Raw genomic sequence first — 57,671 nt, 5'->3', positions numbered from 1 at the left:
GGGACCGTGCACGTCGTACGGGGCGGGAAGCGGCTGGCCCGGACCCGGCACCAGCTGGATGCCGCGCAGCTCACCGAGGCCCAGTGGCGCAGGCGGTGGGAAGCCGGGCGCTGGTTCCTGCAGGCCGACGGCGAGTCCGGCAAGCGGTACGGCAACGAGACGATCCGTGTCAGCCCGGACGGCGAGGTCAGCATCAAACTCCCGGCCCCGCTCGCCGGGTTGGCCAACGCCCCGCACGGCCGGTACGTCCTCGCCTGCCGGATCGGCTTCCCGCACCGCGGTGCCGAGTGGGCGGACCGGGTGGAGGCGAACCGGGCGGTGGCCTACCGCATCCACCTCGACGTGGACCGTGACCGCTGGTACCTGACGGCCTCCTGGCAGATCCCGCCCACGAAGAGCATCCCGATGGCCGCCGCCCTCGCGCACGGTGTGATCGGCGTCGATACGAACGCCGACCACCTCGCCGCCTGGCGCCTGGACATCCATGGCAACCCGACCGGCCATCCGCGCCGTTTCTTCTACGACCTGTCCGGCACCGCCGTTCACCGCGATGCCCAGGTCCGCCACGCCCTCACCCGGCTGCTGCACTGGGCCAGGACCTGCGGCGTGCAGGCGATCGCGGTGGAGGACCTGGACTTCGGCGCGGACAAGACCCGCGAGAAACACGGCCGCCGAAAGCGGTTCCGGCAGCTGATCTCCGGCATGCCCACCGGCAGACTCCGCGCCCGGCTCACCGCCATGGCCGACCAGACCGGCATCGCGATCATCGCCGTGGACCCGGCCTACACCTCCAAATGGGGCGCCCAGCACTGGCAAAAACCCCTCACTCACGGAAACAGGAAGACCACTCGCCACGACGCTGCCGCCGTGGCAATCGGACGGCGCGCCCAAGGACACCCGATCCGGCGACGGACGGCACCGTCCCGTGCACACCAGAGTGATGTGCACGGGCATCGGACCGTCCAGGCCGACCGGCGTGCCCTTGGGCGTGAGGGACCCCGCCCTCCCGTTCCCGGACCACGGACACGATCCGTGCGCGCCGGATGCGGAGCGAACGCGGGCGACCAGAACGCCCAACACCGTTCGGGACGTTCGGCTGAGCATGAATCCTGGCAACAGGACTCACTCCCGCTCAGTCTTTAGGAACGGTATCGGCGGGCGATCGAGCACTATGCGGGGGATCTTGACGCAGTGGAGGGCTACTAGGCGGCTTCGTGCCCCTCACGGCCGGGGCGTTCGAGCCAGAATTTCCGCGTACGTGACCATGCGGTGAGGGCCGATCTGTTGCGTCGCCGCTGAGCGGAGCGCCTCGTGCGCGAAGACGAACCTTGGTTGGGTTGACGCCTCGTCCCCGTGCACGGCGAAGAGACGTCCGAGACTGCCGCTGAACATGATCTCCAGCTGATACGGCGCCTGACGCGTCAGCAGAGCGAGGTCGGACATGGTCAGCCCCTCTCTGCTGGCCGCGACGAAGCCGATCACGTCCCGGTTCTCGGCGGCCCCTTCCAGGACGGCGCGCAGCTCATAGAGAGCGGTCTGGGAGGTGTCCTGGAAGGCTGAGGACGGCGTGAGCGTCCGCACCCGGCAGCTGCGCAGCGGATGGCCGGAGGGCACGTTGGCGGGCAGAGGCATGGGACGACCGGCGACGAGGACCCGCAGACCTTCGTCCGGATTCCGCGGCAGCAGTGAGGCAATGCTGGGCAGGCTCGTCTGCGGCCCACGGTCCTCGTCGAGCCCATCCACCATGAGGAGAAGTCGCCTGCCCTCATTCCGTGCCTGCTGGGTGGCGTCGGCCAGTAGGCGACGGCGCAGCACGTCCCGTGCACCGGACCCCAGCGTGCGGGTCGAAGGAGACGGTTCAGCCAGCAGCAGGGCCAGTTGCTCGATGAGTGCATCGGTAAAGGCCATGCTGTCGGACTGGCCCGCGAGGCGACCGGTGGTGAAGAACGACACCACGTCGACCTCGGGGGGAGGTCGCAGCGCAAACGATGACAGCAATGCGGTCTTGCCCGCCCACGGGTCGCCCTGCCACCGAACATAGGGCTCATTCCCGTGGCAGAACGCCGCCAGCTCCGCCAGCTCCGGCTGCCGGTCTCGCAGGGTTACGGGGGCCAAGTCGCGGATCTGGGCGAGATAGGGGGACTCCCGATCGGGTTCCAGACGCGGGACCTCCGCCAGCTTGCCCGGTTGCCCGAGGTTCAGCAGGGTGGCCAGGCTTCCCCGGTCCCCGGAGGACCCGGCCAGGGCTCGCTCGATCCGGGCGGCTGTCAGGCTGCCCAGGCCCTCTAGAGAGTTGTGTTGGGTGACGATGCCGACGATGCGGCCTTCGGCCCACACCGGCGCACCCGAGAACCCGGCCCATGGGGACGAGTGGTCGGGGGAGTCGGCGGGTGCATCCACGTGAATCTCCAGTGTGCCGCTGCGCACGTTGGCCAGGCTGGAGACGGTGCCGAAGAGATGGGCCACGTCCCTGATGGGGCCGTCGGGCCCATAGTGCAGCTTGTAGGAGGGAAAGCCTGCCGTTTCCACGGTCACTACGGCCGGCCGGGTCGTCATGCGACCGTAGCGGACCGGGGCGACCACGGTGGCGTGGCTGGGCGGTTCGAAACGCAGGATCGCAACGTCAGCGGATTCGTCGACCCATGCGACCGTTGCCGGCCCGATCCACTCCTCGGCGCCGAAATAGAGCTGCACTGCGAACGTGGTGCTGTCCCGCGCCAAATGGGCGGCGGTCAGCACACAGTCGTTCGTCACCCGGTAGCCCGAGCCGCCAAAGTGGTACATGCCATTCGAGGTTGGCTCCCAAACCTGCACGATCCGCTCCGCGTCCAGATGCTGGGAGTACTCGACACGGGCCTCCGTCCGAGGCGGCGGGACGTCGTCTCGGGTGTCCTGCGCCATCGGGAAGATGGTGACCGTGATCAGGCCTTGCCGGATGACGACCACGGGCTCCGGCGAGCCCACGGTCCGGCAGTCCGCGACGGAGCGCGGAAGTCCGGCCCCCACGGATTCGACCAGTTTCACCCAGGTGAGCATTCGGGCGAGACGGAAGTTGCGGGGCTGGGACTGGCCTTCCAGGGTGCCGAGCCGCAACTGGCCGTCGGGCACCGCCGACGCGCCTCCCCAGGTGCCGGGACTGATCACCTCGATCCGGTCGTCGAAGACGTGGATCTGCACGCAGGCGGCCTGTTCGCTGTAGTCGCGGTGGACCACAGCGTTCGCGATGATCTCTCGTACGGCGATCATCGGGTAGCGGTAGGTGGTCTCGCTGTACGCGCTCGCGGCGGTGGGCGACTCTCCGAGCAGGGACGATCTCGCCACGAAATCCCGTGCTTGGACGATGAGTTCGGGAACCGTGCCGTGCAGGTCGGCGCTCTCCACCGGATCGGTCTTGCGGGTACCGCGGAATCGGACGCAGCGCACCATCGCCGCTGGGAGAAGCGCGGTGGGGTTCTGTCCGAACAGCAGCACACCGGCGCGGGTGGGGTCGCCGTCCTTGAGAAGCCCCGCGCGCTGGAGGAATTCGTTGGACGTCAGTTGCCGGGGCAGAGCGGCCGCCATGTCGTCGCGCAGGTCCTGGCGGAATGCCTCGATGTGCTTCTCGCTGAGAGCCTCGCCCCTGGCGATGTCGTCGAGGGAAGCGGAATGAGGGCTGGGCCGGGCGTCGTTGTCCGGATGCTCCAGCCACCCGGGAGACGGGGGAACGAGGACCGGCAAGGAGTCGGCCGGCTCCGCGGCCGGCGGCGTCGGGCGGCGGGCGATGGGGACGGCTCCCGCCCCGTCGAACTTGCGGTGCGGCTCATGGCCGTCGAACTTGACCTTCTCGAGATACGCGAAGAGGTCGTCGAGGTCCACTACTTGGTCGCTGTCCCTGTCGGGGGCCTCCGTGAGCAGCCCGTCGGTCAACGCCTTGGTGAAGGGGCTCGGTTCACCACGTACCTCGGCGTCAGCCGCCCGGTCCGTCGCCGAGGTGGCCGCGATGACGAAGCGTCCGTTGCCGGACAACCCTTCGAGGATCTCCTCTTCGCCCTTGAACACCCCACTGTGGCAGCAGTCGAGAATCACGATCTTCACCTGGGCGAGGCTGGCGGCGATCATTTCCGACACCATCGATCCGGTGACAGCGGTCGAACGCAACCTGTCGACTCTGGTATTGCTCGCGCACAGAAACAACTGCCGGTTAAGGCTGCGGCCATGCCCGCTGTAGTAGAACAACAGAGTGTCGTCCGCCTCCGCGCCACTGAAGAAATCATCGGCCGCGGCGGCGATCTCGGACGCATCGGCCTCGGGGAGAAGACGCACCTCGGTGCGTTGGAACAGTCCTGCCGACGGGTCTGTGAGTGCGTCGCGCAGGAGCACTCCATCCGCCTTCGGGCCCTGCAGTTCACGCAGTGGGCCCGGGTCTCCCGGAAAGCGTGAGTTGCACACGATCAGGGCCCGGTACATGCAATCCTTCGAGGAGCGACTACGTACATGACTACGTACATGCTGACTTGTAGCCAGCTTAGGTGGGGGAAAGCCAATCGTGGTGCAGATGGCGGGAATCAGCATCGAAGACCGGTTGACCGGAGTCGCCATTGATCATCCGGCGGCGCTCGACGCTCACTACGAGCTCTTCGAAGACCTCAAGTCGGTGCGGGGGCTCACGGCAACCGAGCGCGACGCCGCAGGGGACGGCGGCGGCAAGGGCGCACTCACCGAGCTGGTCGTAGGCTTCAGCAGCGCCGGATCCCTCGCCGCGTTCGTCCGGCTCGCGCAGCTCTGGCTGGGTCGGGACCGGCGCCGCTCACTGACCGTTTCCATCACGGATTCCGTCACGGACAACGGCACCGCCAAGGTGATCCGGATCGAAGGCGAGCACATCTCGACCGAGTCGCTGACCGAGGCGCTGCGCGCGGCGAGCGGCAACGCGGGCGAGGAGTCCGCGGACGCCACCGGAGAGAACGCCTAAGGGCCTGCGGCGAACGCGTCCATCACGTGGGCGGCGGTGGGTTCAAGGACGTGTCCGTGGATCTGCATCCGGAGAGCGGCGGACTCCGCTTCCGCGGCACGCGGCCCCAGGCTCACTCGTCGACGGTGAAGCAGCGGACGTATCTCCTCTGCCACGGTGTCTCCACCGCGTGCCCGTCGTAGTGGCGGCGCACGAAGGCCACCGCCTCCTCCGGCGGTACGCCGTCGAGCACGGCGAGGCAGGCCAGGGCCGTGCCGGTGCGGCCCCGGCCACCGCCGCAGGCGATCTCGACGCGGTCGGCGGGTGCCCGCTTCCAGGCCTCGGCGAGGACCGCGCGGGCCTCGGCGCGGTCGGCGGGCAGCCTGAAGTCCGGCCAGCGCAGCCAGCGGGCCTCCCAGGGGACTTCGGGGGGCCGCTTGCCGAGCAGGTACACGGCGTACGTCGGTGCCGGGCCGCCGGCCGGGAGCGGCCGGCGCAGGGCGCGGCCCCGCACCAGCCGCCCGGAGGGCAGCCGCAGCACGCCCGCGCCGCTCGGGTTCCAGGTCTCGGTCACGGGGTCAGGGTAGGTCCCCGGACGCTCAGCTCACCCCACGCGACTCCTGTGCCGCCCGCGCCTCGATACCCCGGAAGTGGTCCGCCATCGCGCGCTGCGCGCCCTCGACGTCGCGGGCGCGCAGCGCGGTGACGATGTCGCGGTGGCGGCGGACGGTCACCTCGGGGGCGGGGTCGTCGGTCCAGCCGCGTACGCCGGCGACGCGGCGGAAGACGGTCCAGAAGGCGCCGAGGAGCTGCGGAACGAGGGCGTTGCCGAGCGACGCGTACAGCAACTCATGGAATTCGCGGTCGAGTTCGGGGAAGGGACGCCCCGCCAGGCCCGCCTCCTCCATCCGGGCCACGACGGCTTCGAGGCGGTCGAGCTCGGCCTCGGTCAGCACCGCCGCGACCCGGCGTATCAGCCCCTCCTCCAGCACCTCGCGGACCTGCAGGATCTCCGCCAACGCCCCCGTCTCGTCGTCCGGTTGGGCGAGTGTGCGGAAGGTGAGGCCGTCGACGAGCGGGGTCAGGGAGGCCTGGCCGACATAGGTGCCGTAGCCGTGCCGGATCTCGACTATGTCGAGCGCCTGCAGGGCCTTGAGGGCCTCGCGGACGGAGTTGCGGCTCACGCCGAGGTCGGTCATCAGCTCGGTCTCGGTGGGCAGCGGCGCACCGGCCTGGAGCTTGCGGTCGAGGATCAGCTGCATGACCTCGCGCTGGATCTGGCTGCTCACCCGGCGCTCGGACCGACGCCGGTTCCCGGTCTCCTCAGACATGCGCCGCATCGTACGCTCGCTGGACATCCGACGTCCCACCTCCGGACTGAATAAACGCCAACTACCCGTATTTCACGCCTTCATTGGTCGCACCTCTGGAAGATACGCCATTCGTGTGCGATCCCTTGACCGCCCCGACAGCCCCTCTTATGGTCACGCTGCCCCCTATGACGTAGGACGTCGTATCTCCCATTCCCTGGACCACTCGCTGGACCACTCTCTGGACCATCGCTGGACCACTCGCTGGATCACTCACTGGACCACTCCTTGCTGGAGGAACCGTGCGCGACGTGACCGACTCCCCGGCGCTGCACCGCCGTAGCTTCCTGAAGTACACCGGCGCCCTCGGCGTGGCCGCCGCCCTCTCCTCGTCGCTGGCCGCCTGCTCGTCCGGGCCGGAGTCCACGAACGACACCGGCGGCGGGAAGGGCGGCAAGAACGCGACACTGACCGCCGTCATCGGCTATGGGAACGACGGCAGCTGGGATCCGACGCAGACCGCGTCCGCCTTCTGCATGGCCGCCAACAACCATATCTACGAGGGCCTGCTCGACACGGACCCGATCTCGCGCGAGCCGTACGCCGCGCTGGCCACCGAGGTGCCGTCCGATCTCAGCGGCACGTCCTGGAAGTTCACGCTGCGGGCCGGGGCCACGTTCCACGACGGGAAGCCGGTCACCGCCGACGACGTGGTCTTCGTGTTCGACCGCATTCTCGATCCGAAGACGCCGACTCTCGCGAAGGGCTTCTTCGCCGGCTGGCTGAAGGAGGTCCGGAAGATCGACGCGCAGAACGTCGAGCTGGTACTGAAATTCCCCTTCCCGGAGGGGGTTTCGCGGCTCACGCTCGCCAAGATCATGCCCAAGCACATCTTCTCCCAGCCGGGTGCCTGGGACGACGCGACCGCGGGCAAGGCGGTCGGCTCGGGGCCGTACCGGCAGGCCGCGCACCACCCGAAGTCGAACACCACCTTCGAGGCGTTCGCCGACTACAACGGCCCGCGCAAGCCGGCCTTCAAGAAGATGAACTGGCTGACCATCGTGGACGCCGCGCCGCGCGTCGCGAAGATCTCGGGGGCGAGCGCGGGCGCGCAGATCGCCGACAACATCCCCTACGCCAACATCGAACAGCTCAAGAAGAGCGGCATGACCGTCCAGGGCGGCGCGGGCATGAACAACCTCTTCCTGATGTTCAACACCCAGCACAAGCCCTTCGACGACGTACGGGTCCGGCAGGCGCTCCGCTACGCCATCGACACCGGCAAAATGGTCGAGGTCGCCCTCAAGGGCCACGGCAAGCCGTCGACCTCCTTCCTCAACGAGGGCAACCCGGCCTACCGGCCGGCGAAGACCGTCTACGCGTACGACCCGGAGAAGGCGAAGAAGCTCCTGAAGGCTGCCGGGATCTCAGGGCTGAAGATCAACATCCTCGCGGTCAACGTCAGTTGGATCGTCGACTGCCTGCCGACCATCAAGGCCTCCTGGGACGCGATCGGCGTGGAGACCACGCTCTCACCGCAGGAGACGACCGCCGTCTTCACCAAGATGGACCAGAAGCAGGACTACCAGGTGGTCGCCGCCGCCTCGAACCCCAACCAGTTCGGCCTCGACGCCGACCTGATCATGCACTACAACTACGGCCCCCAGAACCTCTGGATGAGCTACGCCCGCTGGGCCGACAACGCCGTGGCCAAGAAGCTCTTCAAGGACATGGACCAGGCGACCCAGGAGTCGGACGCCGACCGGAAAACGACGATGGTCCAGGACTACATCGACATCGTCGCCGAACAGGCCGTGCTCTACCCGGTCGTGCACAACGAGCTGATGACGGCGTGGGATCCGAAGAAGCTCACCGGCATCCGCGCGCAGCCGTATCCGGGCATCAATCTCCTCCAGGCCAAGTGGGTCTAGGGCCCCCTCCGGCCCTGGCAGCAAGGGGAGTTCGTACGTGACCACCGTCGCCAGAATCCTGGCCCGCCGCATCGCCCTGCTCGTGCCCCTGATGCTCGGCATCGTGCTGTTCGTGTTCCTGGTGATGCGGTTCTCGGACGTCGACCCGGCGTCCGCGTTCTTCCAGGGCGCCAACCCGACGCCGCAGCAGCTGCACGACTTCCGGGAGCGGAACGGGCTGCTCGATCCCTTCCCGGTCCGTTACGTCCACTTCATCGGGGACCTGCTCCACGGTGACATGGGCACCAGCGCGCTGACCCGGGCGCCGGTCGTCGACCAGGTCACCACCGCGCTGCCGCTCACGCTCCAGCTCACCTTCCTGGGGCTCGGCATCGCGGTGGTGCTCGCGCTGCTCGGCGGGGTCACCGCCGCGATCTACCGCGACCGGCTGCCCGACCAGATCATCCGGGTCGTCTCGCTCACCGGTGTCGCGGCGCCGGGCTTCTGGCTGGCGCTGCTGATGATCCAGTATCTGGCCGTCGACCAGGGCTGGTTCCCGACCGGCGGCTACATCAACCCCGCCGACTCGCTGAGTGGTTGGCTGAAGACGATGACCCTGCCCGCCTTCGCGCTCTCGCTCCCGGTCGCCGCCCAGCTCACCCGGATCGTGCGCACGGCCGTGGTCGAGGAGCTCGACAAGGACTACGTACGGACGGCGATCGGCAGCGGCCTGCCCCCGGTGGTCGTGGTCGGCCGGAACGTCCTGCGCAACGCCCTGATCAACCCACTGACCGTACTGGGCCTGCGCGTCGGTTATCTCCTCGGTGGCGCGGTCGTCATCGAGACCATCTTCTCGCTCCCGGGCATGGGGAAGCTGATGATCGACGCCGTGAAGAACGGCGACCCGGCCGTCGTCCAGGGAGTCGTGCTGACGACGGCCACCGGCTTCGTGGTCGTGAACCTCGTCATCGACATCCTGTATCTGCTGGTCAATCCGCGACTGAGGGATGCGACCCCATGACAACTCGCTCGCGTCTGGCGACGGTTCTCGCCCGCCCCGGCATCCGGCTGCGGGGCTGGCGCCGGCTCCCCCTCCTCACCCGTGTCGCCGCCTGCTTCCTCACCGTCGTCGTCCTGCTGGCCCTCTTCGCACCCCTCCTCGCCCCGCACGACCCGCTCGACCAGCAGCCGCAGGTGGACGGCACCGGGCACCCGTCCGGCGGCCACTGGATGGGACAGGACAGCCTCGGCCGGGACATCCTCAGCCGGCTGATGTACGGCGCCCGCTGGTCCCTCGCCATCGGCCTGGGCGCCACCGCGCTCGCCCTCGTCGTGGGAGCGCTCCTCGGCGCGGTCGCGGCGACCTCGCGCAAGGCGGTCGACGAGACGCTGATGCGCTGCCTGGACGTGGTGATGGCGTTCCCCGGCATCGCGCTGGCGGCGGTCCTGGTCGCCGTCTTCGGCGGCGGCATCACGGTGCTGATCTGCGCGATCGCGTTCCTGTTCACGCCGCCCGTCGCAAGGGTCGTACGGGCGAACGTACTCGACCAGTACGGCGAGGACTACGTGACGGCGGAACGCGTGATCGGCGCACGGACACCCCACATCGTCCTCCGCCACGTGGCCATCAACTGCGCCGCTCCCATACTGGTGTTCTGCACGGTCCAGGTCGCGGAGGCGATCGTCTTCGAGGCGTCGCTGTCGTTCATCGGGGCGGGCGTCCGGCCACCCGACCCCTCCTGGGGCAGCGTCATCGCGGACGGCAAGAACATGGTGCTGACCGGCGGCTGGTGGGCGACGGTCTTCCCCGGCCTGCTGATGCTCATCACCGTGCTGTCCCTGAACATCCTGTCCGAGGGCGTCTCGGACGCGTGGGCGGCACCGGCGGCCAGGGAGGTGGAGGTGCGCGAGGCGGCGGCGGACCGCCTGGAGGCGCCGGAGCCCGGCAGCGGAAAGGTCCTCGAACTGCCAGGGCTGACCGAGGCGGCCACGCGCCTGCGCTCCCGGGCCCGCCCACTGCCCACCGGCCAACCCGTGCTCGCCGTCGAGAACCTCGCCATCGGCTTCGACGCCCGGCACGGCGGCGTGGACATCGTCGACGGCATCAGCTTCGACGTGCACCCCGGTGAAGTCCTGGGACTGGTCGGCGAGTCGGGCTGCGGAAAGTCCCTGACGGCGCTGACGGTGATGGGCCTGGAGCCGAAAGGGGCGCGAGTCCGGGGCCATGTCCGTTTCAGCCAGCGGCAGTTGGTCGGCGAGCCGATGCGCGTACGACGACGCCTGCTGGGCCACGAGATGGCGATGGTCTACCAGGACGCGCTGTCGTCCCTGAACCCGGCGATGACGATCAGGGCGCAGCTGAAGCAGGTCGTACGGCGCGGCGGCAAACGCACTCCCGCGGAACTCCTCGGGCTGGTCGGCCTCGACCCCGAACGCACCCTGCGCAGCTACCCCCACGAACTCTCCGGCGGCCAGCGCCAACGCGTCCTCATCGCGATGGCGTTGTCCCGCAGCCCCAAGCTGATCGTCGCCGACGAACCGACGACGGCCCTGGACGTGACGGTCCAGGCGCAGATCATCGAGCTGCTCCTCCGGCTGCGCGAGGAGCTGGGCTTCGCCCTCATCCTCGTCTCGCACGACCTGGCGCTCGTCGCGGACGTCACGGACCGGGTGGTCGTGATGTACGGCGGCCAGATCGTGGAGACGGGCGTGACGGCGGACCTCGTGGAGTCCCCCGCCCACCACTACACGCGCGGACTGCTCGGCAGCGTCCTGTCGCTGGAGTCGGCGGCCGAGCGGATGACGCAGATCAAGGGGGTCGTGCCCGCCCCCGCGGACTTCCCGGCGGGCTGCCGTTTCGCCGACCGCTGCCCGCTGGCGAGCGAGGTGTGCCGGACGACGGCACCCGACCTGCTGGGTGCGCCGACGCATACGGCCGCCTGCCACCATCCCGCGATCGACCTGACGACGGAGCCCGCCACCAGGGGAAGCGAGGCAGTCAAATGACGTCACCGACGAAGTCGCCCGTGCCGGCACTCATGGCCCTGTCCGACGCCCATGTCGTCCACAAGGCGCGCACCGGTGGCCTGTTCGCCCGCGACCGGGTGTACGCGCTGACGGGCGCCGATCTGACCATCGCGCCGGGCGAGACGGTCGGGGTCGTCGGTGAGTCCGGCTGCGGCAAGTCGACGCTGGCGAAGGTACTGGTGGGGGTGCAGCGGCCGACATCCGGCACGGTGTCCTTCCGCGGCCGCGACCTGTGGTCGATGAAACCGGCCGAGCGCCGCACCGCCGTCGGCGGCAGCACGGGCATGATCTTCCAGGACCCGTCGACGGCACTGAACCGCCGGCTGCCCGTACGACAGATCCTGCGCGACCCCCTGGACGTGCACCGACGCGGCACGGCGACCGAACGAGCCGACCGTGTAAGGGAATTGATGTCCCTGGTCGGCCTGCCCCGGGCGCTCGCGGACGCCCTGCCCGGCCAGCTCTCCGGTGGCCAGCGCCAACGCGTGGCCATCGCGCGGGCCCTCGCCCTCGACCCCGACCTCGTCGTGGCCGACGAACCGACGAGCGCGCTGGACGTGTCGGTCCGCGCGCAGATCCTCAACCTCCTCCTGGACCTGAAGGAGCGCCTGGGCCTGGCCCTCGTCTTCGTCTCGCACGACATCCAGACCGTACGGAGGATGAGTGACCGGGTGATCACCATGTACCTCGGCCGGATCGTGGAGGAGTCCCCGGCCGCCGAGGTCACCGACCGCTCCCGGCACCCGTACACCCGGGCCCTCTTCTCCGCCACGCCGGGCCTGCTGGACCCGATCGACCCCATCCCGCTGGTGGGCCCGGTCCCCTCGGCGACCGCACCGCCCTCCGGCTGTCCCTTCCGCACGCGCTGCTGGAAGGCGGACGAGGTGTGCGCCTCCGCGATGCCGGACTTCACGGCCGCGTCGGCCCCGGGCCACCGCTTCCGGTGCCACCATCCTGTGCAGGAGGACCAGTCGACGCGCGCTCTGGTCGCGCAGGCGGAGTCCGCCTCCCCGGTCACCGCCATGGCCGACATCCCCGCCCAGCATCAACCCTAGGGAGCCCGCATGCCGATCCCCACCCCGCTGACCGGTGTCGTTCCGCCCGTCTGCACCCCCCTGACACCGGACCGCGAGGTGGACGTCCCCTCGCTCATCAGGCTCGTCGACCACCTGGTGGAGGGCGGTGTCGACGGCCTCTTCGTGCTGGGCTCGTCCTCGGAGGCGGCGTATCTGACGGACGCGCACCGGCGGCTGGTCGTGTCGACGGTGGTGTCGCATGCCGGGGGTCAACTGCCGGTGCTCGCGGGGGCGATCGACATGACGACGCCGCGGGTGCTGGACCATGTGGCGTACGTGACCGCGGCGGGGGCGGACGCGGTCGTGGTGACCGCGCCCTTCTACACGCGTACGCACCCGGCGGAGATCGCCCGCCACTTCCGCCTGATCGCGGCCCGTTCCTCCGCTCCCGTCTTCGCGTACGACCTGCCCGCGTCCGTCCACACCAAGCTGGACGCGGAGCTGGTCCTCTCACTCGCCGCGGACGGCGTACTGGCCGGGCTGAAGGACTCCAGCGGCGACCTCGCCGGCTTTCGCTCCGTCGTGACAGGCGCGCGTGCACACCCCGACATCACCGGCTTCAGCGCCCTCACCGGCTCCGAACTCGTCGTCGACTCGGCGCTCGCCCTGGGCGCCGACGGGGCCGTGCCCGGCCTCGCCAACGTCGATCCGCACGGGTACGTACGCCTCGACCGGCTCTGCCGGGAGGGGGACTGGGAGCGGGCGCGGGCCGAACAGGAACGGCTCTGCGCCCTGTTCGGCATGGTGGGCGTCGGCGACCCCGCCCGGATGGGCGGCAGTTCGTCGGCTCTGGGGGCCTTCAAGGCGGCGCTGTGCTTGCGGGGGGTGATCTCCTGTCCGGCTACCGCGGAGCCGCAGGTTCCGTTGTCGGAGGCGGAGGTGGAGCGGGTGGGGAAGTATCTGGCGGCGGCGGGGTTGCTGTGAGGTTTTCTCGCCCCCCTCCGCCCCTGCCCGTCCCGTCCTTGGGCTCCGGCCCCAGACCCCGCTCCTCAAACGCCGGAGGGGCTGATTCTTGGCCCGTCCGGCGTTTGAGGACGAGGCCGTTCAGGCCGAAGCGGGGGTCTGGGGGCGGCAGCCCCCAGGGACGATGGGGGTCCCCCCGCTCGAGCGAAGCCGAGAGTGGGGGAGGGCAGGGGCGGAGGGGGCGAAAAACCCACCACGGCTCCACCTAGCCCCCGAGGTCGGTCACCGGGATCCGCCGGAACTCGATCGTGTCGTACGTCCCCGTCGCACCCGTCTCGTAGAGGATCCCGACCCGGCCGGCGCCCAGCTGGACGAGGTCGGAGTACGCGGCCCGCAGCGAGGAGAGCGTCGTCGCCTTGGTGAAGGTCGCGCCCCCGTCCGTGCTGCGCCAGATCGCCATCGACTGGCGGGCAGTGGGGACGGAGGGGCCGGAGAAGAGGAGGGGCGCGGACGGCCCGCCGCGGAGTTGGAGGACGGAGGCCTGGACCACGGGGACGTCGTTCAGGGTGGGCTGGACCGTGTAGGGGCGGACGAGGGTCTCGGCGCCGTCGGCGGAGTAGGCGTCGAGGCGATTCCCGGGGCTCGTGCCGTTCTGGTCTCGGGAGGTGAAGTAGAGCCGCCCGTCGGGCAGTTCGGCGGCTCCGCTCTCGTTGGCGTTGGCGACCCCGTCGTACGAGTCGTCGACGAACCCGAGGTGCCAGCGGAACCCGCCGTCGTCGCTGTAGAGGGCGTGCGCGCCGTAGTACTTGGGCTCCTGCCCGGTGTCGGCGGAGCCCACGGGCGGGGCGGCGGAGTGGTTGGCGGGGATCACGAGGCGCCCGGTGTGCGGGCCGTGCCGCAGCGCGACCGCGTGCCCCGGGCCCGTCGCGTACCAGCGCCAGTCCGGCAGCTTCACGTCCGCCGTGATGTCGCGCGGAGCGGAGAAGTGCCGCCCGTCGTCGCGGCTCGTCTGGACGAAGACGCGACGGCTCTGTTCCGGCGTGACCTCGCCCCGCATGATCTGCGCCTCGGTCACCGCACCGCTGTTGTAGGACGTGACCAGGACGATCCGGCCCGTGCGCGGGTCCACGACCGGGGCCGGGTTGCCCCGGGTGTCCCCGTCCCCGGACGCGACGACCCGCAGGGGACCCCAGGTGCAGCCGCCGTCGAAGGAGCGTCTGAGGACGACGTCGATGTTCCCGGTGTCGCCCGCACCGCTGTGCCTCCCCTCGGCGAAGGCCAGCAGCGTGCCCGCGCCGGTCGTGACCGTCGCCGGGATGCGGTACGTGTCGTAGCCGTCCTGGCCCGCGGTGTACGGCACGGAGGAGGTACAGCCCCCGATGGCGAGCGGCGCGCCCGACGCCGTACCGGTGGCCGCGAGGGCGGTGAGGGCGGCGAGGAGTCCGGTGGTTGCCGCGAACGCGACCATGCGGCTCGTGACGGTCATGGCACTCCCTGGACGGCGGAGGAGGTGGGACGTGGGATGTCTATGTCCAGGAGAACCTAATGTGCCTTACGGGACGCGGCAATACCCGTGCCGCTACGGCGTGTTGATGCGGCGTCAGTTCAACAGGTGCCCGGAGTGACGAGCCCCGACTCGTACGCCACGATCACCAGCTGGGCCCGGTCGCGGGCGCCCAGCTTGCCCCTGATGCGGCTCACGTGGGTCTTCGCGGTGAGCGGACTCAGGCCCAGCGACTCCGCTATTAGGCACGAGGCGGCCCTCCAGGAACGTACAGCGGTGGTCATGGGTCCACGGCTCGGTCGTGCTGCACGTCCGCGAGTTTCGACGCGAACCGGGCCGACGACGGCCAGCACGGCCACCCAGAGCCCGAGCAGCAGCCAGGGCACGGCCCGTCGCCGCGTACGCGTGGTTGTCTTTGCGGGCCCCATGACGGGGTCCTCCCCTCCTGGACGGGTGTCTGGACATGCACCAGACTCCCGGCGCGGCGGGCCGGATTCGTCGCACGGGAGGGCGAGTTCGGGGGTACTGCGACGGGTGGCCCGACGGGCCGTATTACTCCCGGAGGAGTACCAAGGAGGAGGACCAAGGAGGAGGACGAGAAGTACCAGCAGCACGAGGAGCACTAGGAGGGTGTGCGCGCCGCCACCAGCAACCGCGTCACATCGTCCGAGCAGATCGTCAGCGCCGCGCCCACAGTGGCCAGGACGTCCCGCTCGGCGGGGGTGTACGGCCCGTCGGCGAGGGCGATCCGCGCGCCCTGGAGGAGGATCGCCTCCCGGCCGGTGGGCGCGAGGTGCGGGGCCAGCGGGTCCAGGGCCTCATGGAGCTCTATGGCCAGGCTCGCCCCGCACGGCTCCCCGAGGACACGGCCGGTGTCCGCGGCGAGCGCCTCGACGAGGGCGCCGAGCTGGTCCTCCGTGCAGTCGTCGAAGCCGGCCGAGCGCACCGCTCCGGCGGCCGTCTCCAGGGACGTACGGGCGCAGGCGCCGCCCGCGGCGAGCACGGCGAGGGCGACGGTGTGGACGGCGTCGCGGAGCATCGCGGAGAAGCGGGTCGTGGTCGGGTGGTCGAGGACGTCGGCGCCGTAGTGGTGGCGGCAGGCGGCGCATTCGACGACGGGCCCGGTCTCGCCGCGCGGGAGGACGGGAACGCCGAGGAACGTGACGCGGCGACGGCCGGTGAGGCGCTGGTAGTTGCGGTCGCCTCCGCAGCCGGGGCAGAAGAACTCGCCGTCGCCGACGGCCGTCCACGCGGTACGGGTGCCCAGGATGTGGGAAACCTGAACTGCACGACCGTTTCGTCCCCATCCTGGCAGCACGTCGCACACCTCCGTAACGCCGCGGCAACATCGCCGCGCTGGCGTGATGTTAGCCACATTGTTGAGTCAACGTCAGTACCCAGGACGAGACCTGCCCGTGACCTGCACGGCAATTGGCCGGTATACGACGTGGCCCCGCCCGCCTCGAAAGGCGGACGGGGCCAGGAAAAGCGCCGGTCAGGATCGTCAGCGGGCCGCGCGGTTGACGGCGGAGACGACGGCCTTCAGCGAGGCACGTGTCGTATTCGCGTCGATGCCGATCCCCCACAGGACCTGACCGTCGATGGCGCACTCGATGTACGAGGCGGCCTGCGCGGACGCGCCCTCGCTCATCGTGTGCTCCTGGTAGTCCAGCAGGCGTACGTCGATGCCGATGGACTGCAGGGCGTCGAAGAACGCGGAGATCGGACCGTTGCCTGTGCCGGTCAGGACCGTGTCGACGCCGTCGACCGACGCCTCGACGGTGAGCGTGTCCACGCCGTCCTTGTCCGTCGTGGACTGGCCGTTCTTGACCTGGATACGGCCCCACGGGTTCTCGGGGTTCGGCAGGTACTCGTCCTGGAAGATCGCCCAGATGTCCTTCGGGGTGACCTCGCCGCCCTCGGCGTCCGTCTTCGCCTGGATGATCTTCGAGAACTCGATCTGCATCCGGCGCGGCAGGTCCAGCTTGTGGTCGTTCTTCAGGACGTACGCGATGCCGCCCTTGCCGGACTGCGAGTTGACGCGGATGACGGCCTCGTACGAGCGGCCGACGTCCTTGGGGTCGATCGGCAGGTACGGGACGGCCCACTCGATGTCGTCGACGGTGACGCCCTTGGCCTTCGCGTCGGCCTCCATGGCGTCGAAGCCCTTCTTGATGGCGTCCTGGTGGGAGCCGGAGAAGGAGGTGTAGACCAGGTCGCCCACGTACGGGTGGCGCGGGTGGACCTCCATCTGGTTGCAGTACTCGGCGGTGCGGCGCACGTCGTCGATGTTCGAGAAGTCGATCTGCGGGTCGACACCCTGCGAGAACAGGTTCATGCCCAGCGTGACCAGGTCGACGTTGCCGGTGCGCTCGCCCTGGCCGAACAGACAGCCCTCGATGCGGTCGGCACCGGCCATCAGGGCCAGCTCGGCGGCGGCGACGGCCGTACCGCGGTCGTTGTGCGGGTGGACGGACAGGCAGACGTACTCGCGGCGGGACAGGTTGCGCGACATCCACTCGAAGCGGTCCGCGTGCGTGGAGGGGGTCGAGCGCTCCACCGTGGCGGGCAGGTTGAGGATGATCTCGCGGCCCGGACCGGGCTGCCAGACGTCCATGACCGCCTCGCAGACCTCCAGGGCGAAGTCCAGCTCGGTGTCGGTGAAGATCTCGGGGCTGTACTGGTAGCCGAACTCGGTCTCGGGGCCCAGCAGCTTCTCGGCGTACTCGACGACCAGGCGCGTGCCGTCGACGGCGATCTGCTTGATCTGGTCCTTGGAGCCGCGGAAGACGACCCGGCGGAAGACCGGGGCCGTCGCGTTGTACAGGTGCACGGTGGCGCGCTTGGCGCCCTTCAGCGACTCGACGGTCCGCTCGATCAGGTCCTCGCGGGCCTGGGTCAGCACGGAGATCGTCACGTCGTCCGGGATCGCGCCCTCTTCCTCGATGATCGAGCGCACGAAGTCGAAGTCGGTCTGGCCGGAGGCGGGGAAGCCGACCTCGATCTCCTTGTAGCCCATCTTCACCAGCAGGTCGAACATCTCGCGCTTGCGGGCGGGCGACATGGGGTCGATCAGGGCCTGGTTGCCGTCACGCAGGTCGGTGGAGAGCCAGCGGGGGGCGACGGTGACCCGGTTGTCCGGCCAGGTGCGGTCGGCGATGTCGACCTGCTCGTACCGGCCGTACTTGTGGATCGGCATGGACGTGGGCTGCTGGCGGTTCTGGCTGTTCGCCATGATGCGTGGGCTCCTCGGTGGGTGTCCGAAAGGACGGCCGACGGCGCAACGCCAGACTCCGCGGGGAGGGGGTCGGCCTCGACTACAGGCCCTCGCCGCGGCAGCTAAGGAGAAGCAGCCCGAAACGCATGATGCTCCGCAGCCTAGCCGAGCTGTGCTCCGTGCGGGGAGGCTGTATCAGTATGCGGGACCGGGGGAACATTTGGGACAAAAAGTGCCCTATACCACTCTCGACCGGAGTCCGAGGCTCCCTATCGCCGCATTTCACCAATCATGGTTGCAGGTAGTGACAGGGCCATAACTCAGTGCAAGGGTGCCGGGCATGACCACCAACGGGGGCTTTGAGCCCGTCTTCTGCACCATCGTCCCGCCCCACGTCCTCGACAAGCTCGCCCAGCACGAGGACCCCGCGCTCTCCGGTCCCGCCCGCCAGACACTGGAGCACGACGCCTTCGAGCGCACCCACCGCCGGCTGACCACGGTCATCGGCGCGCCCTCCGTGGCCCCGCCCCAGGGAACCACCGAGGCCAAGCCGCACCGCACGATCTACGACGCCCGCCACCACCAGGACCTGCCCGGCAAGAAGGTCCGCGGCGAGGGCGACAAGCCCGGCAAGGACGCCACGGTCAACCGCGCGTACGCCGGTCTCGGCGCGACGTTCGAGCTGTATCTGAAGGCGTACCAGCGCAACTCGATCAACGGCGAGGGCCTGCCGCTGAACGCCACCGTGCACTTCGACACGGACTACAACAACGCCTTCTGGAACGGCGAGCAGATGGTGTTCGGCGACGGTGACGGCGAGATCTTCCTCGACTTCACCATCCCGGTCGACGTCATCGGCCACGAGCTGACCCACGGCGTCACGCAGTACAGCGCGAACCTGACCTATTTCGGCCAGCCGGGCGCCCTGAACGAGTCCATGTCGGACGTCTTCGGCTCGCTGATCAAGCAGTACACGCTCGGCCAGACCGCCACCGAGGCCGACTGGCTGATCGGCGCGGGCCTGCTCGCCGCGCGCGTCACCGGCACGGCGCTGCGCTCCATGAAGGAGCCGGGCAGCGCGTACGACGACGACGTGCTCGGCAAGGACCCGCAGCCCGCGACGATGGACCACTACGTCCGCACCGGCCGCGACAACGGCGGCGTCCACATCAACTCCGGCATCCCCAACCACGCCTTCTACCTCGTCGCCGAGGCGCTCGGCGGCCACGCCTGGGAGCGGGCCGGACAGATCTGGTACGACGTCCTCACCGGCGGGGAGCTGCCCCAGCAGGCACTCTTCTCGGACTTCGCGCGCCTCACGCTCGCCGCGGCACGGTCCCGGTACAACGAGGGAGAGGAACTGCAGGCCGTGACGAAGGCCTGGGAGCAGGTCGGGGTCCCGGCCTCGTAGCCCTGGCGTCCGACTCGTACTAGACAGGACCCATGCGTATTCAGGTGAGGCGCACGGGCGGATTCGCGGGCATCGAGCGCCAGGCCGAGGTGGACACCTCGGGACGGCCCGACGCCCATGAGTGGCACGCCCTGGCCGAGCAGGCAATCGCCGCCGGCCGGGGCACGCCCTCCATCGGCGTCCCGGACGGCTTCAGCTACGAGATCACGGTGGACGGCAAGACGGTGTACGCCGCCGACCCGCGACTGACACAGGAGCAGCGAAAGCTGATTTCGAAGGTCCTGAAGGAGGGCGCGTAGCAACTGTGGCCAGGTGGGGCGCCCCTTCGGGGGCGCGGGTCCGTGACACTGTGCGGCTCCGCCGCGTGGGCGCGACCAGCCCGAGAAAGCCCGCAGCCGCCGAAGACAGCACCACCCCTCCCCCTAGGCGCCCCCGCCGAGCCCTAACTGCTGGTTCACACCGCCCCGTTGACTTCCGTTACCGCCGGTACGGATGATCGCGCGCATGGCGACGAACCCCCTACCGCAGTTCCCGCCCGGCTTCCTCTGGGGCGTATCCACCTCGGCCCACCAGATCGAGGGAGCCGCAGACGAACGCGACCCCTCGGTGTGGGACGCCTTCACGGCCGAGCCCGGCCGAATAAAAGACAATTCAACGGCGGCGGTGGCCTGCGACCACTACCACCGCTACCCGGAGGACGTCGCACTCCTGGCGGGCCTCGGAGTGGACGCCTACCGCTTCTCGATCTCCTGGCCCAGGGTGAACTCCCCCGGCGGCCTCGACTTCTACGACCGGCTCGTCGACGAACTGGTCGCCGCGGGCATCCGCCCCGTACCGACGCTCTTCCACTGGGACCTGCCGCTGGAGCTCGGGGAGGCGGGCGGCTGGCTGACCCGGGACACGGCGGAGCGCTTCGCCGAGTACGCCGGTGTCGTCGCCGCACGTCTGGGCGACCGGGTGAAGAAGTGGATCACCCTCAACGAACCCGCCGAACACACCCTGCTCGGCCACGCCCTCGGCGCCCACGCCCCCGGCAAGAAGCTGATGTTCGACGCGCTGCCGGTGGCCCACCACCAACTCCTCGCACACGGCCTGGCGGTACGGGCCTTGCGCGCGGCCGGGGCCACGGACATCGGGATCGCCAACTCGCACGGCCCGACCTGGGCGGCCTCACGGCGCACCGAGGACGTGGAGGCCGCCGACTTCTACGACCTGCTCCTCAACCGCCTGTTCGCGGACCCCCTGCTACTGGGTCAATATCCCGACGGCATCGGCGAGTTGATGCCGGGCGACGTCGAGTCGGACCTGAAAGTCATCGCGGAGCCGATCGACTGGTACGGGATCAACTACTACCAGCCGACCAAGGTGGGCGCCCCCGAGGGCGCGGAGATCGAGTTCAGTGGACTCACCCTGCCTGCCGAACTCCCCTTCTCCGTCCGCGAATTGGAGGGCTACCCGGTCACGGACTTCGGCTGGCCGGTCGTCCCCGAGGCGCTCACGGAGCTGCTGGTCGGCTTCCAGGAGCGCTACGGCGACCGGCTCCCGCCCGTGGTCATCACCGAGAACGGCTGCTCGTACGAAGGCATCGACGACCAGGAGCGGATCGCGTTCCTGGACGGTCATGTCCGGGCGCTGCACCGGGCGTTGGAGCAGGGTGTCGACGTACGCGGCTACTTCGTCTGGTCGCTGATGGACAACTTCGAATGGGCGGAGGGATACGCGCGCCGCTTCGGTCTGGTGCACGTCGACTACGACACGCTGGAGCGGACACCGAAGGCGTCGTACGCCTGGCTGCGAGACGTGCTGCGGGCGCGGGGATGACGGCCGCGGACCCGGTCGGACCACCGTCCGCGGACGCCCTCGGCGAACCCGTCGAGCGGGTCGGCCGGGGCTGGACCGCGGCGCTCTCGCTCGCCAACGGGGCGATCTGGGTGGGCTGGTACGGCCCCCTCCAGATCCTCCTGGCCTCCCAGGCGGAGGACTTCGCGCCCGGCACCGGTATGTCGAAGGAGACGATGCTGGCCTGGGTCACGGGCGCGGGCGCGGTGGTCTCGCTGGTCGCCAATCCGCTCTTCGGCGCGCTGTCCGACCGCACCACGGCCCGCTGGGGCCGCCGTACGCCGTGGATCGTGGCCGGAGCCGCGGGCGGCGCGCTGTCCCTGCTGATCCTGGCCGGCGCGGGCGGCGTCTGGACCATGGCGCTCGGCTGGTGCCTGGTACAGCTCACCCTGAACGCCGCCTTCGCCGCGGTCACGGCGGCCGTCCCCGACCGGGTGCCGCGGCTCCAACGGGGCTCCGTGGGCGGCTGGTTGGGCGCGGCGCAGATCCTGGGCGTGGTCGGCGGTACGGGGCTCGCGACGGTGGCGGGAGGTACCGGGGGCGGGTACGCGGCGTGCGCGGTGTTCACGCTGGTGGGCGTCCTGCCGTACGTACTGCGCTACCAGGACCTGCGGCTGCCGGTGTCGGCCCGCCCCGCCTGGTCCTGGCGGGCCTTCCTCACCTCCTTCTGGCTGAGCCCCCGCGACCACCCCGACCTCGCCTGGGCATGGCTGACCCGCTTCCTGATCAACCTCAGCAACGCGCTCGTACTCCTGTACCTGCTCTATTACTTGAGGGACCGGCTGCTCCCCCACTCTCGGCTTCGCTCGACCGGGGGGACCCTCATCGACGACCCCGAGCAGGGCGTCCTGATCCTCACGGCGGTCAACGGCGTCACGCTGCTCGCGACGGTCGTGGTCGGCGGGGTGTGGTCGGACCGGCTCGGCCGCCGCAAACCGTTCGTGATCTGGTCCGGCGTCCTGATGGCGGTGGCCACGGCGGCGCTGGCCGGCTGGCAGACCTGGCCCGGCGCGATCGTCGCCGCGGCGGTCCTGGGCATCGGCTTCGGCGTCTTCACCTCCGTCGACTTCGCCCTGATGACCGACGTCCTGCCCAAGGCCCTCGACCGCGGCAAGGACCTCGGCGTCATCAACATCGCCAACGCCCTTCCCCAGGTCGCCGCCCCCGCCCTGGCCGCCCCGATCGTCACGTACCTGGGCGGCTACCGGGTGCTGTACCTCGTCTCGGCGGTGATCGGCCTCGCGGGGGCGGTGCTGGTGGGGCGGATCAGGGGGGTGGACTGAAGGCAGGTGCCGCGTCGGCCCGCTAGAGGGCGCCCGCGTCCACGGCGGTCCACACCGACGGGTACAGCGGGCGGAAGCCCAGCTCGCGGCGGATGCGGGCCGTGGTGACGATGCCGAACCAGGGGTCGGCATCGGTGCGCTCGTACAGGGCGGGCGGCATCTCGACGCCGTTGAGGTGGTGGAGGTCGACGGTGGTGACGGGGGCGTCGTCGGCGATGTTGTAGATCCCGCCGCCCGCGCCCGGGGCGTACAGGAGGCGGCGGAGGCCCTGGGCGACATCGGCGTGGTGGACCAGCTGGAGGCGCTGGGTGGCTGCCCACTGGGAGGCCCACCTCATCGATGCGGCCAGATGCGGGTCTCCCTCGCCGTAGACGAAGGCGAGCCGCCCGATCCGTACGTCCATGCCGCCCGCCAGGGCGAGGAGGCCCCGCTCCGCCTCCCCCTTCGACTCCGCGTACGCGCCCCACATCTCGCCGCCGGGCACGGCCGGGTCCTCCTCGGTGAGCGGACGCCCGCGGCCGGTCCCGTACACGACATTGGTGCTGACCTGCACGAACCGGCGTACGCCCGAGGCGACGGAGGCCCGTCCCAGCTCCAGCGCGGCGTCGCGGTTGACGGCCCACGCCTCCTCGTCCGGTACGCCGCGGAAGGCGGCCGCGATGTTCACCACCGCGTCGACGCCCGCGAGGGCCTTGCCCAGCGTCTCCGTGTCCCGCAGGTCGCCGACCGCGACCTGGGCGCCGAGGTCGGCGAGGGCGGCCGCCCTCGACTCGTCGCGGACCAGGACCCGTACGTGATCACCGGGGGGTGCCTGGCTCAGCAGCCGGGGTACGAAGCGGCGGCCGACCTCACCGGTGGTTCCTGTCACCAACGTCAGCATGATGTGCTCCTCTCGTCGGTTCCGAGCGTCTCTCCGTGCCGGGCGCGGCGGGAGAGACCTTCCGATCCGGGGATCGGAAGTGCCTGGATAAGCCGGGCGGGATCGGTCACGCTGGAGAGGTGAACCGAGCAGAACTCGCCGACTTCCTGCGCCGCGGCCGGGCCCGGCTGGAGCCGTCCGACGTGGGCCTCACGGCCGGGGCCCGGCGGCGTACGCCCGGGCTGCGCCGGGAGGAGGTGGCGGCGCTCGCGGGCATGTCCGTGGACTACTACACGCGGCTCGAACAGTCCCGTGGCCCCCGCCCCTCCCGCCAGATGCTCGGCGCGCTGGCGCGGGCGCTTCGCCTCACCGGCGACGAACGGGATCACCTCTTCCATCTGGTGGGTGAGGAACCGCCACGGGCCGAGAGCGCCTCCACGCATGTCCGGCCCGGTCTACTGCTGATCCTCGACCGGCTGCACGACGCGCCCGCGCAGGTCATGACCGACTACGGGGATGTGCTCGCGCAGAACGCGATGGCGGCGGCGCTGGTCGGTGAGGCCGGTGCCGAACGCAACGTCGTCCGGCGCTTCTTCACCGACCCGCGGGCCCACGCGCTCTTCCCGGCCGAGGACCGGGCCGAGCATGCCCGCTCCCACGTCGCCAATCTGCGCGCGGTCACGGCGGCCCGTCCCGGCGACCCGGGGCCGGCGTCGCTGGTGTCCGAACTCCGCGCGACGAGTGCGGAGTTCGCTGCTCTCTGGGAGTCACACGAAGTGGCGGTACGCCGAGCCTCGACGAAGAGATTCCTGCACCCCACGGTCGGCCTGCTCGACCTGGACTGCGAATACCTCCTCAGCTCCGGCGACAACCAACTCCTCATCATCCACACGGCCCGCCCCGGCACCGACTCCCACGAACGCCTCCGACTCCTCCGCGTAGTAGGCCTCCAGAACATGACCCCTGCCCACCCGTGACCGCCGGATTTTCCTCGCCCCCGCCGCCCCTGCCCGTCCCGTCCCTGGGGCTCAACTTCGGCCACTTTTAGTGACCGTTGAAGGAATGGGGCGGCAGCCCTTGCAATCGTGCGCCCCCCGCGCATCAATGGAACCGCACATTCCGACGGACCGTCAGATACCCCACACCGCGCAGCGCCCGCATCCCGCTCGCGACAGGTCCCGGCACACAGCTCCCCGCACCCTCACCGAGCACAGAGGTGAGCCCCCGTGCGCCCGGACAGGGCGGACGGCCCCGTCCCGACCATCCCCACATGGCAATTCCCCCACAAGGGAAGGGAATCCAATGAGAGGCAAGCGACTCGGAACCGTCGCGGCGTTAGTCGCCGGCACCCTCGCAGCGACCGGCCTGGCCTTCGCGCCGACCGCCGCGGCCGTCACCCCCCAGACAGCGACCATCAACGCGACGTGCAGCATCGGCGGCAGCGGCGCGGCCACCCTCACGGCCACGCAGAACGGCACGGCCGCGACCATCACCCTCAGCTCCACCGAGATCACGGCCCCGATCGACGTGGCCCAGGACTCGGTCGCCTCCACCCTCACCCTGGTGAAGGCGGGCGGCGGCACCACCGACTTCACCGGCACGAAGAACCCCGCCATGGCCGCGGGCAGCGGGGTCTCGGTGGGCCCCCTGGACGGCACGGTCGCCTCCGGCGACAGCCTGGAGGCATACGGCGGCTCCCTCCAGATGGTGGTCTTCGGCATCACCATCACCTGCACGGCGGACGCACCGCAGTCCCCGAGCCCGTTCGTGTTCGACTGACACCGAGACGGACACCAAAGCTCACAGCAAGTCCGAGACCGGCACCCGGCACGTGAAGACCGGTGCCGCCCGCGCGCAGCGGCACCGGTCCGCGCACCGCCCGGCGCGTCTGACTCAACTGCGAACCCAGGAGTCGGCGAGCGCGTCGTTCTTCGCGCTGCCGTGGCTGGTGGTGGGGGCCGGGTTCGCGGGGGCGGTGGTGGTGATCAGAACGCGTCGGGGCCGTACGCAGTCGTGGACGCTCAGAGTGCGTCGGGGCCGCGCTCGCCCGTCCGTACGCGTACGACCGTCTCCACCGGCACCGCCCACACCTTCCCGTCCCCGATCTTCCCCGTCTGCGCGGCCTTCACGATCGCGTCGATGACCGCGTCCGAATCGGCGTCCTCGACGACGACCTCGATCCGGACCTTGGGGACGAGGTCGACCTGGTACTCGGCGCCGCGGTACACCTCGGTGTGCCCGCGCTGACGCCCGTACCCGCTGGCCTCGGTCACGGTCAGCCCGTGCACGCCGATCTCCTGGAGCGCGGTCTTGACCTCGTCGAGGCGGTACGGCTTGACGATCGCGGTGATGAGCTTCATGCCTGGGTCTTGACCTTCTGCGCGGTGGGGAGGGATGACGAGACCGGGGCACCATGGCCCAGGACCCCGTGATCGTAGGCGCTCTCGGCGTGCACCGTAAGGTCCAGGCCGGTCTGCTCCTGCTCCTCGTCCGCGCGGAAGCCCATGAGCCGGTCGATCAGCTTCCCGATGCCGTAGGTGACGGCGAAGGCGTACGCCCCGACGGCCACCACGGCGACCAGCTGCTTGCCGAGCTGGCCCAGTCCGCCGCCGTAGAGGAGCCCCTCGGCGCCACCCGTCATCGCCTTCGTCGCGAAGACGCCGATGAGGACCGTGCCGACGATGCCGCCGACGAGGTGGACGCCGACGACGTCCAGCGAGTCGTCGTAGTTCAGCTTGAACTTCCAGCTCACGGCGTACGAGCAGACAGCGCCGGCGGCGAGACCGACGACGAGGGCGCCGAGGAGGGACACGGATCCGCAGGACGGGGTGATCGCGACCAGGCCCGCGACCGCGCCGGAGGCGGCGCCCAGCGTGGTGGGGTGGCCGTCCCGCTTCTGCTCCACGAACAGCCAGCCGAGCAGGCCGGTGCAGCCGGCGGCGAGCGTGTTGAGGAAGGCGGCGGCCGCGAGGCCGTTGGCACCGAGGGCCGAGCCCGCGTTGAAGCCGAACCAGCCGAACCAGAGCAGACCGGCGCCCAGCATCACCATCGGCAGGTTGTGCGGCCGCATGGCGTCCTTCTTAAAGCCGAGGCGGGGGCCGAGGACCAGGCAGAGGGCCAGGCCGGAGGCGCCCGAGGTGATCTCGACCGGCAGACCGCCCGCGAAGTCGAGGGCACCGAGCTGGTCGAGAATCCAGCCGCCCGGGCCCCACACCCAGTGGGCGACGGGAACGTATACGAGCAGCGCCCAGACCGGGACGAAGACCAGCCACGCCCCGAACTTCGCCCGATCGGCGATCGCGCCGCTGATCAGCGCCGCCGTGATGATCGCGAAGGTCAGCTGGAAGGTGGCGAAGAGGAGCGTGGGGACCGTGCCCTGCACGCTGTCCGGGCCGAGGCCCGCCATGCCCGCGTGCTCCAGGCCGCCGATCAGCCCGCCGAAGGCGTCGCCGCCGAACGCGAGGGAGTATCCGGCGACCAGCCACACCACCGTGACCAGGGCGATCGACACGAAGCTCATCATCAGCATGTTGAGGACGCTCTTCGTGCGGACCATGCCGCCGTAGAACAGGGCGAGCCCCGGGGTCATCAGAAGAACGAGGGCGGTGGCGGCGAGCAGCCACGCGGTGTCGCCGGTGTCGATGTGGGGGGCGGCCAGGGTCACGGTCTCTCCAGCGGTCCGGGGGCGTCGTCAGAGAGTCACCGGCGCGGGTTTCCGGTTGTGCACGTACGCGTTTCCGGCGTGTTTCGTGTTGCGTGGGGGTTTCTGGAACCTCACCGCACCGTGTGGGGCACTCGGCGTGCGGCGGGCGCTTGTGGATCAGGGACAATGGGCGCCATGAGCGTTCGTACCCAGTCATCCGAGCCGTCCGAGGCCAACCACCGCGCCGGCTTCGCCTGCTTCGTGGGCCGCCCCAACGCGGGCAAGTCCACCCTCACGAATGCTCTGGTCGGCCAGAAGGTGGCGATCACCGCGGACCAGCCGCAGACCACGCGGCACACGGTGCGCGGCATCGTGCACCGGCCCGACGCCCAGCTGATCCTGGTGGACACCCCCGGGCTCCACAAGCCGCGCACGCTGCTCGGTGAGCGTCTCAACGACGTCGTACGCACCACCTGGGCCGAGGTCGACGTCATCGGCTTCTGCCTGCCCGCGAACGAGAAGCTCGGCCCCGGTGACCGGTTCATCGCGAAGGAGCTGGCGTCCATCAAGAAGACGCCGAAGATCGCGATCGTCACGAAGACCGACCTCGTGGACAGCAAGACGCTCGCCGAACAGCTCATCGCGATCGACCAGCTCGGCAAGGAGCTCGGCTTCGAGTGGGCGCAGATCGTGCCGGTGTCCGCGGTCGCCGACAAGCAGGTGGGCCTGCTGGCCGACCTCATCGTGCCGCTGCTGCCGGAGGGGCCTGCGCTCTACCCCGAGGGTGACCTCACGGACGAGCCCGAGCAGGTCATGATCGCGGAGCTGATCCGGGAGGCCGCGCTCGAGGGCGTACGCGACGAGCTTCCGCACTCCATCGCCGTCGTCGTCGAGGAGATGCTCCCCCGCGAGGACCGGCCCGCGGACAAGCCCCTCCTCGACATCCACGCCTTCGTCTACATCGAGCGCCCCAGCCAAAAGGGCATCATCATCGGCCCCAAGGGCAAGCGCCTGAAGGACGTCGGCATCAAGTCCCGCAAGCAGATCGAAGCGCTGCTGGGTACGCCGGTCTTCCTCGACCTCCATGTGAAGGTCGCCAAGGACTGGCAGCGGGATCCCCGCCAGCTCCGGAAGCTGGGCTTCTGAGTTTCTTTCGCCCCGCCGTCCCTACCTGTCCCGTACCTGGGGCTCCGCCCGAAATCAGCCCCTCCGGCGTTTGAGGAGCGGGGTCTGGGGCGGAGCCCCAGGACGGGAAGGGCAGGGGCGGCGGGGGCGAAACCCCTCAGCCCGCAGTGACGACGACCCGCACCGCCCCGTCGGGCCCCGCCACCAGGACCGGCGTCTCGGGCCCGCCGAGATCGCGTACGGCCGCGCGGTCCTCGTCAGAAGCACCCTCCTCCTCGGAGACGACCGCCGCCGCCTCCAAGGACTTCGCCCCGGAAGCGACCGCCATCGCCACCGCGGTCCGCAGGGCGCTCAGCCGCAGGGAGGGCAGCTCCACGGTCCCGGCGACATACGTACGGCCCGTCTCATCACGTACGGCCGCCCCCTCGGGCACACCGTTGCGGGCCCGCGCGGAACGGGCCAGGGTGACGATCTTGCGGTCCTCGGGGTCAAGCGCGCTGCTGTCGGTCATGCCCTGAGCATACGAAGAACCGGCGTACCGGGATCAGGCGCCTACCCGGCAACGGGGTACATCGACCCCCGCCGCCCCTCCGGCGAAGCCAGCCACTCCAGCTTCGCCGCGGTGTTCGCCTCCGGCAGCGGCGTGTGCAGCACGATCGTGAGATCGGGCCGTGCCGGGACCTTCATGGCGGTGGACTCGACGGTGAGCAGCCCGACCAGCGGATGGTCGAGCTCCTTGCGGATCTGCCCCGCCTCCTGGATGTCCCGCCGCTCCCACAGCTCGCCGAACTCGGCGCTGACCTCCTTGAGTTGGGCCAGTAGCTCCTGGAAGCCCTCGTCGTCGGGGGCGGCGGCGCAGGACGCCCGGAACTGGGCGACGACCGTCCGTGCGTTCACCTCCCAGGTCCGAGAGTGGCCGCGGTAGAGGGGGTCGGTGAAGAAATCGAGGATGCAGTTCTGCGTGTTCTCGGGACGCATGCCGAGAACCATCCCGGCGGCGTCGTTGTACATGACGCAGTTGTAGTACTGGTCCATGATGTGCGCCGGATACGGCATCCACGTGTCGATCAGCCGCCGCAGCCCGTCGCACATGTCCCGGTCCTCGGGGGCTACCTCGGGCGCGGGCGGGTTCAGCCCGGCGAGCACGTACAGGTGGCGTCGCTCGGCGTTGCTGAGCCGCAGCACGCGGGCGACCGAGTCGAGGACCTGCGGCGAGACGGAGATGTCCCGCCCCTGTTCCAGCCACTGGTACCAGGAGGCGCCGACACCCGCGAGCACGGCGACCTCCTCGCGGCGCAGGCCCGGGGTGCGACGGCGCGCCCCGCCGTCCGGCAGCCCGGCCTCGGCAGGTGACACCCGCGCCCGGCGGCTCATCAGGAACTCACGCAGATCCCGCAGCCGCTGGGTCTTGAGCGCGTCCTCCGTCACGTGCGAATCCCCCTCATGGTGCCCCCTCATCGTGACTGGTGGTGCGACCACCAGCATAAGTTCCGGCTCCCCACGATTATTCCGATCGCTGGAAGCTCTTGCCATGGCGATCGACACCACCGCATCCAGTCCCGTACACACCCCCCAACCTCCCCTCGACACCCGGCTGTCGACCCGCGACAAGCTCGTCCTCTTCGTGCTGTGCGCGGCGCAGTTCATGGTCGCGCTCGACTTCTCCGTACTGAACGTGGCGCTGCCCGTCCTCGGCAACGACCTGGGCATGAGCCGGTCCGCGCTCCAGTGGGCGGTCACCGCCTTCACACTGCCCTCCGGCGGATTCCTGCTCCTCTTCGGCCGCATCGGCGACCTCTACGGGCGCCGCAAGCTGTTCCTGGCGGGCCTGGCCGTCTTCGGCGCGGCCTCACTGCTGGCGACCTTCGCCTGGGACCCGGCGTCCTTCCTGGCCGGGCGGGCGTTGCAGGGCCTGGGCGCGGCGGCGATCATCCCGACGGGCATGTCGCTGCTGACCACGACGTTCCCGGAGGGTCCGGCGCGCGACCGTGCCCTGGGCATCTCCGGCACGCTCCTCTCCCTCGGCTTCACGGTCGGCATGGTCGCGGGCGGTGTCCTCACCGACGCACTGGGCTGGCGCTCGACGATGGGCCTGCTGTCGGTCTTCGCGCTGATCGTGCTGCCGCTGGCACCGGGCCTGCTGCCCGAGTCCCTCCCCCATAGCCTTGAGGGCATGGGAGGTGCCCCCATCCCGAACCGCCCGCGCCTGGACATCCCCGGTGCGGTCACCGTGACGGGCGGCCTGCTGGCCCTGATCTACGCCCTGTCGACGGCGGCCGAGCGCGGCTTCGGCGGCGCCGACGTCATCACGACCCTCGTCGCGGGCGTGGCCCTGCTCGCCGCCTTCGTGTACATCGAATCGCGCACCGAGGCTCCCCTGGTCAGCCTGCCCATGCTGCGCCGCCGCACGGTGGCGTGGGGCAACCTCGGCGGTCTGGTCACCTTCTCGATGATGTCGACGGTGATCTTCGTGCTGACCCTGTACCTCCAGGAGACCCTCGGCCTCTCCGCCTTCAAGACGGGCCTGGTCTTCGGCGCCCAGGGCCTCCTGTCGGCCCTCGCCGGGGTGTACGCCCCGAAGGTCATCGGCCGCATCGGCGCCCGCCGTACGCTGGTCGGCTCGCTGGCCGGTCAGGGCCTGTTCGTGGCGACGCTCGTGCTGCTGAACTCCCACACCTGGTCCGTCTGGCTCGCCACCGCCGCGGTCTCGCTGGCCAGCGTGTGCCACCTCGGCGCGATCATCTCGTACGGCCTGACCGTCACCTCGGGCGTGCCCAACGAGGAACAGGGCCTGGCCACGGGCCTGGTGACCTCCACCCAGCAGGTCGGCATCACGATCGGCATCCCGCTGCTGGGTGTCCTCGCGACCACCTCGACGAACCTGCTGGACGGCGTCCACACGGTCCTGTCGCTGGACGCGGCGATCGTCCTGGTGGCGGCGGTGCTGGTCGCGGTGGGCCTGCGCGGGCGCAACGCGCGGGCGTGACTCAGGGACGGTCGAGGCGGAGGCGCTCGGCCTTCGGCAGACCGGCGACGACCAGGTCGTACGAGTCCTCGACGAGCTCCCGGACCAACAGGTCCGGGAGCTCGCCGTCGGCCGCCACGGTGTTCCAGTGCCGCTTGTTCATGTGGTACCCGGGGATGATCAGCCCCGGGTACTCGCCGCGCAGCCGGACCGCGTCCTCCGGGTCGCACTTCAGGTTGACGGTCAGCGGGCGCGCGGACAGGTTCGTCAGCGCGAAGAGCTTTCCCAGCACCTTGAAGACCGAGGTCTCCGGGTTGAAGGGGAAGTCCTCGACGGTCGCGTTGAAGGACAGGCAGAAGGCGCGCAGCTGCTTCGGGGTCACTCCGGCTTCTCCTCCTCGGGGGGCTCCACCGGGCCGACCGGCTCGACAAGCACCGTGACGATCTTGTTCCGGCGCCCGGCCGCGGCCTCCGCGGTCAGCCGCAGTTCCCGCCCGTCGGGCAGCTCGACCACCGACGAGGCCCCGGCGATCGGGACCCGCCCGAGCGCCTTGGCGAGCAGTCCGCCGACGGTCTCCACGTCCTCGTCGTCGTACGCCTCGAAGCCGTAGAGCTCGCCGAGGTCGCCGATGTCGAGGCGGGCGGTGACCCGGTAGCGGTCGTCGCCGAGCTCCTGGACGGGCGGCAGTTCGCGGTCGTACTCGTCGGTGATCTCGCCGACGATCTCCTCGAGGATGTCCTCGATGGTGACGATGCCGGCCGTGCCGCCGTACTCGTCGATGACGACGGCGACGTGGTTGCGCTCCTGCTGCATCTCGCGCAGCAGATCGCCCGCGTTCTTCGTGTCGGGCACGAAGGTTGCGGGCCGCATCGCCGTGGACACCAGCTCGGACTCGGCGTCGCGGCTGATGTGCGTCTTGCGGGCCAGGTCCTTCAGGTACACGATCCCGACGATGTCGTCCTCGCTCTCCCCGGTGACGGGGATGCGTGAGAAGCCCGAGCGCAGGGCCAGGGTCAGCGCCTGGCGGATGGTCTTGTAGCGCTCGATGACGACGAGGTCGGTGCGCGGCACCATGACCTCGCGTACGAGGGTGTCGCCCAGCTCGAACACGGAGTGCACCATGCGGCGCTCCTCGTCCTCGATCAGGGAATCCTTCTCGGCGAGGTCGACCAGCGCGCGCAGTTCGGCCTCGGAGGCGAAGGGGCCGCGCCGGAAGCCCTTGCCGGGCGTCAGGGCGTTGCCGATGAGGATGAGCAGGGGCGGGATCGGGCCCATGATCCGCGCCAGCGGGAGGAGCACGTACGCCGCCGCCGTCGCGGTGTTCAGCGGGTGCTGGCGGCCGATGGTGCGCGGAGAGACGCCGACGGCGACATACGAGACGAGGACCATGACGCCGATGGCGACGGCCAGCGCCTGCCAGGTCTCGGTGAACTCCTTCAGGCAGGCGTACGTGACGAGCGCGGCGGCGGCCATCTCGCAGGCGACGCGCACGAGCAGCGCCACGTTCAGATAGCGGGTCGGGTCGGCGGCGACCTGCGCGAGCTTCGCGCTGCCGCGCCGCCCGGACCGTACGGCCTCCTCCGCGCGGAAGCTGGAAACGCGCGCGAGGCCCGCCTCCGCGCAGGCGGCGAGCCACGCGACGACGACCAGCAGGACGGCGCCGATCACGAGTTGAGGACTCATGACACGGTCGGGGCCGGAGACGGGCCCGTCATGCCCTTCTCCGCGCGCCAGCCGTCCACGATGGCGGCCTGGAGGCCGAACATCTCGGCCTTCTCGTCCGCTTCCTCATGGTCGTAGCCGAGCAGGTGCAGCACCCCATGGACGGTGAGGAGCTGGAGCTCCTCGTCCATGGAGTGCTGCGTCGCGGCTTCCTTGCCCTGCCGCTCGGCGACCTCCGGGCAGAGCACGATGTCGCCGAGCAGGCCCTGCGGCGGCTCGTCGTCGTCCTTGGACGGCGGGCGCAGCTCGTCCATGGGGAAGGACATCACGTCGGTGGGCCCCGGGAGGTCCATCCACTGGATGTGCAGCTGCTCCATGGCGTCGGCGTCCACGACGATCACCGAGAGCTCGGAGAGCGGGTGGATGCGCATCCGCGCGAGCGCGTAGCGGGCGATGTCGAGGATCGCCTGCTCGTCGACCTCGGTTCCGGACTCGTTGTTGACGTCGATCGACATGGTTGTGCTGGTCTACTTCCCCTTGTGGCCGGCGTGTCCGCGGCCCTTGTGGGAGCCGTTCTCGGTGCCGTTCTCGCTGTCGTACTTCTCGTACGCGTCGACGATACGGCCGACCAGCTTGTGCCGTACGACATCGTGGGACGTGAGCCGCGAGAAGTGGACGTCGTCGACGCCGTCCAGGATGTCCTGGACCTGGCGCAGGCCCGACTTCGTCCCGTTCGGCAGGTCGACCTGGGTCACGTCACCCGTGACCACGATCTTCGAGTCGAAGCCGAGGCGGGTGAGGAACATCTTCATCTGCTCGGCGCTCGTGTTCTGGGCCTCGTCCAGGATGATGAAGGCGTCGTTGAGCGTGTTGTGCGTCAGCAGGTAGTCCTGCGTGACGTACAGCGAGTCCTCGGCCGCCACCTGGATACAGACGGCCTCTTCGCGACCCGCGGGCTCGATGCTGTCGATGAAGCGCATCGGGCGTCCGCCGCCTCTGGCCGCGAGGTACCTGTCACGCTTGCGGGCGAGGCGGAAGGGCTCGATGCCTTCGGGGAGGCGGATGTCGACGACGTGGGCGTCGTACCGGTACTCGACCTCACGGCCCTTGGCGAGACCGGGCTTGCGGCCCTCGGCTGCCCGGCGACGCGTGTACGCGACGCCGCCCAGCGACTGGACGAGCGCGATCACGTCGTCGCGGAGCAGGATCGATGTCGTCACGTACTGAATGCGGGACGTGCGGTCCGCCTGAGTGACCGGGCCGCCGTCGGAGTCGAGGAGACCCTGGAGAACGGCCAGCCGTACTTCGGCGGAGTTCTGCAGGTAGTCGTCCGGAACGAACTTGGAATGCGAGCGAGTGCGCAACAGGTCCAGCTCACGCAGGATCCGGGTCACCGGATTCTCCAGAGTGACGACGTCGCCAGGGCTCTTGATCCGGTTGAGGACGTAGTCGGGGCCGCCCTTGTGCCGCACAGCGACACCCGGGAGCGCGGCTTCCAGAGCCTCGGCCAGCTCCGGGTCCGCCGTCGCGAAGGAAGGCGTGGTGGACCCAGTCAGACAGCCGTCGCCCAGCAGCAGCCCCAGCGCGTACGGATCCATGGGGACCTCACGCTCGGGGAAACTGACCGGTGCGGTGAGCATCGGCAGCTCGTAGCGGCGCGCGTGCGCCGCCCGCAGGTTGCCGATCATCTCCTTCGTCTCCAGGACCCGCCAGGGCTTGTCGCGGCGCTTGTCCGAGGCCGTGCGGACGGTCCACAGGTGCTCGCCGCAGCACAGGGTCCAGGAGCCGTCCTGGGAGGTGACGCGGTAGATGTCCTTCTCGCCCTGCGGGTAGACACCGAGGACCGGAGTCGGCTCGCCGTTCGAGCCGATGACGAGGTCACCGACCTGGAGGTCGCCGATAGGCCGCCAGCCATCCGGTGTCAGGACGTTCGTGAAGACAGGCTGGGCACGCCCGCGCATATATGCCAGCGGCGCCACCTCAATAGTCCCCGCCGCCATCAGTCGCGGAATCGAGTCCGGGTCCAGCATGTCGTGCAGCGCGTCATACAGCGGCCTCAGATACGGGTCGATCTTCTCGTACAGGGTGCCGGGCAGGAAGCCCAGCCGCTCCCCCGCCTCCACCGCGGGCCGGGTCAGGATGATCCGGTTGACCTGCTTGGACTGAAGCGCCTGGACGGCCTTCGCCATGGCCAGGTACGTCTTGCCGGTACCTGCGGGGCCGATGCCGAAGACGATCGTGTGCTTGTCGATGGCGTCGACGTACCGCTTCTGGTTGAGCGTCTTGGGGCGGATGGTGCGGCCTCGCGAGGACAGGATGTTCTGCGTGAGCACCTCGGCCGGGGTCTCCTGGCCGTCGCCCTCCCCGTTCTCGCTCGCCCTGAGCATGGCGATCGAGCGTTCCACTGCGTCCTCCGTCATCGGCTGCCCCGTGCGGAGCACCAGCATCATCTCGTCGAACAGGCGCTGGACGAGGGCGACTTCACCGGCGTCGCCGACCGCACTGATCTCATTGCCCCGGACGTGGATGTCGGCCGCCGGGAAAGCCTTCTCGATCACGCGCAGGAGGGCGTCACCGGATCCCAGCACGGTGACCATGGGGTGCTTCGCGGGGACCGTGAAGTGTGCACGTGCCTGCCCCTGCGCGGGGGTCTGAGCTGTGGGTGTCTGAGTCATGGGCCGGCTCTGTAGGCCTGCGATTCCTCCTCGATGCGGCACGCCTGCCACAGGGGCAGCCTTGCGATTCCAAGGGTACGTCGCTGCACTGACAGAGCCGTAGGGCTTTTCCTCACCTCACGCCGAACCTCAAGCCGAGCCTCACGCCAAGCCTCACGCCGAGCGGCGGAAACCGATCGTCGGTACCGCCCGCCGCAGCGGCCACGGCCGCGTCACCTCGGGCAGCAGGCCCTCCAGGAAGGCGTACCGGCGCAGCGCCGCGGGGTCCTGGTCGTCGACGGACTGGACCCGGCGCCACCAGGCGGCGATCTCGGCCCAGCCGGGCGCCGAGAGGGAGCCGCCGAACTCCTGGACGGAGAGGGCGGCGGTCAGACCGGCGAAGGCGAGGCGGTCGGCGAGGGGCCAGTCGGCCAGGGTCCCCATGACGAAGCCGGCGACGAAGACGTCACCGGCGCCGGTCGGGTCCATGGCCTCGACGGCGATGGCCGGGACCTCGGCGCTCTCGCCGGTGCGGGCGTCGACGGCGTACGCGCCCTCGGAGCCGAGGGTGACGACGGCCAGCGGTACGTACTCGGTCAGCGCGTGCGCCGCCGCTCTCGGGCTGTCGGCCCCGGTGTAGCGCATCGCCTCCTCGGCGTTCGGCAGGAACGCCTCGCAGTGTTCGAGATCGGCGAGGCCCGCCAGGTCCCAGCGCCCGGTGTCGTCCCAGCCGACGTCCGCGAAGATCCGGGTGCCCGCGCGCGCGGACTCGGCGATCCACTGCGCGCGCGTGCCGGGCGTCAGCGAGGCTACGGCGGCACGCGCGCGTGGGGCGTGTTCCGGCGCGGGCTCCTCCGGGGGCGGCTCGTGCCCGTGGCTGACCATCGTCCGCTCGCCCTCGTACGCCATCGACACGGTGACCGGCGAGTGCCAGCCGGGCACGGTGCGCGACGGGGCGAGGTCGATGCCCTCGCCCTGCTCCAGGGCGTCCCAGCAGTACTCGCCGTAGTGGTCGTCCCCGAAGGCCGCCGCCAGGGAGGTTTTCAGCCCCAGCCGCGCCAGCGCCGTCGCCATGTTCGCCACGCCGCCGGGGCTCGACCCCATCCCGCGGGCCCAGGACTCCGTCCCGCGCACGGGCGCCGAATCGAGTCCGGTGAAGATGATGTCCAGGAAGACCGTGCCCGTGAGGTAGACGTCCCAGGGCGGGTCCTGCGGAGTGCGCAGCCCGGCGAGCGGGTCGACGTGGGGCCGGCAGTACGGTCGCTCTCCGTTGGACGCGATCACGGTGCGCTCCCTGACGTGGTGCGGATCTGGCCAGTGTGCACCACACCGCACGCGGGACGGCGTCGGTCACGCCGGGGGCTGTTTTTTAGCCCCCGGCGCCCCTGCCCGTCCCGCCCTGGGCCTCCGCCCCAGACCCCGCTCCTCAAGCGCCGGAGGGCTGTCTCCAGCCCGTCCGGCGTTTGAGGACGAGGCCGTTCAGGCCGAAGCGGGGGTCTGGGGGCGGCAGCCCCCAGGTACGGGACGGGCAGGGGCGGAGCGGCGAAAACCAGCCGACACACCCCGCGGGGGACGCCTACGGCTACCCCACCACTCCTACCCCAAACACAACGTGCCCCACATCACACCACCCCACCTTCTGTGCGCCCCCACCCCCTTGATACAAATTGCCCGCGCGTTCCTGTCCGTCGACGGCCGCCCACCCCCCTTCTTGAGCCGCTTCTTCGCATGCCCTGGGAACGCCCGTGTCCGCCCGCACCACCACCCCCTGGCCCCTCGTTGCCCTTTTCACGGCCGGGTACCTCGCCGCGTATCTGCTGCCGACCACCGTCGGCAGACTGGACGCGGGCCTCCCGCTCTCCGCCACGCAGGCCGGCTCCATCGGCAGCGCCCTGCTGCTGAGTTCGGCTGCCGCGGGCTTCCTGCTCGCGTCCCGGGTCGACCGCTTCGGCGCACGGCGGCTGGCCCGCACCGGCCTGCTCGTCGCCGCCGTCGGCTACGGCACGGCCGCCCTCACCACGAGCGTCCCGCTCGTCGTCGCCGGTGCGATGGCCGGCGGCTTCGGCTCCGGCACGGCCACCACCGTCGCCGCCACCGGAATAGCCGCCCAACGAGACCCCCACCGCATCTCCACCCTGGGCCTGCTCGGCGTCTCCGGCCTCGCGGGCGCGCTGTACCTGACGATCCCTCACCTGGGCCCGGCCCACGGCCTCCCGCTCGCCGCGATCGCGCTGACGGCGCTGCTCGTCCTGCCCGTAACCCGGCGCCTGCCCACCCGCACGGCCACTCCCCGGACCGCGCTCACCGCAACGCCCCTCCCGCACGCCCGCTCCGGCCTCCTCCTCGCCGCCGCCATGTTCTTCTGGTCCCTCGCCCAGAACTCCCTCTGGGGCGTCAGCGGCCGCATCGGCCTGACGCAGGCGGGGCTCACCGAAGTCTCGGTCGGCGCGGTCTTCGCGGCCGCGCTCGGAGCGGGACTGCTGGGCGTGATCGGCGCGGGCGCACTCGGCCCGCGACTCGGCCGCGCGCTCCCCATCGGCGCGGGCACGGCGCTGATCGCCGGCTGCATCGCGCTCAGCGCGGCAGCGAGCGACCTGCCGTCGTTCGCGACCGGCGAGATCGCCTGGAACACGCTCTACCCGGTCGTGCTCTCGTACGTGATCGGCCTCGCCGCGTCCCTGGATCCGCGCGGCCGCTGGGCGGTCCTCGTCGGCTCCGCCTCCTCGCTCGGCACGGCGTGCGGCCCGCTCACGGGCAGTCTGCTGTCGGCGCGGGCGGGTTACCCGGCGATGGGCGTGATCCTGGCGCTCGGACTGCTCCTGGTCACCGTCCCGATGACGGCCGTGGCGCTGCGCCCGAGGCGCGGCAGCCTGGAACACCCGATCGTGGAGATCCCGCTGGAGGCCATGCCCGCCCGGCGCACGGCGTACGACACGGCAGGACCCCGGCAGGCAGCGGCAGCCGCACCGGGGCCCGGAACCATCTGACGGTTACTCGAACTCGTACGCGTCGACCTCGGCGATGTACCGCGCCCGCCGCTCCTCGTCGTGCTCCAGGAAGGACGCCACGAACGAGTTGCGCGCCAGCTCCCGCAACCGCTCCTGACCGATGCCGAGCGCCTCGTGCACCGCGTGGAAGGTGTCCCCGACGTACCCGCCGAAGTACGCGGGATCATCGGAGTTGACGGTGCACAGCAGCCCGGCGTCCATCATGGCGGGCAGCGGATGGTCCTCCAGCATGTCCACCGCCCGCAGCCGTACGTTCGACAGCGGACACAGCGTCAGCGGGATCCGCTCCCGCACGAGCCGCTCGACCAGTTCGGCGTCCTCCATGCAGCGCAGTCCGTGGTCGATGCGCTCGACGCCGAGCACGTCCAGCGCCTCGGTGATGTACGCGGGCGGCCCCTCCTCGCCGGCGTGCGCGACGCGCCGCAGCCCCAGGGCGGCGGCAGCCTCGTACACCTCGCGGAACTTGACCGGCGGGTGCCCGACCTCGGCGGAGTCGAGACCGATGCCGACGATCCGGCCGAGGTACGGCTTCGCCGCCTCCAGCGTCTGCATCGCCGACTCGGCGGACTCGTCCCGCAGGAAGCACATGATCAGCTGCGTGGAGACGCCGTGCGTCTCCTCGCTGCGGGCCAGCGCCCTGGACAGTCCCTCGACGACCGTCCCCATCCCCACCCCACGGGCGATGTGGGCCTGCGGGTCGAAGAAGATCTCCGCGTGCCGCACGCCCTGCGCGGCGGCCCGCGCGAGGTAGGCGTCGGCCAGGTCGGCGAAGTCCTGCTCCGTCCGCAGGACGGCCATGAGCTCGTAGTACAGGTTCAGGAACGACTGGAGATCGTCGAAGAGATACGCCTTGCGGAGCTCTTCGGTGTCCGCGTACGGCAGCGTGACGCCGTTGCGCGCGGCGAGCGCGAAGGCCAGCTCGGGTTCGAGGGTGCCTTCGATGTGGAGGTGCAGTTCTGCTTTGGGGAGGGGCATCAAAGCATGGTACGGGTGCTTTACAGACGCTTCGGAACCGGCACTCGGAGCAGATCGTGCGCCACCGTCAGCTCCCCCTCGAACCCGGCGGCGCGGGCCTGCCGCGCGAACTTGTCGGGTTCGGCGTAGCGCTGGCTGAAGTGGGTGAGCACGAGATGCCGTACACCGGCGTCCCGCGCCACCCGCCCTGCCTGACCGGCCGTCAAGTGACCATGATCGGAGGCGAGTTGCTCGTCCTCGTCCAGGAAGGTCGACTCGATGACGAGCAGGTCGCACCCCTCGGCGAGCGCGTCCACGCCCTCGCACAGCCGGGTGTCCATGACGAACGCGAACCGCTGTCCGCGCCGCACCTCGCTGACGTCGTCGAGGGACACCCCGTGAAGCGAGCCCTCCCGCTGCAGCCGCCCGACGTCGGGCCCCCTGATACCGCGCTCGGCGAGCCGCTCCGGCAGTATCCGCCGCCCGTCCGGCTCGACCAGCCGGTACCCGAACGACTCCACGGGGTGGGAGAGCCTGCGGGCCTCCAAGGTGTACGAGGGCGTGGTCGCGAGCACACCGTCGACCTCGACCGGCGCTTCCGTCAGCGCGACGGTCTCGCGATAGGCCGTCGCATACCTCAGCCGCTCGAAGAACCGCTGCCCTGAGCGCGGATAGTGAGCGGTCACCTCGTGCGGCACCCGGTCGAGGTTGATGCGCTGGATCACCCCGGCGAGCCCGAGGGAATGGTCCCCGTGGAAGTGAGTGACGCAGATCCGGTGCAGGTCGTGCGCGGCGACCCCGGCACGCAGCATCTGCCGCTGCGTGCCCTCGCCGGGATCGAAGAGCAGTCCCTCGCCGTCCCACCGCAGCAGATAGCCGTTGTGGTTGCGGTGCCGGGTGGGGACCTGGCTGGCGGTGCCGAGGACCACCAATTCACGTACGGACAAGGTGGGTTATCCCGGCGGCCACTGCATGCCGCGACCGCCCAGGAGGTGTGCGTGCGCGTGGAAGACGGTCTGCCCGGCGCCGCCGCCGGTGTTGAACACGATCCGGAAGCTCTCCAGCTTCTCCTCGCCCGCGACCTCGCCGGCCTCACGCAGCAGGTCCGCGGCGATGGCGGGTTCGGCCGCCGCCAGCGACGCCGCGTCCGGGTAGTGCACCTTGGGGATGACCAGGACGTGGGTGGGCGCCTGTGGGTTTATGTCCCGGAACGCGACGGTCGTCTCGGTCTCCCTGATCACCGTCGCCGGAATGTGCCCCGCGACGATCTTGCAGAACAGGCAGTCGTCCTGCGGCTCTCCCGCCATGCGTGTGCCTCCTCACGCCCCGCTGATCATTACTCCCGCATCGTATCGGCCCAACGACACGGGCGGCCTACGGCTCTCGCCCGCCCGCCCGAAAGGGCGCGCGGGCGGGGAACATCCGCCGCGAGCGGCGGATCACCCGCACCACAACGCACCCGGCACCCCGCCGGAGGCACCCCCGCGGCGGATCACCCGAGCCACAACGACGCGGCACCCGCCCACGGCGGGGACGAGGATCAAAGCGGCGGCAAGGCGGGCGCAGCCTTCGCCGGGTTTTCCGTCAGTGCCGCCAGCGCGATCCGGATCGCCTCGTCCAGCTGGACGTCACGCCCGGCGGCGTGGTCCTGCGGAGCCTGCACGACCTCGACGTCGGGATCGACGCCGTGGTTCTCGACGCCCCACTCGTAACCCTCCAGCCAGAAGGCGTACTTGGGCTGGGTGACGAGCGTGCCGTCGACGAGCCGGTAGCGGCTGTCGATGCCGATCACGCCGCCCCAGGTGCGGGTGCCGACCACGGGCCCGATCCCCAGCGCCTTGATGGCCGCGTTGACGATGTCGCCGTCCGAGCCGGAGAACTCGTTGGCGACGGCGACGACGGGACCCCGCGGCGCGTCCTCCGGGTAGCTGTACGGCCGCATTCCGCGGGGCAGATCCCAGCCCACGATCCGGCGGGCGAGCTTCTCGACGACCAGCTGGGAGGTGTGGCCGCCGCGGTTCTCGCGGACGTCCACGACCAGCCCGTCGCGGGCCACTTCGACGCGCAGGTCGCGGTGGAGCTGCGCCCAGCCGGAGCCGACCATGTCGGGTACGTGGAGATAGCCGAGGCGTCCCCCGGACCGCTCGTGGACGTACGCGCGCCGGTCCGCGACCCACGCGTGGTAGCGCAGCGGCTCCTCGTCGGCGAGCGGTACGACCACGGCGTGCCGCGGATCGCCGCCGCCGGACGGCGAGACGGTCAGCTCGACCGGCTTGCCCGCCGTGCCGACGAGCAGCGGGCCTGGCCCGGCCACCGGGTCCACCGGCTGCCCGGCGACCGCGACGATCGCGTCCCCGGCGCGCACCGCGACCCCGGGTGCGGCGAGCGGCGCCCGCGCGTCGGGGTCGGAGGTCTCGGAGGGCAGGATCCGGTCGATGCGCCAACTGCCGTCCTGGTGACGGGAGATGTCGGCCCCGAGCAGCCCCTGCGCACGGTCGCCGCCGCCCCATCCGCCGCGCGGAGTGACGTACGCGTGCGAGGTGCCGAGCTCGCCCTGCACCTCCCACAGCAGGTCCACCAGGTCGTCGTGCGTCGCCACCCGGTCGAGGACGGGCCGATACCGCTCGAGCACTCCGTCCCAGTCGACCCCGCCCAGGTCGGGCCGCCAGAAGTTGTCCCGCATGAGGCGGCCGGTCTCGTCGTACATCTGACGCCACTCGGCGGCCGGGTCGACGGTCTGGCGGACCCTCGACAGGTCGACGGTGATGTTCGTGTCGCTCTCGTCGTCGTTCGAGGCGCGGCGGTCGCTCGGTACGACCTTGAGCTTGCCGTCGGTCCACAGCAGGACGCGCTTGCCGTCGCCGCTGACGGCGAAGTGGTCGGCGTCCGCGGCGAGATGCTCGATGCGCTGCTGGGCGAGGTCGTACCGCTCCAGCTCGGTCTTCGGGTCCGGGTCGTCCGGGGTGGCGCGGGAGGCGCCCAGTACGCCGTGTACGGGATGGCGCAGCCACAGCAGCCCGTCCTTGGCGGCCCGCAGACCCGAGTAGCGGGCGGCCTCGACCGGGAACGGCACAATCCGGTCCCCGAGTCCGTCGAGGTCGATCCGGGTCGCGGGCGCGCCCTCGCTGTCGGGCGTCTCGTCCTTGTCGGGCGCCTCGAAGGGGCGGCCGTGGCGCTGCGGCCCGAAGGGGGACGGCGTGGTCGCGGCCAGGGTGATCAGGTACGGCCGTGAGCCGCCCACGAAGGCGAGGTCGAAGACGTGCTCGTCGTAGACGGGGTCGAAGGAGCGCGCCGACAGGAAGGCGAGGTGCTTGCCGTCGAGGGTGAACGCCGGTGCGTAGTCCCGGAATCGGAGCGGGGTCGCCTCGGTCACCGACAGGTCGGCGGTGTTGGCGAGCTTGAGCTGGCGCAGCGGGCGCGGGCCGGGGTGCGACCAGGCAAGCCAGGCCGAGTCGGGCGAGAAGACCAGCCCGGAGACATCGCCGTCCGCACTGCGGTCGACCTCGCGGACCTCGCCGCTCTCGCGCTCGACGAGCAGCACCCGTCCGTCGTGCGAGGCGACGGCGGCACGGCTGCCGTCGGGCGCCATCGCGAGCCCGAGCACCCGCCCGAGCTGTCCGGCCGCGAGCCGGCGCGGGGTCGCTCCGGGGGCGACTCCGGTCGCCGGGGCGAACTCCAGGGCGTCATCGCCCTCGGCGTCGGTCACCCACACCACGTGCTCCTCGCCGTCGGCGCGGAAGGTGCGGGGCAGCCGGGCGCGTACGCCGTGCTCGGCGGCGAGCGCGCGGGCGGGCCCCGAGCGGTGGGTGACCCAGTGGACGGCGCCGCGTACGGAGATCGCGCTGCCGCGTCCGGTGTGGTCGGGCGCGGCGGCGCCGAACCAGCGGGACGCGCTCACGGGATGCGGCTGCAGATCGACGCGCTGTCCGCCGAGCCGGATGTCGAGCCAGCGCGGCTCGGCGCCCTCCAGGTCGTCCAGGAGCCACAGTTCACCGGCGGACGCGTACACGACCCGCGTGCCGTCGGTGGCCGCGTGCCGGGCGTAGAAGCTGTCGATCGGCGTGTGCCGCCGCAGGTCCGATCCGTCGGGGAGGGAGGAGTACAGCGCCCCGACCCCTTCGTGATCCGACAGGAAGGCGACCCGCTCCCCCACCCACAAGGGGTACTCGAGGTTCCCGTCGAGCTCTTCATGCAGCCGTACGAACTCGCCGTCACCCTCGCGGTCGATCCACAGCTTGCCCGCCGTACCGCCGCGGTACCGCTTCCACCAGGCGGCCTCGCGCCCCATGGGAGCGGACAGGAGCACGACACCACCGGAGCCGCCGTGGGCGACGTCGCCGACGGGCCCGTACGGAAGGGTGGTGGCCGGGCCGCCGTCGAGCGGGACGGCGCGGGCCCAGCTGCGCCGCAGGCTCGCCTGGCCCTGCGTGCTGAGCGCGAGCACCTGTCCGTCCGGGGTCCAGCCGCGCACCTGGGTCTTCCCGCTCCCCCAGTACGTCAGCCGTGTGGCCGGGCCGCCTTCCAGGGAGGCGGCGTGCACCTCGGGCGCCCCGTCACGCGTCGACGTCCAGGCGACGGTCGCGCCGTCCGGGGAGATGCGCGGATGACTGACCGGCACGTTGTCGGCGCTGACCCGCCAGGCCCGGCCTCCGCTGTCGAGCGGGGCGACCCAGACGTCGTCCTCGGCGGTGAAGGCGACCAACTCGCCGTGCAGATGCGGAAACCGGAGATACGCGGAGGGTGCGGACTGTGTCACCCGATCACCCTATGCAGCGTCGGCGGCCCCGGACAGGGGTTTCGATCAATGGGTCACCCGATCCGCGCGCGGCCGGGCACCTCACTTGCCCTGGGAGGGCCAGCAGGTGGGGTCGCCCTTGCACCACATGGTCTTCGTCACGGTGACGGTGACGGTGGGGTTGGGCCCTCCGTTCGTGGGCTGGTACGAGATCGGCGGGTTGGGGGTTTGCGTGGCGTTGCAGTTCCCCAGGCCCTGCACGTGGAACCACTCCTTGCCGCCGACCTTGGCGACGAGGTCCCCGCGCACGCACGCGCCGTCGACGGCCCGGGTGACCTTGCCCTTGACGGTGATCTCCCGCCCGTCGGAGGTCTGGCCCCGGCAGTCGACGGAGGCGACGGTGCTCTCGGTCGGCGAGGGCGTCCTGCCCGGGGTGTAGGCCTTGTTGTTCCCGCCGTACGAGGCCGTGCAGCTGAGCCAGCGCACGTCCACGTGCTGCCGTTCGAGTTCCTTGGTCGCGGTCTGGTCGGTCGTGTAGGCCACCGAGGCGGAACTCAACCCGCCCGTCGGCTCGCACGCGGCCACCCCGAACACTCCGGCCGCCCCGAGCCCGACGGCCACCAGTACTTGCCTACGCCCCATCCGGCGCCGTATACGCCTCAAAGCCCCCATAGACGGCAGCCTGCCACTGTCCCGCGCACCGCGGTAGACCGCATGCGGCCACGATGCGCACGACCACCCGAACGAGGGTTCCGCAGGTTTTCAGCCCGTCCGGCGTTTGAGGACGAGGCCGTTCAGGCCGAAGCGGGGGCTGGGGGCGCAGCCCCCAGATACGGGAAAGGTAGGGGAGGCGGGGGCGAAAACCCGTTCGTCAGCCGCGCAGCAGGAGCCACTCCTGGAGTTCCACCAGGTTCCCCTCGGGGTCCTTGAGGTGGGCGACGCGCATCCGTTCGGTCATGGGGGCCGGACCGTGCAGCACGGTGGCGCCGCGCGAGGTGATCTGCTCGCAGTACGCGTCCAGGTCGTCCACCCGCAGCACCACCAGTGAACGGTGGCCGGTCGCCGAGTCGCCGAGTTCGCCGAGGACTTCGGCCATCATCGCGCGGTCCTGTATGGCGATGCCCGCCGAGCCGGTGGCGGGGCTGAACTTCTCGTACGGCCCCTCGGCCGCGCCCGACTGGGGCTTGAGGCCGAGGACTTCGGCGTAGAAGCGGTAGCAGGCCGGGAAGTCCGAGACGAGCAGCCGTACTTGGGCGAGTTCCAACGCGATCCCCCGTGGATGTCAGGACCAGCGGCCGGTGCGGGCCAGCAGCAGCGCCGCCGCCACGGTCCCGGCGGTCGATGTGCGCAGCACGGTACGCCCCAGGTGGAACGTCCTCGCACCCGCACCGGTGAAGAGCTCGACCTCCTCGGGGGAGATCCCGCCTTCGGGACCGACGACCAGCACGATCTCCCCGGAGGAGGGGAGTTCGGCCGTCGCGAACGGCTCGGTCCCTAGTTCGGTGTCCTCGTGCAGCACCGCCGCCAGATCGGCTTTGGCGAGAAGTGCGGCAACCTGCTTGGTCGTCATCGCGTCCGCGACCTCCGGGAAGCGCACCCGGCGGGACTGCTTGCCCGCCTCGCGCGCCGTCGCCCGCCACTTGGCGAGCGCCTTCAGGCCCCGGTCGCCCTTCCACTGGGTGATGCAGCGGGAGGCCGCCCAGGGGACGATCGCGTCCACGCCGGTCTCGGTCATGGTCTCGACGGCGAGTTCGCCGCGGTCGCCCTTGGGGAGGGCCTGGACGACGGTGATGCGCGGCTCTTCCGCCGGCTCCTCGGACACCGAGTCCATGTGGACGATCAGCCGGTCCTTGCCCTCGGTGCCGGTCACCACGCAGTCCGCCCAGCGCCCGGCACCGTCGGTGAGGATGATGTCCTCGCCGGGCCGCAGGCGCTTCACGGAGACGGCGTGCCGCCCCTCGGGGCCGTCGAGGACGTAGCGTCCACCGCCGCCCGCGTCGAAGTGCTCGACCACGAACACCGGCGCGGTCATCGGCCCGCACCCCCGTCATCTTCCCGGGACGCCGACAACGCTGTCTCCGCGGCGGCGAGTTCGGCGTTCAGCACGTCCACGAGCTGCCCCGCGGGCAGCTCGCGCGCCATGCGATGGCCCTGTCCGGCCCACAGCGCCATGCCCTGCGCGTCGCCCGCCTTGGCCGCCGCCTTGCGCAGCGGCGAGGTGAGGTGGTGGATCTCGGGGTACGCGGCCGGCGCGTACGGGCCGTGCTCGCGCAGGAAACGGTTGACCAGTCCGCGCGCCGGGCGCCCGGAGAACGCGCGCGTCAGCTCCGTCCGTACGAAGAGGGGGTTGGTCAGCGCCTGCTTGTGCACGGCGTTGGCGCCGGACTCGGGGGTGGCGAGGAACGCCGTGCCGAGCTGGGCCGCGCTCGCGCCCGCCGCGAGCACCGCGGCGATCTGGCTGCCGCGCATGATGCCGCCGGCCGCGATGATCGGGATCTGCACGGTCTCGCGCACCTGCGCGATCAGTGAGAGCAGCCCGATACCCGTACCGTCCGTCTCCGGGTTGTCGCGGTGGGTGCCCTGGTGGCCGCCCGCCTCGACGCCCTGTACGACGACCGCGGCGGCGCCCGCCCGCTGCACGGCCAGCGCCTCCTCCGCCGTGGTCGCGGTGACCACGGTCAGCGTGCCGGCCCGGGCGAGGAACTCCAGGACGTCGGCGGTGGGGCAGCCGAAGTGGAAGGAGACCACCGGCACCGGGTTGTCGAAGAGGACCGCGAGCTTGGCGTCGTAGCCGTCGTCGCGGCCGCTGTCGGGGTCGCCGAGCTCGGTCTCGTACCAGGCGGCCTCACCGGCGAGCTGGTTGGCGTAGACCTCGACGGCGGCCTTGTCCGCGTACTCCGGCTGCGGCATGAAGAGGTTCACGCCGAAGGGCCGTCCCGTGAGCCCGCGCAGCTGCTTGATCTCCTGGTACATACCGTCGGCGGTCTTGTACCCGGCGGCGAGGAACCCGAGCCCGCCGGCCTCGGACACGGCGGCCGCGAGGTGCGGGACGGAGACGCCGCCCGCCATGGGGGCCTGCACGATCGGATGAGGGAAGAGATCGGTCAGTGCGGAGGACATGACGGCATGTTGTCACGTCCTCCGATCAAGTCCGAATCGGGCCTTCCGCCTGGCATAGGCCACCCGCACCGTCCGGTCCCGGCCGACATTCTTCAGCCCGTCCGGCGTTTGAGGACGAGGCCGTTCAGGCCGATAAGGGGGTCTGGCGGCGGAGCCCCAGGGACGGGAAGGGCAGGGGCGGCGGGGGCGAGAAAAGCCCGTCACCGCCCCCGCCGGAAACCCCGTCAGCGACCGTTGAACGCGTCCTTCAACCGCGAGAACAGCCCCTGCTGACCCGGCTGGAACTGCCCGATAGGCCGCTCCTCACCGCGCAGCACGGCCAGCTCCCGCAGCAACCGCTCCTGCTCGGGATCGAGCTTGGTCGGAGTGGTGACCTCGACATGCACGATGAGGTCACCGCGCCCGCCGCCCCGCAGATGCGTGACGCCCCGCCCGTGCAGCGGAATCGACTGCCCGGACTGCGTGCCGGGGCGGATGTCGACCTCCTCCAGCCCGTCGAGAGTCTCCAGCGGAACCTTGGTGCCGAGCGACGCCGCGGTCATCGGAATGGTGACCGTGCAGTGCAGATCGTCCCCGCGCCGCTGGAACACGGCGTGCGGCAGCTCGTGGATCTCGACGTAGAGGTCACCGGCGGGACCACCACCGGGCCCGACCTCGCCCTCGCCCGCGAGCTGGATCCGCGTGCCGTTGTCGACACCGGCCGGGATCTTCACGGTCAGGGTGCGACGCGAGCGCACCCGCCCGTCGCCCGCGCACTCCGGGCACGGGGTCGGGACGACGGTCCCGAAGCCCTGGCACTGCGGGCAGGGACGGGACGTCATGACCTGGCCCAGGAAGGACCGCGTCACCTGGGACACCTCACCCCGCCCGCGACACATGTCGCAGGTCTGGGCCGAGGTCCCCGGCGCCGCGCCTTCACCGTTGCAGGTGGCGCAGACGACGGCCGTGTCGACCTGGATGTCCTTCGTCGTGCCGAAGGCTGCCTCGTCCAGCTCGATCTCGAGCCGGATCATGGCGTCCTGGCCACGCCGCGTACGCGACCGGGGGCCGCGCTGCGACGCCGTACCGAAGAAGGCGTCCATGATGTCCGAGAAGTTCCCGAAGCCACCCGCACCGAAGCCGCCCGCGCCGCCGCCGCCCGACTGGGACAGCGGGTCACCGCCGAGGTCGTAGACCTGCTTCTTCTGCGGGTCCGACAACACCTCGTACGCGGCGTTGATCTCCTTGAACCGCTCCTGCGTCTTCGGATCGGGATTGACGTCCGGGTGCAGCTCGCGCGCGAGCCTCCGGAACGCCTTCTTGATCTCGTCCTGGGACGCGTCGCGGCGCACGCCGAGTACGGCGTAGTAGTCCGTGGCCACTTACGACTCCGCCAGGATCTGTCCGACGTACCGTGCCACCGCTCGTACCGCTCCCATCGTTCCCGGATAGTCCATGCGTGTCGGTCCGACCACGCCGAGCTTGGCTACTGCCTCGCCGCCCGAACCGTAGCCGACCGAGACCACGGACGTGGAGTTGAGTCCCTCATACGCGTTCTCATGACCGATCCGTACGGTCATGCCCGAATCCCCGGCCTCACCAAGCAACTTGAGGAGCACGACCTGCTCCTCCAGCGCTTCGAGTACGGGCCGGATCGTGAGAGGGAAGTCATGTCCGAAACGGGTGAGATTGGCGGTGCCGCCGATCATCAGCCGTTCCTCGGTCTCTTCGACGAGTGTCTCCAGGAGGGTGGAGAGCACCGTCGCGACCGTACCGCGGTCCTCCGCCTCGAAGGCGTCCGGCAGGTCCTGCACCAGTTGCGGGACGTCCGCGAAACGGCGACCCGCGACCCGGCTGTTCAGCCGGGCCCGCAGATCCGCCAGCGACGTCTCACCGAACGGCGCCGGGCAGTCGATCATGCGCTGCTCGACCCGGCCGGTGTCCGTGATCAGTACCAGCATCACACGGGCCGGAGCCATGGACAGCAGCTCCACGTGCCGCACCGTCGAGCGCGTGAGTGACGGGTACTGCACGACGGCGACCTGCCGGGTGAGCTGCGCGAGCAGCCGTACGGTCCGCCCGACGACGTCGTCGAGGTCGACGGCACCGTCGAGGAAGTTCTGGATGGCCCGCCGCTCGGGCGCGGTCATCGGTTTGACGCCCGCGAGCTTGTCGACGAAGAGCCGGTAGCCCTTGTCGGTGGGGATGCGTCCGGCGCTGGTGTGCGGCTGGGCGATGTAGCCCTCGTCCTCCAGCGCGGCCATGTCGTTGCGGACCGTCGCCGGGGAGACCCCGAGGCGGTGCCGCTCGGTGAGCGCCTTGGAACCGACCGGCTCCTCGGTGCCCACGTAGTCCTGGACGATGGCGCGCAGCACTTCGAGCCTGCGTTCACTGAGCATCGCGCACACCTCCAGAAGTCTTCCCCGTGGCCTTCGGCCTGGCACTCAGCGCATGTGAGTGCCAGCGTTCCCCGGCCCAGTGTACGGCGGTGAGGTACGACCCCGGCAAGGGCGGGCCTGCGATGTCGTGCCCGGCACACTCCCACGGCTAGCGTCTCCGTATGAGCGTGACTTGGGAAGAGCTGGGGTGGGAAAGGCTGGCGCCCCGGGTCGGACGGCGACGGCTTCCGGTCTGGGACTGCACGGCCGGGCTCGTGGTGGGCGAGGGGGCGGCGCTCATGATCGACGCGGGGTCGAGCCTCGGGGAGGGCGCGCGCCTGCGTACGGAGGCGCGGCGACTGCTCGGCACGGACCGCCGGGTGACGCATCTCGCACTCACGCACCCCCACTTCGACCACGTCTTCGGCGCGGCGGCGTTCGCGGGCGTGGAGGTGTTCGGGGCGGTCGGCCTGGACACGGTCTTCGCGCACGACCGCGAGGAGCTGCGCACGGACGCCGTACGCAACGGTCTCGATCCGCGCTCTGCGGCGGAGGCGGCGGACCTCCTGGTCCACCCCCGCCACCTGGTGTCCGGCGAGTGGACCCTCGACCTGGGCGGCGGCGTACAGGTCCTGCTCGCGAACGTGGGCCCCGGCCACACCGCCCACGACCTGGTGGTCCTGGTCCCCGGATCGCCGTCGTCACCGGAGACCGTCTTCTGCGGCGACCTGGTGGAGGAGTCGGGCGAGCCCCAGGCCGGCCCCGACGCCGTCCCCTCGCACTGGCCGGCGGCGCTGGACCGGCTGCTCGACCTGGGCGGGGAGGACGCGGTGTACGTGCCGGGACACGGGGGCGTGGTGAATGCGGCCTTTGTCCGGGCTCAGCGGGACGCGCTGGCGACCCGCTTCGGCGTGTCGTAGGAGGTCGTACGGCGGCACGGCCGGGCTTCTCCTATCGTCATCCGAATGCGCCAGTACTCTCCGGACCTGACCCCGCCGTGGAAGAAGCCCCAGTCCGTGCCCGAGGTCCCCGCGGACCCGGGTCTGGTGGTCGAGGAGCCGGGCACCGGCTTCTGCGGCGCGGTGATCCGCTGCGAGGCGGGCACGGTGACGCTGGAGGACCGCTTCGGCAAGCACCGGGTGTTCCCGCTGGAGCCGCGCGGCTTCCTTCTGGAGGGGAGGGTGGTGACGCTGGTCCGCCCGTCCTCGGCTCCCGCCCGCCCCACCCGCACGGCCTCCGGTTCGGTCGCCGTCCCCGGCGCGCGGGCCCGGGTGGCCCGTGCCGGACGCATCTACGTCGAGGGCCGCCACGACGCCGAACTGGTCGAACGCGTCTGGGGCGACGATCTCCGCATCGAGGGCGTCGTCGTCGAGTACCTGGAGGGCATCGACGACCTCCCCGCGATCGTCGCGGACTTCGCCCCGGGCCCGGACGCCCGCCTCGGCGTCCTCGTCGACCACCTGGTCCCCGGCACGAAGGAGTCCCGCATCGCGGAGTCGGTCACCAGCGAGCACGCGCTGGTGGTGGGCCACCCGTACATCGACGTCTGGGAGGCGGTGAAGCCGTCGTCCGTGGGCATCGCGGGATGGCCCCGCGTCCCCCGCGGTCAGGACTGGAAGACGGGCGTGTGCCGGGCTCTGGGCTGGCCGGAGAACACGGGCGCGGCCTGGCAGCACATCCTGTCCCGGGTGCGCTCCTACAAGGACTTGGAGCCGGAACTCCTGGGCCGGGTGGAGGAGTTGATCGACTTCGTCACGGCGCCGGAGTGACGCGGGGGCCGCGGGCCTGCCTGGTCCGGTCCCGGTGGCCCTCGCGGTCGGGGTCTCCCTGATAGCCGGACGGCATCCGCTCCCCGCCGAACCAGAGTTCCGGTGCCCACCGCCGGCATCCCGCCGCCACGGCGTGGCGTGCCGGAGCGGGCCACAGGGCGATGCGGTAGCGCAGCCGGGGCAGCCCGGGCCGCGGCGGCTCGCTGTCGCGCACGGTGGCCCACAGCAGCGGGTCATGGCGGTCGATCTCGCCCTTCGGGCAGAGTTCGAGGGTGTGCAGGGGCGGTGCGGCGTAGATGCCGACGGCCGCCAGCGACCCCCACGGCACGGTGACGGACTGCCCGCGCTGGGTGACGTGGATGCCCGCGGCGTCCATGGTGACGTTCCAGTTCCAGATCCTCACCACGCCCCGGACGATCAGTACGAGCGCCCAGCAGGCCGCCAGTGCGAGCGCGGCGGCGATCACGTCGCGGACCACGGCACCCGCGCCGTGCCCGTGCTCGGGCACCAGCCCCCGCACCGCCCAGGCGCAGGCGAGCACCATCACCAGCGCGACGGCCAGACGGCGTCGCACCAGGACAGCGCTGCGCTGGACAACCACCGTGTCTCCGGTCTCGACGGCGTCGAACACCAGCGGATCTCTCGTGCCGCGCGCCACCGTGTCGGTCCGCTCGGTCATCCGCTCCCGGTGCCCGTCGTGGTCCGGCGCGCCCACGTACGACAACGGCTGCTCCTCGCGCCCGAACCACAGCTCGGGTGCCCACTGCTGGAGCGCCTGCTCGTACGCCTTGTGGGAGTCGCCCACGTCGACGCGGTAGCGCAGGCGGGGCAAGCCCGGCTGGAGGGGATCGGCGTCGCGGACGAACTTCCACAGCAGCGGCTCGTCGCGGTCGATCTCGTCCCTGGGGCACAGCTCGACCGTGAAGGCGGCGGATCTGCTGCCCCGGGCCCAGTAGATACCCACCCCCGCCAGCGAGTCCCAGGGGATCAGCGCGGCCTCCTTGCCCCGCATCCGCCAGAAGCCGGTCGCGTCGAAGACGGTGATCCAACGGCGCGCCCGCCAGCGGGAGACGAGCAGCACCACTCCGCTGACGCCCATCACCATCAGGACGCCGAGGGGGATCCAGCCGGCGCCGATCCCGTCCACCCGGACGGCGAACCACAGGCCCGTCCCGCCGGCGACGAGCAGCACCGCCACGATCGGCAGCGCGAGCAGCAGCCGCCGCAACCCGTATCGCAGGACGGTCGCATCCTCGTCCGGCCATCTACCAGAGACCATGGCCGCGGACTGTACGCGAACAGGTGTTCCATCGACTAGATCTGTGCACCCGACCCGAGCGCACCGAACTCAGTCCACCAGATCCCTGACCACGGCGTCCGCGAGGAGCCGCCCGCGCAGGGTGAGAACGGCGCGCCCGGCGTCGTACGGACCGGCTTCGAGAAGGCCGTCCGACAGGGCGCGGCGGGCGGCGGTCAGCCCGTCCGGGCGGAGCAGGGACAGCGGGCAGCCCTCGCGCAGCCGCAGTTCGAGGAGGATCCGCTCCACGCGGCGGTCCTCGTCGGAGAGGAGTTCGCGCCCCGCGCCCGGGGAGCGGCCGGAGGCCAGCGCCGCGGCGTACGCCCCGGGGTGCTTCACGTTCCACCAGCGCACGCCGCCGACGTGGCTGTGGGCGCCGGGGCCCGCGCCCCACCAGTCGGCGCCGCGCCAGTAGAGCTCGTTGTGCAGGCAGCGGCCGGCCTCCGAGGTGGCCCAGTTGGAGACCTCGTACCAGTCGAAGCCCGCCACCGACATCACCTCGTCCGCGATGAGGTAGCGGTCCGCGTGGACGTCGTCGTCCGTCATCGGGACCTCGCCGCGGCGGATGCGGCGGGCGAGCTGGGTGCCCTCCTCGACGATCAGGGCGTAGGCGGAGATGTGGTCGGGCCCGGCGCCGAGCGCGGCCTCCAGAGAGGCGCGCCAGTCGTCGTCGGACTCCCCGGGCGTGCCGTAGATCAGGTCAAGGTTCACGTGTTCGAAGCCCGCCGCGCGGGCCTCGGCGACGCAGGCCTCGGGGCGGCCGGGGGTGTGCGTGCGGTCGAGCACCTTCAGTACGTGCTGCCGGGCGCTCTGCATGCCGAAGGAGATCCGGTTGAAGCCCCCGGCGCGCAGGGTCGCGAGGTACGCCGGGTCCACCGACTCCGGGTTCGCCTCCGTCGTGATCTCCGCGTCGTCCGCGAGCCCGAACTCGTCGCGGATCGCCCCCAGCATCCGTACGAGGTCGTCGGCCGCCAGCAGGGTGGGCGTACCGCCGCCGACGAAGACCGTGCGGACGGGGCGCGGGTCGTCGCCGAGCACCTTGCGGGCCAGCCGGACCTCGTCGATCAGCGTGTCGGCGTAGTTGTCGCGGGAGGCGAGCACGCCTCCGGTGCCCCGCAGCTCGGTCGCCGTGTAGGTGTTGAAGTCGCAGTAGCCGCAGCGGGTCGCGCAGTACGGCACATGGAGGTAGAACCCGAGGGGGCGCTCGGCGGCCCCGGCCAGGGCGTGCGCGGGCAGCGCCCCGTCGTCGGGAACGGGCTCACCATCGGGAAGTGCGGAAGGCATGCCTTCCATTGTCCAGCACCGACACGCGTGCCGGTTTCCGCTGTCCAGCACCGACACGCGTGCCGGTTTCCGCCGGGCACGGGCGCGTGCGGTGGGTGGGTTGCGTGGGGCACGCGCGCGTCCGGTGGGCTTGCGTGGGGCACGCGGGCCTGCGCGCCACCTCCCCGCGCCGCCAGCCGCGGGCCTGCGCCGAGTCCCCGTCCTGCACACCCGCGTCGCCCGCTTCCGCCCCCACGCCCGCGTGCGTGCCGCTTACGCCCCGCGCCCACACCCCGTACGACCGCCCACTCCGCCTACTCCGCCTGCAACACCAGCAACGCCATGTCGTCCTCCGGAGGCCTCGCGCCGAACTCGTGGACGAGTCTGCGGATCCGTTCCGCGATGAGTTCGGCGCTCAGGCCGGCGCAGCCGGTGAGGGCCTTCGCGAGGCCGTCTTCGTCGTCGAACTGGTGGGGTCCACTGCGCCGCTCCGTCACGCCGTCCGTGACGCACAGCACGGTGTCGCCGGGGTGCAGCTCGAAGGTCTCGGAGGTGTAGCTCGCGTCCTCGAAGACGCCGAGGAGGGTCTGCGGCCGGGCCACCTCCCGTACGTCACCGTCGGGGCCGAGGAGCAGCGGCAGCGGATGCCCGGCGGAGGCCAGGGTGCAGCGCACGCCGCCGTCGAAGGGAACGAGCTCGCCGTACAGCATGGACAGGAAGCGCGTCTGGGGGCCGAGGTCCGCGCCGAGCCCGGGCCCGCCCGCCGCGACGAGCGCGCGGGCCGCCGCGTCCGCCGCCTCTGTCGCGTCGTCGAGTAAGAGCTGGTTGAGGCGGTCGAGGACGTCGGCGACCTCGTAGCCCTCGCGGGCCAGCAGCCGCAGCCAGGGCCGCGCCAGGCCGATCACGACGGCGGCCTCGGGCCCCTTGCCCTGGACGTCGCCCACCGCGAAGCACCAGCGCCCGTCCCCCGCCGGGAACAGGTCGTAGAAGTCGCCGCTGGGCCCGCCCTTGTCGAGCGGCTCGTACACGAGGGCGCTGCGCACCCCGGGGATCTCGGCGACCGCGCCGGGCAGCAGACCGCGCTGGAGGACCCGGCTGATGGTGGCCTGGCGCGCGTACTGGCGGGCCGCGCCGATGGCGAGGGCGACGCGGCGGCTGAGGTCCTCGACGAGCCCGGTGATCTCGTCGGGGAAGCCGATCGGACCGGCCCGCCCGATGACCAGCGTGCCCAGCGGCCGTCCGCCCGCGATCAGCCGGTACGCGAGCGCCGCCCCGCTCACTCCGCGCGCGCCCAGCGCCTCGCCGGGCCAGGGCACCGGGACGGCCCGGGAGCGTACGGAGTCGGGCAGTCGCGGCGGGTCCTTCTCCAGGGCGCGGCGCAGTTCCTCGATGCGGTTCTCACTGCCGTGCCAGACACGGGCGAGCCGCGGCCCCAGGGCCAGACCGAGACCGCCCGCCCGGTCGGTGGCCTCGTCCTCCAGCCACACCGCGCACCAGTCGGCGAGACGCGGCACGAGCAACTGCCCGGCGAGCGCGGCGACCAGGTCCTCGTCGAGCTGTCCGGCGAGCAGGTCGGAGGCCTCGGCGAGGAAGGAGAGGGCGCCGCGGTTGAGCCAGTCCTGGTCCTGCTGGGTGCCGCGTCGCGGCTCGGGGTCGAGTATCTCGGCGATCCGCAGCCCACGCTCCAATGCCTGCTCCCCGGCGTACACCCCTATCTGCGCCTCGACTTCCGAAATCCTCGCGACTTCCGAAATCATCTCGGCCCCGGAGACCCTCTCGGCCTCGGAAATCCTCGCGGCCTCCGGGATCCTCCCGGCCTCGGAAATCCTCTCTGCCTCCGGGATCCCTTCGCCCCCCGAGAGCCCCTCCACGGCCGCGCTCCCGCCCACGGGCAGCCGCGCCCAGACGGTCTTGACGCCGGTGCGGTACGTGATCCCCCAGGCCTCGGAGAGCGCGGAGACGAGCCGCAGCCCGCGCCCGTACTCCGGTGTGCCGTACGGGCGTTCGGCATCCTCGTCCCGTACCGCGCGCGAAGGATGATGGTCGGAGACCTCGACGACCAGCGAGCCCGCCTGCCCTTCTCCGGCGCTCTCCAGGCGGCACAGCAGCTCGACGTCGGTGCCCGCGTGCACCACGGCGTTGGTGACGAGTTCGCTGACGATCACGGCGGCGTCGTCGGTGAGGCGGTCGTCGACGATCTCCGCGTCGGCCAGGGCGAGTTCGAGCCAGTCGGCGAGCGCGGCGCGCACGAACCGGCGGGCGGCTCCCGGCGCGAGCGGAGTGCCCGGCAGCGAGGTGCGGGCCACCGCTTCCTGGCCGGCGCGGTGGTGCGCAGGCGCATCAGGGGCACGCGCCATGGACTCCCGTTGCGTCGGAATGGCCCCCACTGTGCAGCTCCCTGAGCAGTTCGGACGAATACGCCTCAGGCGATGCGGACAGAGTGACAGACTGGCCATGCCCATAAGCGCCGAGTTACCGAAGTGGGCCGCCATGAGTGAGAACAGTGGTATGCCTGTGATCGAAGATGGACAGATTCGGGCATCGGATCTGCGTCCGTTGCTCGCCGCGATGACCGCCGCGCGGGACGGCGACTTCAGCAAGGCGCCGGAAACGGGGCACGGGCTGGTGGCCGAGCTGAGCACGATGTTCAACCAGATCATGGACCGCAGCGCCCACTTCAACTCCGAGGTGCAGCGCGTCCGCCGGGATCTGGTCCGGCACGGGCGGCTCGACGAGCGCCTCTCGGCGAGCCCGGGCCAGGGCAACTGGACGACCCGGGTGAACGACGTGAACCAGCTGCTCGACGCCCTGGTCGCCCCCGCCGCGAACGCGACACGCGTCCTCGACGCGGTGGCCGGCGGCGATCTGACCCAGCGGGTCGATCTGCACGACGGAAATCGCCAACTCCGCGGTGACTTACGCCGGTTGGGCCGGGCCGTGAACAAGATGGTCGACCAGCTGTCCCTCTTCACCGGCGAGGTGACCCGCGTCGCGCGCGAGGTCGGCACGGAGGGGAGGCTCGGTGGCCGCGCCAAGGTGACCGGGCTGTCCGGGAGTTGGCGGGATGTGACCGAGGCGGTCAACACGATGGCGTCCCGGCTGACGGCCCAGGTGCGGGACATCGCCCTGGTGACCACGGCGGTGGCGCGCGGCGACCTGACCCGTACGGTGACCGTCGAGGCGACCGGCGAGCTGCTCGAACTGAAGCTCACCGTGAACACGATGGTCGACCAGCTCTCCGCCTTCGCCGACGAGGTGACGAGGGTGGCCCGCGAGGTGGGTACGGAAGGCCAGTTGGGCGGCCGGGCGCAGGTGCGCGGCGTGTCGGGGGTCTGGAAGGACCTCACCGACAACGTCAACTTCATGGCCTCGAACCTGACCTCCCAGGTCCGCAACATCGCTCAGGTCACCACGGCCGTCGCCAACGGCGACCTGAGCCAGAAGATCACGGTCGACGCGCAGGGCGAGATCCTCGAACTGAAGTCGACCATCAACACGATGGTCGACCAGCTCTCCGCCTTCGCCGACGAGGTGACGAGGGTGGCGCGCGAGGTCGGCACCGAGGGCAACCTCGGCGGGCGCGCGCAGGTCCGCGGCGTCTCCGGGGTCTGGAAGGACCTCACCGACAACGTCAACTTCATGGCGGACAACCTGACTTCGCAGGTCCGCAACATCGCCCTCGTCTCCACGGCCGTCGCCCAGGGCGACCTCGGAAAGAAGATCACCGTCGAGGCGAAGGGCGAGATCCTGGAGCTGAAGTCGACCATCAACACGATGGTCGACCAGCTCTCCGCCTTCGCCGACGAGGTGACGAGGGTGGCGCGCGAGGTCGGCACCGAGGGCAACCTCG

Annotated in this window: 47 protein-coding genes and 2 pseudogenes (1 of these 49 cut by a window edge); 19 read left to right on the top strand and 30 right to left on the bottom strand. The window is 70.9% G+C overall.

Going from position 1 to position 57,671, the window contains the following annotated elements:
* Positions 1-1,143 (top strand): annotated as a pseudogene (locus tag ACZ4WS_RS12395) (nuclease/transposase family protein); its annotated part reaches 324 nt to the left of the window's first position; the annotation flags it as partial.
* Between the two features lie 78 nt (positions 1,144-1,221).
* On the opposite strand, the gene ACZ4WS_RS12390 reads toward ACZ4WS_RS12395, so the two are convergent.
* The gene (locus tag ACZ4WS_RS12390; RefSeq protein ID WP_467979660.1) at positions 1,222-4,551 is read right to left on the bottom strand and encodes a caspase, EACC1-associated type; all 3,330 of its coding nucleotides are present in this window, start codon (positions 4,549-4,551) and stop codon (positions 1,222-1,224) included.
* On the opposite strand from ACZ4WS_RS12390, the gene ACZ4WS_RS12385 reads away from it, so the two are divergent.
* On the top strand, positions 4,535-4,951 hold the full coding sequence (locus tag ACZ4WS_RS12385; protein WP_467979659.1) for an effector-associated constant component EACC1: 417 nt from the start codon (positions 4,535-4,537) through the stop codon (positions 4,949-4,951). The two genes, ACZ4WS_RS12390 and ACZ4WS_RS12385, sit on opposite strands and share 17 nt — an antisense overlap.
* A 112-nt stretch (positions 4,952-5,063) precedes the next feature.
* Here ACZ4WS_RS12385 and ACZ4WS_RS12380 read toward each other — a convergent pair whose 3' ends face one another.
* Both ACZ4WS_RS12380 and ACZ4WS_RS12375 read right to left on the bottom strand, forming a co-directional pair.
* Entirely contained in the window at positions 5,064-5,504 is a 441-nt protein-coding gene (locus ACZ4WS_RS12380) for a protein-tyrosine phosphatase family protein (RefSeq protein ID WP_467979657.1), read from the bottom strand.
* A 25-nt stretch (positions 5,505-5,529) separates the two neighbouring features.
* Positions 5,530-6,270 (bottom strand): FadR/GntR family transcriptional regulator, encoded by a 741-nt coding sequence (locus tag ACZ4WS_RS12375; RefSeq protein WP_467979983.1) that lies wholly within the window; start codon positions 6,268-6,270, stop codon positions 5,530-5,532.
* Between the two features lie 272 nt (positions 6,271-6,542).
* On the opposite strand from ACZ4WS_RS12375, the gene ACZ4WS_RS12370 reads away from it, so the two are divergent.
* Genes ACZ4WS_RS12370 through ACZ4WS_RS12350 form a run of 5 tightly spaced genes read left to right on the top strand, consistent with a single transcriptional unit; the run spans position 6,543 to position 13,177 of the window.
* Positions 6,543-8,171 carry an ABC transporter substrate-binding protein gene (locus ACZ4WS_RS12370; protein ID WP_467979655.1) on the top strand — a complete coding sequence of 543 codons (1,629 nt, stop codon included), beginning with the start codon at positions 6,543-6,545 and terminating at the stop codon, positions 8,169-8,171.
* A gap of 37 nt (positions 8,172-8,208) precedes the next feature.
* A complete protein-coding gene (locus ACZ4WS_RS12365; protein WP_467979654.1) occupies positions 8,209-9,171 on the top strand; it encodes an ABC transporter permease in 963 nt (320 codons plus the stop codon).
* The gene (locus tag ACZ4WS_RS12360) at positions 9,168-11,156 is read left to right on the top strand and encodes a dipeptide/oligopeptide/nickel ABC transporter permease/ATP-binding protein (protein WP_467979653.1); all 1,989 of its coding nucleotides are present in this window, start codon (positions 9,168-9,170) and stop codon (positions 11,154-11,156) included. Before ACZ4WS_RS12365 ends, ACZ4WS_RS12360 begins: the two co-directional genes overlap by 4 nt.
* Positions 11,153-12,232, top strand: a complete 1,080-nt coding sequence (locus tag ACZ4WS_RS12355) for an oligopeptide/dipeptide ABC transporter ATP-binding protein (protein ID WP_467979651.1) — start codon at positions 11,153-11,155, stop codon at positions 12,230-12,232. The genes ACZ4WS_RS12360 and ACZ4WS_RS12355 overlap by 4 nt, the downstream gene beginning before the upstream one ends.
* 9 nt (positions 12,233-12,241) lie before the next feature.
* On the top strand, positions 12,242-13,177 hold the full coding sequence (locus ACZ4WS_RS12350) for a dihydrodipicolinate synthase family protein (protein WP_467979650.1): 936 nt from the start codon (positions 12,242-12,244) through the stop codon (positions 13,175-13,177).
* Positions 13,178-13,421: 244 nt separating this feature from the next.
* Here ACZ4WS_RS12350 and ACZ4WS_RS12345 read toward each other — a convergent pair whose 3' ends face one another.
* The 4 genes and pseudogenes from ACZ4WS_RS12345 to leuA form a co-directional block, all read right to left on the bottom strand.
* A complete protein-coding gene (locus ACZ4WS_RS12345) occupies positions 13,422-14,642 on the bottom strand; it encodes a sialidase family protein (protein WP_467979648.1) in 1,221 nt (406 codons plus the stop codon).
* Positions 14,643-14,761: 119 nt separating this feature from the next.
* Positions 14,762-14,902: pseudogene (locus tag ACZ4WS_RS12340) on the bottom strand (response regulator transcription factor); the annotation flags it as partial.
* A gap of 380 nt (positions 14,903-15,282) precedes the next feature.
* Positions 15,283-15,978 carry a TerB family tellurite resistance protein gene (locus tag ACZ4WS_RS12335; RefSeq protein WP_467979646.1) on the bottom strand — a complete coding sequence of 232 codons (696 nt, stop codon included), beginning with the start codon at positions 15,976-15,978 and terminating at the stop codon, positions 15,283-15,285.
* A gap of 186 nt (positions 15,979-16,164) precedes the next feature.
* Positions 16,165-17,895 (bottom strand): 2-isopropylmalate synthase, encoded by a 1,731-nt coding sequence (gene leuA, locus ACZ4WS_RS12330; protein ID WP_467979644.1) that lies wholly within the window; start codon positions 17,893-17,895, stop codon positions 16,165-16,167.
* 322 nt (positions 17,896-18,217) lie between these two features.
* On the opposite strand from leuA, the gene ACZ4WS_RS12325 reads away from it, so the two are divergent.
* From ACZ4WS_RS12325 to ACZ4WS_RS12310, 4 genes are all read left to right on the top strand, one after another.
* Positions 18,218-19,288 (top strand): M4 family metallopeptidase, encoded by a 1,071-nt coding sequence (locus ACZ4WS_RS12325; RefSeq protein ID WP_467979642.1) that lies wholly within the window; start codon positions 18,218-18,220, stop codon positions 19,286-19,288.
* Positions 19,289-19,320: 32 nt separating this feature from the next.
* A complete protein-coding gene (locus ACZ4WS_RS12320) occupies positions 19,321-19,587 on the top strand; it encodes a protealysin inhibitor emfourin (RefSeq protein ID WP_467979640.1) in 267 nt (88 codons plus the stop codon).
* A 193-nt stretch (positions 19,588-19,780) separates the two neighbouring features.
* The gene (locus ACZ4WS_RS12315) at positions 19,781-21,109 is read left to right on the top strand and encodes a GH1 family beta-glucosidase (protein WP_467979639.1); all 1,329 of its coding nucleotides are present in this window, start codon (positions 19,781-19,783) and stop codon (positions 21,107-21,109) included.
* A complete protein-coding gene (locus ACZ4WS_RS12310; RefSeq protein ID WP_467979637.1) occupies positions 21,106-22,410 on the top strand; it encodes an MFS transporter in 1,305 nt (434 codons plus the stop codon). Before ACZ4WS_RS12315 ends, ACZ4WS_RS12310 begins: the two co-directional genes overlap by 4 nt.
* Before the next feature lie 22 nt (positions 22,411-22,432).
* Here the strand turns inward: ACZ4WS_RS12310 and ACZ4WS_RS12305 are convergent, their stop codons facing one another.
* Positions 22,433-23,290 (bottom strand): NAD-dependent epimerase/dehydratase family protein, encoded by an 858-nt coding sequence (locus tag ACZ4WS_RS12305; protein WP_467979635.1) that lies wholly within the window; start codon positions 23,288-23,290, stop codon positions 22,433-22,435.
* Positions 23,291-23,409: 119 nt separating this feature from the next.
* Between ACZ4WS_RS12305 and ACZ4WS_RS12300 the strand changes: the two genes are divergently transcribed.
* Together ACZ4WS_RS12300 and ACZ4WS_RS12295 are read left to right on the top strand one after the other, a co-directional pair.
* Positions 23,410-24,246: a helix-turn-helix transcriptional regulator gene (locus ACZ4WS_RS12300; RefSeq protein ID WP_467979633.1), complete on the top strand. Its 837-nt coding sequence runs from the start codon at positions 23,410-23,412 to the stop codon at positions 24,244-24,246.
* Between the two features lie 325 nt (positions 24,247-24,571).
* Positions 24,572-25,048: a hypothetical protein gene (locus ACZ4WS_RS12295; protein ID WP_467979632.1), complete on the top strand. Its 477-nt coding sequence runs from the start codon at positions 24,572-24,574 to the stop codon at positions 25,046-25,048.
* Between the two features lie 242 nt (positions 25,049-25,290).
* Here the strand turns inward: ACZ4WS_RS12295 and ACZ4WS_RS12290 are convergent, their stop codons facing one another.
* Both ACZ4WS_RS12290 and ACZ4WS_RS12285 read right to left on the bottom strand, forming a co-directional pair.
* Positions 25,291-25,629 carry a P-II family nitrogen regulator gene (locus ACZ4WS_RS12290; RefSeq protein ID WP_389423290.1) on the bottom strand — a complete coding sequence of 113 codons (339 nt, stop codon included), beginning with the start codon at positions 25,627-25,629 and terminating at the stop codon, positions 25,291-25,293.
* Complete coding sequence (locus ACZ4WS_RS12285; protein ID WP_467979630.1) at positions 25,626-26,933, bottom strand: ammonium transporter; 1,308 nt, start codon at positions 26,931-26,933, stop codon at positions 25,626-25,628. Before ACZ4WS_RS12285 ends, ACZ4WS_RS12290 begins: the two co-directional genes overlap by 4 nt.
* Before the next feature lie 165 nt (positions 26,934-27,098).
* Here ACZ4WS_RS12285 and era point away from each other — a divergent pair, with 165 nt between their 5' ends.
* A complete protein-coding gene (era, locus tag ACZ4WS_RS12280) occupies positions 27,099-28,058 on the top strand; it encodes a GTPase Era (RefSeq protein ID WP_467979629.1) in 960 nt (319 codons plus the stop codon).
* A 136-nt stretch (positions 28,059-28,194) separates the two neighbouring features.
* Here the strand turns inward: era and ACZ4WS_RS12275 are convergent, their stop codons facing one another.
* Together ACZ4WS_RS12275 and ACZ4WS_RS12270 are read right to left on the bottom strand one after the other, a co-directional pair.
* Complete coding sequence (locus tag ACZ4WS_RS12275; RefSeq protein WP_467979627.1) at positions 28,195-28,548, bottom strand: cytidine deaminase; 354 nt, start codon at positions 28,546-28,548, stop codon at positions 28,195-28,197.
* Positions 28,549-28,589: 41 nt separating this feature from the next.
* Entirely contained in the window at positions 28,590-29,411 is an 822-nt protein-coding gene (locus ACZ4WS_RS12270) for a helix-turn-helix transcriptional regulator (RefSeq protein ID WP_467979982.1), read from the bottom strand.
* Positions 29,412-29,568: 157 nt separating this feature from the next.
* On the opposite strand from ACZ4WS_RS12270, the gene ACZ4WS_RS12265 reads away from it, so the two are divergent.
* Entirely contained in the window at positions 29,569-31,023 is a 1,455-nt protein-coding gene (locus tag ACZ4WS_RS12265) for an MFS transporter (RefSeq protein ID WP_467979625.1), read from the top strand.
* Between the two features lies 1 nt (position 31,024).
* Here ACZ4WS_RS12265 and ACZ4WS_RS12260 read toward each other — a convergent pair whose 3' ends face one another.
* The 5 genes from ACZ4WS_RS12260 to ACZ4WS_RS12240 form a co-directional block, all read right to left on the bottom strand.
* Positions 31,025-31,384, bottom strand: a complete 360-nt coding sequence (locus ACZ4WS_RS12260) for an MmcQ/YjbR family DNA-binding protein (protein WP_467979624.1) — start codon at positions 31,382-31,384, stop codon at positions 31,025-31,027.
* The gene (locus ACZ4WS_RS12255; protein WP_467979622.1) at positions 31,381-32,685 is read right to left on the bottom strand and encodes a hemolysin family protein; all 1,305 of its coding nucleotides are present in this window, start codon (positions 32,683-32,685) and stop codon (positions 31,381-31,383) included. The genes ACZ4WS_RS12260 and ACZ4WS_RS12255 overlap by 4 nt, the downstream gene beginning before the upstream one ends.
* Positions 32,682-33,179 (bottom strand): rRNA maturation RNase YbeY, encoded by a 498-nt coding sequence (gene ybeY, locus ACZ4WS_RS12250; protein WP_189185145.1) that lies wholly within the window; start codon positions 33,177-33,179, stop codon positions 32,682-32,684. Before ybeY ends, ACZ4WS_RS12255 begins: the two co-directional genes overlap by 4 nt.
* 12 nt (positions 33,180-33,191) lie before the next feature.
* A complete protein-coding gene (locus ACZ4WS_RS12245; protein WP_467979619.1) occupies positions 33,192-35,339 on the bottom strand; it encodes a PhoH family protein in 2,148 nt (715 codons plus the stop codon).
* A gap of 153 nt (positions 35,340-35,492) precedes the next feature.
* On the bottom strand, positions 35,493-36,602 hold the full coding sequence (locus ACZ4WS_RS12240) for a carbohydrate kinase family protein (protein WP_467979618.1): 1,110 nt from the start codon (positions 36,600-36,602) through the stop codon (positions 35,493-35,495).
* Between the two features lie 461 nt (positions 36,603-37,063).
* Here ACZ4WS_RS12240 and ACZ4WS_RS12235 point away from each other — a divergent pair, with 461 nt between their 5' ends.
* A complete protein-coding gene (locus ACZ4WS_RS12235; RefSeq protein ID WP_467979617.1) occupies positions 37,064-38,305 on the top strand; it encodes an MFS transporter in 1,242 nt (413 codons plus the stop codon).
* Positions 38,306-38,308: 3 nt separating this feature from the next.
* Here the strand turns inward: ACZ4WS_RS12235 and ACZ4WS_RS12230 are convergent, their stop codons facing one another.
* From ACZ4WS_RS12230 to hrcA, 10 genes are all read right to left on the bottom strand, one after another.
* A complete protein-coding gene (locus tag ACZ4WS_RS12230) occupies positions 38,309-39,301 on the bottom strand; it encodes an adenosine deaminase (RefSeq protein WP_467979616.1) in 993 nt (330 codons plus the stop codon).
* 20 nt (positions 39,302-39,321) lie between these two features.
* Positions 39,322-40,227 carry a ribonuclease Z gene (locus ACZ4WS_RS12225; protein ID WP_467979614.1) on the bottom strand — a complete coding sequence of 302 codons (906 nt, stop codon included), beginning with the start codon at positions 40,225-40,227 and terminating at the stop codon, positions 39,322-39,324.
* Between the two features lie 6 nt (positions 40,228-40,233).
* Complete coding sequence (locus tag ACZ4WS_RS12220) at positions 40,234-40,587, bottom strand: histidine triad nucleotide-binding protein (RefSeq protein ID WP_467979612.1); 354 nt, start codon at positions 40,585-40,587, stop codon at positions 40,234-40,236.
* 233 nt (positions 40,588-40,820) lie between these two features.
* Entirely contained in the window at positions 40,821-44,036 is a 3,216-nt protein-coding gene (locus ACZ4WS_RS12215; RefSeq protein ID WP_467979610.1) for a S41 family peptidase, read from the bottom strand.
* A gap of 81 nt (positions 44,037-44,117) precedes the next feature.
* A complete protein-coding gene (locus ACZ4WS_RS12210; protein WP_467979609.1) occupies positions 44,118-44,657 on the bottom strand; it encodes a hypothetical protein in 540 nt (179 codons plus the stop codon).
* A gap of 229 nt (positions 44,658-44,886) precedes the next feature.
* A complete protein-coding gene (locus ACZ4WS_RS12205; RefSeq protein WP_467979608.1) occupies positions 44,887-45,279 on the bottom strand; it encodes a VOC family protein in 393 nt (130 codons plus the stop codon).
* A gap of 18 nt (positions 45,280-45,297) precedes the next feature.
* Positions 45,298-46,047, bottom strand: coding sequence for a 16S rRNA (uracil(1498)-N(3))-methyltransferase (locus tag ACZ4WS_RS12200; RefSeq protein WP_467979606.1), 750 nt, complete (start codon positions 46,045-46,047; stop codon positions 45,298-45,300).
* On the bottom strand, positions 46,044-47,135 hold the full coding sequence (locus tag ACZ4WS_RS12195) for a nitronate monooxygenase (protein ID WP_467979605.1): 1,092 nt from the start codon (positions 47,133-47,135) through the stop codon (positions 46,044-46,046). The genes ACZ4WS_RS12200 and ACZ4WS_RS12195 overlap by 4 nt, the downstream gene beginning before the upstream one ends.
* Positions 47,136-47,359: 224 nt before the next feature.
* Positions 47,360-48,496, bottom strand: coding sequence for a molecular chaperone DnaJ (gene dnaJ, locus ACZ4WS_RS12190; RefSeq protein ID WP_467979604.1), 1,137 nt, complete (start codon positions 48,494-48,496; stop codon positions 47,360-47,362).
* Complete coding sequence (gene hrcA, locus ACZ4WS_RS12185) at positions 48,497-49,513, bottom strand: heat-inducible transcriptional repressor HrcA (protein ID WP_467979603.1); 1,017 nt, start codon at positions 49,511-49,513, stop codon at positions 48,497-48,499. It abuts the gene before it with no gap.
* A gap of 161 nt (positions 49,514-49,674) precedes the next feature.
* Between hrcA and ACZ4WS_RS12180 the strand changes: the two genes are divergently transcribed.
* Positions 49,675-50,412: an MBL fold metallo-hydrolase gene (locus ACZ4WS_RS12180; protein ID WP_467979601.1), complete on the top strand. Its 738-nt coding sequence runs from the start codon at positions 49,675-49,677 to the stop codon at positions 50,410-50,412.
* Between the two features lie 45 nt (positions 50,413-50,457).
* Positions 50,458-51,261: a DUF3097 domain-containing protein gene (locus ACZ4WS_RS12175; RefSeq protein ID WP_467979599.1), complete on the top strand. Its 804-nt coding sequence runs from the start codon at positions 50,458-50,460 to the stop codon at positions 51,259-51,261.
* Here the strand turns inward: ACZ4WS_RS12175 and ACZ4WS_RS12170 are convergent.
* The 3 genes from ACZ4WS_RS12170 to ACZ4WS_RS12160 all read right to left on the bottom strand — a co-directional run bounded on the left by ACZ4WS_RS12170 (position 51,245) and on the right by ACZ4WS_RS12160 (position 56,178).
* Entirely contained in the window at positions 51,245-52,540 is a 1,296-nt protein-coding gene (locus ACZ4WS_RS12170) for a hypothetical protein (protein WP_467979598.1), read from the bottom strand. The genes ACZ4WS_RS12175 and ACZ4WS_RS12170 overlap by 17 nt on opposite strands.
* Before the next feature lie 69 nt (positions 52,541-52,609).
* Positions 52,610-53,842 (bottom strand): radical SAM family heme chaperone HemW, encoded by a 1,233-nt coding sequence (hemW, locus tag ACZ4WS_RS12165; RefSeq protein WP_467979597.1) that lies wholly within the window; start codon positions 53,840-53,842, stop codon positions 52,610-52,612.
* A 293-nt stretch (positions 53,843-54,135) separates the two neighbouring features.
* The gene (locus ACZ4WS_RS12160; protein WP_467979595.1) at positions 54,136-56,178 is read right to left on the bottom strand and encodes a SpoIIE family protein phosphatase; all 2,043 of its coding nucleotides are present in this window, start codon (positions 56,176-56,178) and stop codon (positions 54,136-54,138) included.
* A 151-nt stretch (positions 56,179-56,329) separates the two neighbouring features.
* On the opposite strand from ACZ4WS_RS12160, the gene ACZ4WS_RS12155 reads away from it, so the two are divergent.
* A partial coding sequence (locus tag ACZ4WS_RS12155; protein ID WP_467979593.1) for a HAMP domain-containing protein occupies positions 56,330-57,671 on the top strand: 1,342 nt, incomplete at its 3' end.

It is taken from the genome of Streptomyces sp. NPDC029292 (genome assembly GCF_055569295.1).
This window is presented reverse-complemented; position numbering and strand designations above follow the sequence as displayed.

Coding starts and splice junctions, on each gene's coding strand:
- ACZ4WS_RS12180 (WP_467979601.1), top strand. CDS start 49,675: ATGAGCGTGACTTGGGAAGAGCTGGGGTGGGAAAGGCTGGCGCCCCGG.
- ACZ4WS_RS12320 (WP_467979640.1), top strand. CDS start 19,321: ATGCGTATTCAGGTGAGGCGCACGGGCGGATTCGCGGGCATCGAGCGC.
- ACZ4WS_RS12310 (WP_467979637.1), top strand. CDS start 21,106: ATGACGGCCGCGGACCCGGTCGGACCACCGTCCGCGGACGCCCTCGGC.
- ACZ4WS_RS12275 (WP_467979627.1), bottom strand. CDS start 28,548: ATGACCGACAGCAGCGCGCTTGACCCCGAGGACCGCAAGATCGTCACC.
- hrcA (WP_467979603.1), bottom strand. CDS start 49,513: ATGCTCAGTGAACGCAGGCTCGAAGTGCTGCGCGCCATCGTCCAGGAC.
- ACZ4WS_RS12360 (WP_467979653.1), top strand. CDS start 9,168: ATGACAACTCGCTCGCGTCTGGCGACGGTTCTCGCCCGCCCCGGCATC.
- ACZ4WS_RS12265 (WP_467979625.1), top strand. CDS start 29,569: ATGGCGATCGACACCACCGCATCCAGTCCCGTACACACCCCCCAACCT.
- leuA (WP_467979644.1), bottom strand. CDS start 17,895: ATGGCGAACAGCCAGAACCGCCAGCAGCCCACGTCCATGCCGATCCAC.
- ACZ4WS_RS12355 (WP_467979651.1), top strand. CDS start 11,153: ATGACGTCACCGACGAAGTCGCCCGTGCCGGCACTCATGGCCCTGTCC.
- ACZ4WS_RS12295 (WP_467979632.1), top strand. CDS start 24,572: ATGAGAGGCAAGCGACTCGGAACCGTCGCGGCGTTAGTCGCCGGCACC.
- ACZ4WS_RS12255 (WP_467979622.1), bottom strand. CDS start 32,685: ATGAGTCCTCAACTCGTGATCGGCGCCGTCCTGCTGGTCGTCGTCGCG.
- ACZ4WS_RS12305 (WP_467979635.1), bottom strand. CDS start 23,290: ATGCTGACGTTGGTGACAGGAACCACCGGTGAGGTCGGCCGCCGCTTC.
- ACZ4WS_RS12385 (WP_467979659.1), top strand. CDS start 4,535: ATGGCGGGAATCAGCATCGAAGACCGGTTGACCGGAGTCGCCATTGAT.
- ACZ4WS_RS12245 (WP_467979619.1), bottom strand. CDS start 35,339: ATGACTCAGACACCCACAGCTCAGACCCCCGCGCAGGGGCAGGCACGT.
- ACZ4WS_RS12160 (WP_467979595.1), bottom strand. CDS start 56,178: ATGGCGCGTGCCCCTGATGCGCCTGCGCACCACCGCGCCGGCCAGGAA.
- ACZ4WS_RS12195 (WP_467979605.1), bottom strand. CDS start 47,135: ATGTCCTCCGCACTGACCGATCTCTTCCCTCATCCGATCGTGCAGGCC.
- era (WP_467979629.1), top strand. CDS start 27,099: ATGGGCGCCATGAGCGTTCGTACCCAGTCATCCGAGCCGTCCGAGGCC.
- ACZ4WS_RS12350 (WP_467979650.1), top strand. CDS start 12,242: ATGCCGATCCCCACCCCGCTGACCGGTGTCGTTCCGCCCGTCTGCACC.
- ACZ4WS_RS12345 (WP_467979648.1), bottom strand. CDS start 14,642: ATGACCGTCACGAGCCGCATGGTCGCGTTCGCGGCAACCACCGGACTC.
- ACZ4WS_RS12200 (WP_467979606.1), bottom strand. CDS start 46,047: ATGACCGCGCCGGTGTTCGTGGTCGAGCACTTCGACGCGGGCGGCGGT.
- ACZ4WS_RS12210 (WP_467979609.1), bottom strand. CDS start 44,657: ATGGGGCGTAGGCAAGTACTGGTGGCCGTCGGGCTCGGGGCGGCCGGA.
- ACZ4WS_RS12390 (WP_467979660.1), bottom strand. CDS start 4,551: ATGCTGATTCCCGCCATCTGCACCACGATTGGCTTTCCCCCACCTAAG.
- ACZ4WS_RS12375 (WP_467979983.1), bottom strand. CDS start 6,270: ATGCGGCGCATGTCTGAGGAGACCGGGAACCGGCGTCGGTCCGAGCGC.
- ACZ4WS_RS12175 (WP_467979599.1), top strand. CDS start 50,458: ATGCGCCAGTACTCTCCGGACCTGACCCCGCCGTGGAAGAAGCCCCAG.
- ACZ4WS_RS12230 (WP_467979616.1), bottom strand. CDS start 39,301: ATGCCCCTCCCCAAAGCAGAACTGCACCTCCACATCGAAGGCACCCTC.
- hemW (WP_467979597.1), bottom strand. CDS start 53,842: ATGCCTTCCGCACTTCCCGATGGTGAGCCCGTTCCCGACGACGGGGCG.
- ACZ4WS_RS12220 (WP_467979612.1), bottom strand. CDS start 40,587: ATGGCGGGAGAGCCGCAGGACGACTGCCTGTTCTGCAAGATCGTCGCG.
- ACZ4WS_RS12315 (WP_467979639.1), top strand. CDS start 19,781: ATGATCGCGCGCATGGCGACGAACCCCCTACCGCAGTTCCCGCCCGGC.
- ACZ4WS_RS12325 (WP_467979642.1), top strand. CDS start 18,218: ATGACCACCAACGGGGGCTTTGAGCCCGTCTTCTGCACCATCGTCCCG.
- ACZ4WS_RS12290 (WP_389423290.1), bottom strand. CDS start 25,629: ATGAAGCTCATCACCGCGATCGTCAAGCCGTACCGCCTCGACGAGGTC.
- ACZ4WS_RS12270 (WP_467979982.1), bottom strand. CDS start 29,411: ATGAGCCGCCGGGCGCGGGTGTCACCTGCCGAGGCCGGGCTGCCGGAC.
- ACZ4WS_RS12170 (WP_467979598.1), bottom strand. CDS start 52,540: ATGGTCTCTGGTAGATGGCCGGACGAGGATGCGACCGTCCTGCGATAC.
- ybeY (WP_189185145.1), bottom strand. CDS start 33,179: ATGTCGATCGACGTCAACAACGAGTCCGGAACCGAGGTCGACGAGCAG.